This is a genomic window from Paraburkholderia sp. SSBN10T (assembly GCF_056619545.1).
This window is the reverse complement of record NZ_JBWQQI010000017.1, coordinates 57672-114205: the sequence shown is the minus strand read 5'-3', so window position 1 is coordinate 114205 and position 56534 is coordinate 57672. Positions and strand designations below refer to the sequence as shown.

Sequence of the window (56534 nt, the reverse complement as noted above, 5' to 3'; positions counted from 1 at the left end):
CACAGTTGCGGCGACGACCACGGCAGGATCGTGCCGCCCTGGCTCGTGAACAGGATGATGCAGGTCAGCGCGCCGGCGAGGAACGCCGCCCCCATGTAGTCGATGGTGTGCCTGATATGAGCGGTGTGAGGTTTGAACACGGCGCCGATCACCGCGAGCGCGACGATGCCGAGCGGCAGGTTAATGTAGAAAATCCAGCGCCACGACAGATGTTCGACCAGAAAGCCGCCGAGCAGCGGACCGATCACCGTGGCGAGACCGAACACGCCGCCGAACACACCTTGATAGCGGCCACGCTCGGCGGGCGGGATCACGTCGGCAATCGCCGCCATCGTGACCACCAGCAGGCCGCCGCCGCCGAGACCCTGCAGCGCGCGCAACAGGATCAACTGGGTCATGTCCTGCGCGATGCCGCAGAGCGCCGAGCCGGCGAGGAACAGCACGATGGCCGCCTGCAGCACGATCTTGCGGCCGAACAGGTCGCCGAACTTGCCATAGAGCGGCACGACGATGGTCGAGGTCAGCAGGTAGGCGGTGACCACCCACGACAGGTTGTTGAGCCCGCCAAGCTCGCCGACGATGGTGGGCAGCGCCGTCGAGACGATGGTCTGGTCGAGCGCCGCAAGCAGCATCACCAGCAACAGGGCCGGGAAGAGGAGGCGAATGGGCGGGTGCTGCGATGCACTCGCGAGTTCGCCCGCGGTAGTGGTGGGTTGATCCATGTGCAGGGAACCTGTCGATCGGGAGAGTTTGTATGTATTGAAATTAATTAATTTGGAGATTAATATATGCGACATCTCACGATTCGTCAAATGGAAAGCAAATGACCACTGCAGCACCTGCCGTATCGCGGCGTCCCGGCAGGCCCTCGGGTAGCGCGCGCGGCCCGGAGCAGCGTGCCCGCCTGCTCGATGCGGCGCTTGAACTGTTCGCGCGCCAGGGCATCGTCGATACGACGCTCGGCGCGATTGCGCGGGAGGCCGGCTTCACGCCGGCGATGGTGCATTACTACTTCAAGACCCGCGATCAGTTGCTCGACGTGCTGATAGACGAGCGTTTCCTGCCGCTGCGCACGGCGATGGGCGGACCGTTCGAGGCGTATCCGGACGATCCGGTGGCGGCCATTACGCAACTTGCGCGGCGGCTGGTGGAAGTAGCGGTGGAAAATCCGTGGTTTCCGCCGCTGTGGGTGCGCGAGGTGATCAGCGAAGGCGGTCTGTTACGCCAACGCATGCACGAACGTTTCGGCCACACTCATCACAAAGCTTCCTTGACGCGGATCGCCCAGTGGCAGAAAGAGGGGCGTATCAATGCGGACCTCGAGCCGTCGCTGGTGTTTGTGACGCTGCTCGGTTTGACGCTTCTGCCGCTCGCCACCTCGAAGATGTGGCGCAACGATCCGGTACGGCGGAGCCTGACGCCGGACGATATAGCCCGTCATGCAGTGGCGTTGCTGGTCAATGGACTGGCGCCCCAGCGCGAGACAAGCTAGGGCGCTGCTGTAGTGGCTACGAAGCGGCCACTGAGCGGTCACTAGCGATCGCGCCGGCCCTCGCCGCACCGGAAGCCCGGCGTCAGCCTTGCCGGTTCTTTTTCCATTCGTCATACGCAGCGCGGGTCGCCTCGTTCGGCGGATAGGTCCCGGGCAACGCGGCGCCTGCGCGAATGCGCCCGGTCAGAAACTCCTCGAGTTGTTCCTGTTCGGCAGCGGCTTGCGCAACTTCGGCGGCCATCTCGCGCGGCACGACGACCACGCCGTCCGCATCGCCGACGATCACATCTCCCGGAAACACGGCGACGCCGCCGCAGCCGATCGGCACATTGATGTCGATCGCGTGATGACGGATCAGATTCGGCGGCGCGCTCGCGCCGGCACAGAACACCGGCAGGCCGAGCGCCGCGATCGTCGTGCTGTCGCGCACGGGCCCGTCCGACACCATGCCGGCGACGCCGCGCACCTGCAGGCGCTGCGTGAGGATCGAGCCGAACGAGGCGCTGTTGCGTTCGCCGCGGCAGTCCTGCACCAGGACATGGCCGGCCGGAATCGTTTCGACGCATTTGCGCTGTGCGTACTCGGGATTCGCAAACAGTTCCAAGACGTCGATATCTTCGCGCGACGGAATATTGCGCAGCGTGAACGCGGGCCCCACGAGGTTCGGGCCGGTGTGCCCGGCAAGCGGCGCGACTCCCTGCATGAAGGTGTTGCGCAGGCCGCGCTTGAATAACTGGGTGGTCAGCGTCGCCGTGCTGACATGGCGGAGGGCTTCGAGCGTAACGGGGTCGAGTTCGTGCATCGTAAGATCGGCTGTGGTGGGGTTGGAAAGCGGCTTATTTCATTGGCGGCTGGAGCGTGGGTTCGAGGCCGTCGCTATTGTCGCGCAGCGGCTCGAGTGAGACTGGGTGCGCGCGCCGAGCAGCAGCGGGACCAGCATCAGCCCGCCGGGAATACGGTCGATCGCATTCTTGATCTTCATGCCGGATGCTCCTCCGCGGACGGTCTGCTCAAGCGCTTCGTTGTCGTTGTCGCGATCGGCCGGAGTCCGTGAAGCTCACGGATGGAGGGCGCCGGGCATCCCCATCGATGCGCGCCACGGTCATCGCCAGGTTCGAAATTTAGCACTGGCGGGTGCGGGCGCCCGCAAATTCGTGACGCTTTGAAGTCATCGTTTACACCTAAACGGGACAAGCAAAAATGGCATGACGCCAGGCAGATTTTGCGCTGTGGCCTTGCGTGAAGAACGTTGTGCAACTCATGCAGCAGTCACTGGCGCAACGAAAAAGGGCCGGTCTGCGAGAGCGTGCAGCGCGACGTCGCGGCAGTGGCGAGGTTTGGCGAGCGGCCCGTGACGCGCAACGCCCCCGGTGCGGAACAACCAGGGCCTCAAGGCGCCTCAAGGCACGCCACATGCTACAAGGGGAGGGGCAATGTTTTTCTCACCGAAAGATTGCAACTCGTCGCGCAAAACCATGTCGGACCTTGCGAGCATCAGTTGGCAAATCTGCTGGCAAACGTGCGGCGTCGAGTGTCCGGGTCAAACGGCCCGCGGCAGTCAGCGCGATACAATGGCCGCCTTATCGGGCCCAACCTGCTTTTTAGCAACAACGCAATATGAACGGAGTGTTGAGACTCGATCGGGCAACGATCGTACTCGTCGAGGATGACCCGCCTAGCCGGGAATCGCTGACGCTGTTGCTTGAATCGGAGGGCGCGCATGTCGTCGCGGCGGCGGATGCGGAAGCGGGCGTCGAAGCGGCGCTGCGGCTGTTACCCGATGCAGTGGTGTGCGACCTCGACTTACCCTGTATGGACGGCTTTTACCTGATCCAGCGGCTTCGCGATCACGAGATTCGCGGCGATCATGCGCCGGCGGTGGCCGTGGCGCTTACCGGCCATACCGACGACGCCTACCGCTTGCGTAGCATCGGCGAGGGCTTCCAGCATTTCATGACCAAACCGGCCCGGCCGGACGATCTGGTGGCCTTGCTCCACGACGCAATCGACGCCCGCGCGGCCGGCTGAGCTTGCTAAATCGGTCCCGCTAATTGAGCCAGCTAAGTGGGGGCGCTTATTGAGCACCTTTAGCAGCCAGCTTGGTGGGCCCACTGAGCGACCACCTTGGTGAGCCCGCCAGCAAGGCGTGCTGACCAGACCTGACGGGTCAGGCGCCGCCGCTTGCGGCTGCCGCTCCGGCCGCTTCCGCTTCGGCGGCCTGGCATGCGGAGCACAAGCCTTTCAGTTCGATTTCCTCGCTGGCGAGGCGGTAGCCCGCGTCTTCGATCTGCGCCACCAGCACCTGGCGCAGCTTCGGCTGATGCAACTCGGTTACGTTGCCGCACTGCTGACACACCACCAGAATGCCGTGCTGACATTGCGTCAGGTCGTGACAGACGGTGAAGGCGTTGATCGACTCGATGCGGTGCACGAGTCCCGCGGACAGCAGGAAATCGAGCGCCCGATAGACCGTGGGCGGTGCGGAGCCCGGGTGGATCTGGCGCATTTCGTCCAGCAGCGAATACGCCTTGGTGGCGCGCCCCGAAGTCAGCAGCAGTTCCAGCACCTTGCGCCGGATCGGCGTGAGTTTCTCGCCGCGTTCGCGGCAATATTCCTCTGCCAGCACCAGCGCGGCTTCAGGCGTTGCGGCGTGAGCGTGCCCATCGTCAGGTTCGTGGCCGTGAGCACGCTCGTCCGCATGGGCATGCGGATGGTCGTGCGCACCGGCTCGCGCCTTATCGCGCGCGGTGGTTTCTCTGGCTGGGGCGGTTTTAGCGGCGACCGCGGAGGGCTTTGCATTCTTCATAAGCCGATTATAAGGTCCATCGCGATTCGGCGTGACAGGCTTGGCGTCCACTCTATGGGATGCGCCGCGACTTCTGCTCAGGCGCCTCGCCAGGCATCCAGCGCAGCCCTGATTTCCGTGACGACGTGGCTCCAGTCGCCGCGCACGGTCTGCCGGAACAGGCGCACCCCCGGATACCACGGGCTGTCGCTGCGCTGCAGTTGCCAGCGCCAGTCGGGCGTGAACGGCAGGGCAATCCAGACCGGTTTGCCGAGCGCACCCGCCAGATGTGCGACGGCAGTATCCACGCTGATAACGAGGTCGAGTTGCGCGATGAGTCCTGCGGTGTCCGCGAAGGTGTCGAGGCGCTCGGCCACGTCGAGCAGCGCGCCGTGTTGCACGAGCGGGTCGAAGCTCACGCGATCGGCGTCGCGCACGGCTTTTTGCAGCGAGACAAAGATTGCCTGCGAGGTCGCCTTCGCGTCGAACAGCGCGGCGAGCTGCGACAGCGGGATCGAGCGGTTGCGGTCGTTCACATGCCCCGGGTTGCCGGACCACACAATACCGATGCGGGGCCGGCGGGCGCGGCCATTCTCGTCGCTGCTGCTTGCGCCACTCCCGTTGCCGTGCGTGCTTTCGAACAGTGTGTCCCATTGCGCGATGCTGGCGGCGTCGGCGTCCAGATACGGAGCCGCTCCAGCGAGGTCGGCGGCGCGGACCTTGAGCGCGAACGCGAGGCTCATCGTCGGACAGTGGTAGTCGAACGGCGGCACCGGCGCGCTTTCGCCGATCACCTCGGCCACGCCCGGATACCCGCGCAGCAGCGGCAGCAACGCGTCCTGCACCCGCAGCACCACGCGCGCACCGGCGGTGCTCAGCCGGCCGATGAAGCGCACGAATTGCAGCGTGTCGCCCAACCCCTGCTCGTGGTGGACGAACACTGTCTTGCCGGCAATGGCCTGCGTACCGGTCCAAAGCGTTGCCGGATCGAAACCGTGGCTGGCCGTGCCGTCGCGCCAGCGCCATTCGTACTCGCGCCAGCCATGCTCGAATTCGCCGAGCAACAGGTTGGTTTGCGCACGATTGGTGCGTGCACCGGCATCGTTCGGATCGATCGAGAGGGCCTTCTTGAACTGCAACAGGGCGTCGTCGAAACGGTGCAGATCGCGCAGCGCCACGCCGACATTGACATAGGCCTGGCCAAAGTTCGGCTTGATGGCGATCGCCTTGCGGTACGCCGCGAGCTCTTCCTCGTAGCGGCCCATCGCGCCGAGCAGGCTGCCCTTGTTGTAATGCACTTCGGCGAGTTGCGGATGGCGTGCGATGAGGCGCTCGAAGTACTGCAGGGCGCGTTCGTTTTCGCCGAGCTTCGCGAGCGAGAGCGCCGCCTCGTGTAACGACTGCACGTGATCCGGCACGCGCGCGAGGCAGCGCTCGAACAGTTCGACTGCTTCAGCGTGGCGGTCTGCCAACTGGCAGACGTGCGCGGCGAAGTAGATCTGCTCGGGCGAGGCGGTCATGTTTTGCAACGCGCGTGTCACATAGTCGGCGGCGCGCTGAGGGTCGCCCTGTTTGGCGGCGATATAGCCGAGCCCTTCGAGCGCTTCGCCGTGGTCCGGTTGCAGCAGCAGGATGCCGTGCAGCAGGTCGGCCGCTTCGGCCAGATGCCCGGCGCTGAATTTCTGCTGTGCCGTGGCGAGCGTGGTTGCGATGTTCTGATTCATGTCCGATGCTGCGGGGTCTTGCGCCTTCATACGCCGCTCAGGTTCACCGCAAAGCCGCGCTGCACGCCGGGCCGTGCGAACAGCGTCTCGTACCAGCGTTGCACGTTCGGATAGCTGGCGAGGTCGACCTTATGGCGTTCGTGCCGCCAGGCCCAGCCGAGAATCGCGAAATCGGCCACGGAGAGTTCGCCTGCGACGAATTCCACCTCCGCGAGCCGCCGGTCGAGCACGCCATAGAGCCGATGGGTTTCGTCCGAGAAGCGCTTCAGGCCGTAGCGGCGATCGGCTTCCGCTTCGAGCGCGGCGAAGTGGTGCACCTGGCCGGGCATCGGACCGAAGCCGCCCATCTGCCACATCAGCCATTCGAGCACCGGAACGCGTTCGCGCAAGCTGGCCGGCAGAAATTTGCCGGTTTTCTCGCCCAGATAGAGCAGGATTGCGCCCGATTCGAACACGCTGATCGGCGCACCGCCTGCACCGCCTGCACCGCCTGCACCGTCTGCACCGCCGGGTGCGCCGGGTTTGCCGCCCGCAACCGGGCCATCCGGATCGACGATGGCCGGAATCTTGTTGTTCGGGCTGATGCGCAGGAATTCGGGCTGGAACTGCTCGCCCTTGCCGATGTTGACCGGAACCACCGTGTACGGCAGTTCCATTTCTTCGAGGGCGACGCTGACCTTGCGGCCATTGGGCGTACCCCAGGCGTAGAGCGTAATGGTCATTTCAGGTCAGCGGAAAGTCGACGTATTTCTTGAAGCCGCTGCGGGTGGCGAGGCGCGAGTACCAGCGCTCCAGGTTGGGCAGCGACGGCCGCTCGACACCTTCCAGTCCGAGCCAGCGCTTCGCATAGACGCCGATCACGAGATCGGCCAGCGTGCAATTTTCGCCTTCGAGGAAGAAGCGGCCTTGCAGATGCGTGTCGACCAGTTTCCACAGCAGCGTGACGGCGGCGAAGTCGCTGGCGAGCTTCGCCATGTCGCGCTCGGCGGCCGGCGTGCGCACGAGGGCCCAGAACACAGGGCGCTCGGCCGGTTGCAGCGTGGACAGCGTCCAGTCCAGCCAACGGTCGATGCTGGCGCGCTGCCTCGGTTCGTGCGGATAGAGGGGGCTTGCCGGCGCATATTGCATCACCAGATAGCGCAGGATCGAGTTCGATTCCCATAGCACGAAATCGCCGTCGACCAGGGTCGGAACGCGGCCGGTGGGATTCATCGCCAGATATTCCGGCTCGTTATTGCGGCCGAACTGCATGCCCGCATCGATGCGCTCGTACGGCAGCACGAGTTCGTCGCAACACCACAACACTTTCTGGACGTTGACTGAATTGGCGCGTCCCCAGATCGTAATCATCCGGTAAATCCTCTGTTCATGGTTGGCAAGCCGCACGTGGGCGCGGCGTTCAACCGGTAACGATACACGAAGCGGCTTGTGGCCTGTAAGTCATCTTGCATCGGCCGTTTGGCCGATGCCGGACAGGCGCGGCCGTTGCGTACAATGGACGCACCCGAACATGACGAGGCATCGCATGGCCCGCATTGTCCCCGACGAATGGAAGAATCTCGCCGCCACCGGCGCCGCGGCGCGCGAACGAGAAACCCTCGCGCTGCTGGAAAGCGCCTTGCCCGACGCTTACACCGTGTATCACGGGGTGCACTGGACGCGGCTCAACCAGAGCTTTTCGGTGTTCGGCGAAGCCGACTTCGTGATTGTCGGTCCGTCCGGGCGTGTGATGATCGTCGAGCAGAAAACCGGCTTTCTGCGCGAGACGCCCAAGGGGCTCGTCAAGGTCTACCTGCAGACCGAACGCAATGTGGCGATCGCGTTGGCGCGGACCATTGAAGGCATGCACCGGCGTTTTACCGCGGCCTTCGGCGCGGGCACCTATTTCATCGAGGAACTGCTGTACTGTCCGGATCACGTCGTGAAGGACACGGCGATTGCCGGCGTCAACCCGGCGCGGATCGTCGACGCAAGCCGCAAGCAGCAGCTTGCCGCCGTCATCCGCGAAGCGCTGCCGGCCGACGAGCCGCAGCTTGCCTGCGCCTCGAAGATTCACCATTTTCTCGCCGACGAACTGGCGCTGACTCCCGACGCCAGCGCGCTGGTCGGTCAGGCGGGCACCCTCGTCACGCGTCTGGCCGGCGGTCTCGCCACATGGGCGCGGCGGCTCGAGTTCACGCCGTTCCGTCTGCGGGTGGCCGGTACGGCCGGCTCCGGCAAGACGCAACTGGCCGTGCAGGTGATGAAGGATGCGGTGGCGCGCGGCCAGCGGCCGCTGTACGTGTGCTTCAACCGGCCGCTTGCCGACCATATTGCGCGGGTGGCGCCGGCCGAAGCGAAAGTGGCGAACTATCACCAGTTGTGCGACTGGATTGCCCGCGACGGCGGGCGCACACCCGACTTCCAGGCCGCCGATATCTTCGAGCAGCTCGAACAGATCTTCGCCGGCACGCCGATCGACGCGCGCTGGCAGTTCGATGTCTTGATCGTCGACGAGGGGCAGGACTTCCAGCAGCCGTGGGTTGCCGCGCTCGAACGGCTGCTGCGTCCCGGCGCGGCGTGGTGGTGGCTGGAAGACCCGCTGCAGAATCTCTATATGCGCGCGCCGGTCGATCTGCCGGGCTGGACCACCCTCAAGGAGACCACCAACTACCGCAGCCCGCGCGACATTCTCGACTACGTGCGCGACGTGGTGGGCGCCGAGGTGCCGCTGGCGGCGGCGCTCGCATCGGGCAGCCCGTTCGACGGCTCCGACCTGTCGCTGTCCGCTTACGACGCCACGCAAGCGGCCGAAGGCTGCATCGACGCCACCAAGCGCGCGATTACCCAAGCGCTTTCGCTCGGGTTCCGCAAGCAGGACATTGCGGTGCTGTCGTTTCGCGGCCGCGAAGGCTCGGTGCTGAGCGCGCTCGATCAGCTCGGGCCGCACCGCTTGCGCAGCTTCACCGGCAAGTACGACCTGTTCGGCAACCCGGAGTATCGCGAGGGCGATGTGCTGCTGGAGTCGATCTACCGCTTCAAGGGCCAATCGGCGCCTTGCGTGATCCTGACCGAAGTCGATTTCGACACCTTCGACGAGCGCAGCGCCCGCAAGCTGTTCGTCGGCGCCACGCGCGCGACCATGAAGCTGATCGTAGTGGCTTCGCAGCGCGCGGCGCGCCATCTGCGGCTCGCGGACGGCAAGCCGTGAGCCGTGTCAGGGCGCGCCGCGCGGTTTTTTTGCAGCGCCGGCGTTTGGCGATATGATGCGGGCGGTTTGGCCATCACGCGCAGAGAGCGATGCGATGGCCGATAGAAGGACGTGTCGGGACCGGCCTGGCGACACCTTCTATATCTGCGCTTACGCGCAGGTTATCGGAAGGAGACGGGACAGTTGCACGAAGGCGGGTCGCGACAAAACAATAAAACAGATGAAAAAGGCCGTTGACATGCACTACTACAAGAAAGGCGCGCGCTGGATCGTGTGTCTCGCCATGGCGCTGGGGGCGGGGCTCGCCCAGGCCGCTCCGCTCTCGCTCGACGTGACGGGCGCGATTACCACGATCAACGACCCGGCGCACAAGGTCTATCACATGACGGAAGCGCAGCTTCTGGCACTGCCGGTTCATTCGATCACCACGTCGACGGCATGGACGCCGCGCTCGACCTTTTCAGGCCCGTTGCTCGCGGATATCCTGAAGCTGGCCGGGGCGCACGGCAGCCAGATCGAGGTGCGCACGCTCGATGACTATACGGAGACCATTCCCGTGTCGGATTGCGATCGCTACGGGGTCATCGTCGCGTATAGCATGAACGGCAAGCGTTTAAAGGTCAGCGATTTCGGACCGCTGTTTATTATCTATCCGCGCGACGCCTTCCCCACGGAACTCTCAGGCGCCGACGCGGACTCGAAATTTGTATGGCAAATCAAGGGCTTGATCGTCAAGTAATGCCGCACCGGCTGCGGCGCTGGCTGCTCGCGGCAGTCTGGGTCACGGCGCTCGCCGCGCCGGTTGGAGCGATTGGCTACCTGATGTACGCCAATCTGCTCAACCCGCGCTCCACGCAGTTGCTGACAGGCACGTACGACGGTTTTTACTGGGACGCCGCGCAGTTGCAGATCGCCTACGCGCGTCTGGAGAACCAGTTGCTGTTGTACCGCGCCGGCACCGATGCCGATTATCCGCGGCTGCAGCTACGCTATGAAGTGCTGCAGTCGAAGCTGCACGTGATGGCCGGCTCGACGCGCATGCTGGAGAGCCAGCTTGCGTTGCTGCAGCGCCAGCAGGGCGAAATCCGTTCGCTCGAGGAAATGCTCGACAAGCTTGCGCCCGAGGTCGAGACGTTACCGCAGGACCCGCGCCTCGCGGACCATATCGTTGCCGAGTTGCGCGCGCACTGGCAGGAGGTCAACGATCTCGCCTTGACGCGCCGCTTTGCCGACGTCGCCGACCGCGAAGCGCTCAGCCGCGACTTTATCGACAAGCGGCGCATGCTGTTTGCCGCCGGGCTCATGCTGGTGCTGCTGTCGGCCGCGGCCACGCTGCTGCTGGTGGTGAACGGGCGGCGCCGCAGCCGTCTGATCCGGCAGCAGCGCGCCGCGCTCGAAGCGGAGCATCAGGCGACCCGCGCCGCGCGCGAGGCCAGTCTTGCGAAAGACGCCTTTCTCGGCATGATCAGCCACGAACTGCGCACGCCGCTGCATGCGATCGTGTCGTCGATCGAACTGCTCGGCTTCAACTTCCAGTCCGAAGCGGACCGCAAGGTGATCCAGCGGCTCGAAAGCGCCGCGCGGCACCTCGAAGCGCAGATGCGCGACCTCACCGACTACGCGCGGCTTGGCGCCGGCAAGCTCGAATTGCGTTACGAGCAATTCGAGCCGCGCGAGCTGCTGGCGTCGATCGTCGACGAGCACACGCCGGCCGCGCTCGCCCGTGGGCTCGCGCTCGAAAGCGAGGCGAGCGGCTTGACCGGCCGGGTCGACTCCGATCCGCACCGGATCCGCCAGATTGTCAGCAACCTCGTGACCAATGCGATTCGCTACACCGAGAAGGGTTCGGTGCGGGTGCGGCTGGTGCAACGGCTGGCGGTGCTGACCATCGTGGTGAGCGACACCGGGCCGGGCGTGCCGCCCAAGCAACTGCCGCTGATGTTCAAGGAGTTCACCCAGCTCGACGGTTCGCGCACGCGGCGTTTCGAGGGCGCGGGCATGGGCCTCGCGATTGTCCAGGGGCTGCTGAAGCTGTTCGGCGGCAGCGTCGCGGTGGAGAGCAAGGTGGGCGAGGGCACGACGTTTACCGTGACGATTCCGGTGGGGCCGGTCGAGCCGGCTGTGCCGCCCGATGTCATGGCGGCGCGCGCGCAGCACGGCGAGCGCGCGCAGGTGCTGATCGTCGACGACAACAGTCTGATTCGCGAATCGCTGTGGGAAATGATTACGCACATGGGCTACGAGCCGACCGCCATGGCGAATGCCAAAGACGCCCTCGCGTGGCTCGATCTGCGGCGCTGCGACGTGCTGTTGCTCGACCTGCATATGCCGGATCAGGACGGCTATGCGTTCTTCGCCGAATTCAGCGCGCGCAGCGGACCGTCGTCGGGCGCACCGGTGATCGCGGTCAGCGCGTATGCGCCGGAAGCGCCGCTGGCCGACACGGCGCCGTTCTTCGGGTATCTGGTGAAGCCGGTGCATTACGAAGAACTGCGCGGCGCGCTGCAGCGGGCGCTGGCCGCGCGCAGCACGGTTTGATGGCCGGCTTGACGCCTGGCTTCGTGCGCGGCTCGATGGCCGGGTTGAGCGCTGGCTTCGTGCGCGGCGCGTTGGCCGAACCGGCCGCCGAATTACCGGCCTAAGCGCCGCACGGAAGCACCTAAGCCCGGTTCAGACGCTTCGAAAGATCGGCCACCAGAATGGCCATGCGCGCCGGCTTTTCGTAACACGCCACGTTGTAGTCGCGGATGATCTCGCTGATCTCGGACTCGCTGGCCTTGCCGGTCAGCAGTTCGCCGGTCAGCACGAAGACCGGTGCGTCAGGATTTTCCGAAGCCCGCAAGGCGCGAATCGCCGCTGCGGAAGTCTGCGTGCCGAACAGCCAGTCGATCACGACGCCGTCGAATACCTGGGTCTGCAACTGCTCGACGAACGCCGCCAGACCGTACATCGCCACCGCGGCGAAGCCGCTGCGCTCGAGATAGTCGCGCAGGTTGTCGGCCGAGGCCTGGTCGTCGTCGACCACGGCGATCAACGGCTTGTCGGCTTCCGCGCGGCGCGGATAGATTTCAATCTTGTGAACTTCGAAGGCGCTTTGATAGAGCGCGCCATCGTGACGCGTGACGCGCCATTGCCCCTGCTTCGAATAGGCGACGAATTCGGGGCGGCTGCCGGGTTCGAGCGCGGCGCCCACCCAGGCGGTGCAGGCGAGTTCGATGCCGCCGATGGAGAACACCGCTTCCTGGGCGATGGCGCCGACCATGCCGGGGTCGAGCGATTGCGCGCCGAACAGTTGCGCGGCCGGCTCGCTGAACACCTCGGCGACCTTCTTGATCTGCGACAGCGTCCATGGGCTGTTGCCACGGAGCTTGCGGTGCCCTTGAGAGAAACTCAGGTCGAGAATGCGGCACAACTCTGTGGTCTGTTGCCGCTTACCAATGCCGTGACGGCTCATCAACTCGCGCACGCGTTCCGCGACTGCGATGGAGTCAGGTGAGGTTGCTTCGTTGGCCATGCTTGCGTGGAGGTCCGTCTTTATAAATGTATCGGGTGAAGGACGCGATAAGGCTGGATGGCGATGCGTTGCATCGCCTTCTTTGCGAGCCGACCGGCCACGCATGGGAGAGCAAATGTACAGCAAAAAAACGCGGCGTTGCTGCTTTTGTGGAGCCGCGCGAGGATCTGCCGCGGGTCTGCCCGAGCAGGCGCCCCGAGCCGGTTGGGCAGCGGGGCTAAGCCATATCCGCGTGGCGTATTTTACCGAGGAAAGTGGGAGCGACTTGTAATGAAGTGTGATTCATTGTGGTCTTTCATGGGAGCATAGCGCGACTGATTTTGCGAACACCTTTCCAGTGAACCCGATGCCCTTCATTAAAGACAAGATCCTGCGCCATACCGGTGTGCCGTATTACTCGCAATGGGGCAGTCCCGACTGGGTGCGGCCTATCGTCGAGGACGCCGCCGATCCTTGCGACGACCCCGCATGGCAACGCAGCGGCTTTACCGAGCCGGACCATTACCGCTTCTGGGCGCCGCGCCTGTGCGGCCTGACCTGCCTGGAATCGGCGCTCGACTTCTGGGGCATCGCGCATGCGCCGCGCGCCGCATTGCTCGACGAAGCGCTGCGCCACGAGGTGTACCGGATGCGTGAAGACGGCGGCGTCGACGGGCTGATTTACCGGCCGTTCGCCAGTTGGGCCGGGCGCGCCTTCGGCTTGCGGGTGGAGGTGCTGCCCGAGGTCACGCTCGAGGAAATCGCGGCGCGGCTCGATCGCGACACGTTGGCGATCGTTTCGGTGAGTGCGGAAATTCGCTATCCGGATACGCCGAACGCGCAGCGCGGCGGCCATCTGATCCTGCTGCACGGGCGCGATGCCGAGGGCGTGTGGTTTCACAATCCTTCGGGCATCGCGCCGTATCAAAGCGATGTTTATCTGCCGTTTGCGACCGTGGCGCGTTTTTACGCGGGACGCGGCTTGACGCTGACCCGCGCGGCTCGCTGAGCGGCGCGGGGTTGCGCCGGGACAACTGCGCCGGCGGGCGGCGATGCGAGCCCGGTTTCTGCTGAGGGGACAGGTGCGCGGTGCGCCGCCGGCCCCGCGAATCAATGCTGAGCGGTGGTTTGCCGAAGCGGCTGGGCGAGGGCGTCCGGCTGGTTCTCGTCGTGGCCGGCGGGCAGCATCGCCTGATACAGGCTGTGACGCTCGGAGGAGCGCCATATCAGGCCCGCCAGACGGCCGATCGTCGCGCGCAGCGAAGCCGCCTGCGGGCGGACGGTGGCAGGAACGGCGCGGGACGAAGTGGATTGACTGGACATCGCAGCACCTGTGTGAATGTTTGAGATAAGGGTAAATACTTAGGTATTAGCCATTATCACCTTTTCAAAATTCACGGTGTGCGGTGCAGCAAAAATTCCTTTTGTCCGGCCGGCGCGTGGCTCCGGTCGATCCGCCCCCGGCGCGCGGCCGCCTCGTCTCCAGCCTCACTTCGGCGCGATATCGCGGCGCACCCGCATGATGTGCTGCTCGACGTAGAAGGCCGCTGCGTCGGCATCGCCGCCGACGATCGCCTCATAGATCAAGCGGTGTTCCGAGACGTACAGCCGGATCCGCCCGGCATCGTAAATGCCGTCGTCCTTGAGCCGCTTCCAGAGCGGCTGGTCCATGGTCTTCGCCACTTCGTCGGCGATTTTCACCAGTAGCGCGTCGCCCGTCATCATCGCAAGCTGCCGGTGAAACAGCCGGTCGCTGTTGTTCCAGAGCACGCGCTGCTCCGGGTCGCTCAGGTCGACGATCGAATCCATCTGCGCAAGATAGTGCTCGGCCAGTTCGTCGCGCTGCCCATGCGCCGCCGCGCGCCGGGCGATGGCAGGCTCGAGGATCAGGCGCACATCGAGTGTGGAAGTCGGGCTGAAGTCCGGATCGGCGAGCGAGGCGGATGCGAGCGGTGCGGCGGCCAGGCGCTGCAGCGCATCCGCGCAGACGTAGGTGCCCGAGTTGCGCCGCGTGATCACGAGCCCTTCATTCTGCAGCGCGCCGATCGCCTCGCGCACCGCCGGGCGTCCTACGCTGAAGTGTGCGGCCAGTTCGCGCTCCGAGGGCAGGCGCGCTTCCGCGGCGAACTGGCCGCTGCGGATCTCGGCGCGAATCCGCTCGGCGACCTGCTCGTAAATCTGCTTCGGGCGAAACGTGTTTTCCATGGCGGGAACAGGTGCTCCTGATTCGAACCAGATTGCTTCATGAATATTGAAACTGGTTGATGTAAAACCAAATGTGGCCTACATTTTGATCCAGTATAAAACAGATGGAGACGACAGGATGGTTCATATCGAAGCATTTTCGGCCGTTGTGCCGCACGCGCGAGAGGCTCGGCAAGCGCTATGAAATTGAATCGCGTCATCAGCACGGTTGAAGTGCATACCGGCGGCGAACCGTTCCGGATCGTCACCAGCGGACTGCCCAGGTTTCCCGGCAAGACGATCGTCGAGCGGCGCAGTTGGCTGAAGGAACATCAGGACCATCTGCGCCGCGCGCTGATGTTCGAGCCGCGCGGCCATGCGGATATGTATGGCGGCTATCTCACCGAACCGGTGAGCGAGGGCGCCGACTTCGGCATCATCTTCGTCCACAACGAAGGCTATAGCGATCATTGCGGCCACGGCGTGATCGCGCTGGCCACCGCGGCGGTGGCGCTCGGCTGGGTCGAGCGGACCGAGCCGGAGACCCGCGTGGGCATCGACGCGCCATGCGGCTTTATCGAAGCCTTCGTCAAATGGGATGGCGATCATGCGGGCAGCGTGCGCTTCGTCAACGTGCCCTCGTTCATCTGGCAGCGCGACGTCACCGTGCAGACGCCGAGTTTCGGCGCAGTGACCGGCGATATCGCCTTCGGTGGCGCGTTCTATTTCTACACTTCCGGCAAGCCGTTCGATCTGAACGTGCGCGAGGCCGAAGTCGGCCGCCTGATCCAGTTCGGGGCGGAAGTGAAGCGCGCGGCCAACGAAGCATTCAAGGTCGTGCATCCGCACATCCCCGAAATCAACCATATCTACGGCACCATTATCGACAACGCGCCACGTCATGCCGGGTCCACCCAGGCCAATTGCTGCGTCTTCGCCGACCGCGAGGTGGACCGCTCGCCGACCGGCTCGGGTACGGCGGGACGGGTCGCGCAACTGTATCTGCGCGGCGAGCTGGCGCGCGACGAGACGCTCGTCAACGAATCGGTGATCGGCACGATTTTTCGCGGCCGCGTGCTGTCCGAAACGAAACTCGAGCGCTTCGACGCGGTGATTCCTGAAATCGAGGGCGACGCGCATATTTGCGGCTTCGCGAACTGGATCGTCGACGAACGCGATCCGCTAACGTATGGTTTTCTCGTGCGCTAAACGGCGCACGTCGACGGAGTAACCTGCCCATGACCCAGCCGGCCACGCCGATTTTCGATGCCGCCGCCACCGCGCGGCTCACGCCCTACGCCGAACTGGTGGAGGCGCTCAAAGGCGCGTTAGTCGATTACGCACAGCAACGCATCGCGAGTCCCGAGCGGCTCGTCGTGCCGCTCAACGAGGGCGGCGTGATGCTCTCGATGCCGGCCACGGCGCCCGACCTCGCCATCCACAAGCTGGTCAACGTGTGTCCGGCCAACGGTCCGCGCGGCTTGCCCACGATCCACGGCCAGGTGATGGCGTTCGACCCGGATAGCGGCGCGACGCTCTTCATCCTCGATGGCCCGACGGTGACGGGGCGGCGTACCGCGGCCATCTCGATGCTCGGCGTGCAAACCTTCCACGGCGCGGCGTCGGGCCGCCCGGCGCCGCGCGAGTTTTTGCTGATCGGCACCGGCACCCAGGCCGCGAACCATCTGGAGGCGATCGGCGAACTGTTTCCCGAGGCGCTGGTGCACGTGCAGGGCAGTACGCCGGCCAAGGCCCAGGCGTTTTGCGATACGCACCGTGGTAAGGCCCGGCATCTGCAGCCGCTCGCGGAAGCGGACGTGCCCGGCTCGGTGGATGTGGTGATCGCCCTCACCACCAGCAGGCAGGCGGTCTACGCTGAAGCGCCGCGTGCCGAGCGCCTGGTGATCGGGGTCGGCGCGTTCACGCCGGCGATGCTGGAGATCGGGGCGAGCACCGTGCACGGCAGCGCATTGTTCGTCGACGATCTGGCGGGCGCCCGGCACGAAGCGGGCGATTTCATTCAGGCGGGTGTCGATTGGGCAAACGTGACCGGGATTGCGGCAGTCGTTGACGGTACCGTGGCGCCGCCGGCGGCCAGCACGCCCGTGCTATTCAAGAGCGTCGGCTGTGCGGCATGGGACCTCGGCGCCTGCCGGGTGGCGCGCCGTGCTTTGCAGGGCGCCTGACGCTGCAATTTTTTCGAGGCTGTCAGCCGCTCGCCGCGTGCAAACAATCCAAAAACGTTGCACCATAGGCGTTTCTCAGAAAATGCCGGTCCCCCGGCATTTTTGCCCTTGATCGACGCCTTTCACGACGGTGACACCGCGCTATGATTACCCAACACGCTTCTGCCACCCCCGAGCTGCCGCTCGACATGATCATCTTCGGCGGCACGGGTGACCTGTCGTTTCGCAAGCTGCTCCCCGCGCTATACATGGCGCATCTGCACTGCAATCTGCCGCCGGAAACCCGCATCATCACGATCGGTCGCAAGCCGTGGTCGCGTGAGGAATACATCAGCGAATTCATGGAATTGAAGGCCAAACCCTTCATCGAAAAGAAGGCCTTCGATGCGACCGCGTGGGACAAATTCATGGCGCTGTTCGAATACGTGCGCATGGACGTCGACTCGATCGAGGATTATCAGCACCTGAAGGAGGTCTCGCGTCCCGGCGTGCGGCGCGTGTTCTATCTCGCGACTTCGCCGGATCTGTTCACGCATATCTGCGACAACCTCTCTTCGGCGGGGCTGGTCGACGAGCACTCGCGCGTGGTGCTGGAAAAACCGCTGGGCCACGACCTCGCGTCGGCGAAGGAGATCAACAACGACGTCGGCCGGCACTTCAGCGAAGCGCAGATCTACCGGATCGACCACTACCTCGGCAAGGAAACGGTGCAGAACCTGATGGTGCTGCGCTTCGGCAACGCGATTTTCGGCCCGCTGTGGCAGGCGCCGTATATCAAGAGCGTGCAGATCACGGTAGCGGAATGCGTCGGCGTGGGTAGCCGTGCGGGCTTCTACGACAAGACCGGCGCGTTGCGCGACATGGTGCAGAACCACTTGCTGCAACTGCTGTGCATCGTCGCCATGGAGCCGCCGGTGTCGCTCGATCCGGACGCGGTGCGCGACGAAAAGCTCAAGGTGCTGCGCTCGCTGCGTCCGATGACACCCGAAGATATCTCCCGTGACACCGTGCGCGGCCAGTACACCGCAGGCGCAGTGGACGGCGAGGCGGTCAAGGGCTACCTCGAGGAAGATAATGTGCCGCCCAGCAGCCGCGCGGAGACTTTCGTCGCCTTGCGCGCGCAGATCAACAACTGGCGCTGGGCCAACGTGCCGTTTTACCTGCGCACCGGCAAGCGGATGCAGAAGAAGGTGTCGGAGATCGTTATCGAGTTCTCCGAAATGCCGTTCTCGATCATTCCGAGCGGCCCGCATCACTACGGCAACCGTTTGGTGATTCAGCTCCAGCCGGAAGAATCGATCCAGTTGCAGATGCTGGCGAAGGAGCCGGGCAGCGGCATGCACATGCTGCCGGTGAACCTGAATCTCGACCTGCAGCAGGCCTTCACCGAGCGGCGCGCGGAAGCGTACGAGCGTCTGTTGATCGACGTGATTCGCGGTCGTCTCACGCACTTCATGCGCCGCGACGAACTGGAAGCGGCCTGGGCCTGGGCGGAGCCGATCCTCGACGGCTGGCAGAAGTCGGGCGAGCGGCCGCGCAGCTACACGGCCGGTACGTTCGGCCCGGCGGCTGCTACGGCCCTGATGGCGCGGGAAAATACCGTTTGGGCGGAAGAGTCGCAGTAAGTCGGTTTGTCCCGGGCGGTGACGCTTGCTGTTCCACGAGGCAAGCATCGCCGCCCGGCGCGCGACGAGCAGCGCACGGCTCGCATCAGTAACGCGTGCTCGCCTTCGCGGCGATTGCCGCGGCGGCCGTGCGGGTTTCGACGTGCAGTTTGCCAAACACGTGTTCCAGGTGTTTGTTGACGGTGCGCGGCGCCATGCCGAGGATCTCGCCGATATCGCGGTTGGTCTTGCCGCGCGACAGCCACAGCAGTACCTCCGCTTCGCGCGCCGTCAGGTTGAACTGGGCGGCGAGCGCCGTGGTGTGCACGGCGTCGTCGAACTCCTCGAGCAGGATCAGCCAGTCGCCGCGCGTGGCCCGGCCCAGTACCCGCGCCACGCGGCGCACCCCGCCGGCGGCCGTTTCGAATGCGGCTTGCAGGTCGCAACCGGCGTCGACCCAGCGCACCAGCCACTGAGCCAGTATGGCCGGCAGGCGCGGCCCGGTCTCGGTCAATGGGGCCGGCAGGCAGTCCCGCAACGTTGGTGACGTAACCTCAGACTTCGTAGCGGGCCGCAAAACGGGTTGTAAAAGGGATTGCGCAGACTCCCTATCCACACCGCCATCCGTTGTACTGACTACTTCATCCGTCTCTCCTTCAGGAGCCGCGTAGTGCATGAGACGCTGGCGCGCGAGGTCGCTTTGCCAGCGGATTTCGCCGCTCACCGCAGCGATCAGGGCGGCGCGCATGCCGATCTCGAGCACCATGTCGGCCTGGCGCTGCAGGCGCGAGCGCTGCACGTGCGCGGCGATGCGCGCGCTGACTTCGCTCGGCTTCACCGGCTTCGTCACATAGTCGATCCCGCCCACGCGGAAGCCTTGCACCACATGTTCGCTGTCCGTGAGCGCCGTCATGAAAATGACCGGCAGGTGGCGGTTGCGCGGGTCGGCCTTGATGTGCAGGCAGGTTTCGAAGCCGTCCATGCCGGGCATCAACGCGTCGAGCAGGACGGCGTCGGGCGTGATGCGGGCGAGGCGCTGCAACGCGGCCTGGCCGTCGAGCGCCACCAGTACGGCGTAGCCGGCCGCGTGCAGTGTGTCCGACAGTAGCGCGAGGTTGTCCGGCGTGTCGTCGACGATCAGCACGACCGGTTTGCCCGCAGGCAGCTCGGGTTGAGTGTCGGGCGGCAGGAGCAGGGATTCGTCATGCATCGGGATGGACCTGCTGGGTAGGCGCAAGCAATTGCGCGAGTTCAGTCAAGCGGAAGCGCCGCGCGAGGGTGCGCAGCGGTTCCAGCAGCGTAGCGAGCTCGGGCGCGCCGCTCTCGGCGGCGTCCAGTTGTTCGATGAAGCCTTGCATGTAGCCCATTTCCAGTTGTGCGCGGAGTTTTTCCCGCAGGGTGGAGGGCAGGCGCGCCGGTACGTCGGACAGTGCCAAAGGCGCGGCAGCCGGGGCCGACTCGGCCGGCTCGGCGATCCACTGAAGTTGCAGCAGCGCGGCCATTTTGTCGAGCAGCAGCGGCAGATGCAGCGGCTTGGCCAGATAGTCGTCGCAGCCGGCCGCGGCGCCTTTTTCGCGGTCGTCGGCGAAGGCGTTGGCCGACAGGATCAGGATCGGTGCGCTCGACAACTGATTGTCGCGAATCAGCCGGCTCGCTTCGAAGCCGTCCATGGCGGGCATCGAGACGTCCATCACGATCAGATCGGCGCGCGCGGTGCCGAGCCATTGCAGCGCTTCCGGACCGCTGCCCGCCTCGACGACAGTGAAGCCGAGCGGCGCGAGCGTATGCGTGACGATGCGCCGCTGCTCGTCGAGATCGTCGACTACCAGCACGGTGCGGCGCACCCCGCTGTAACCCTTCAGATGCCGTGGGCTCGTTGCCAGCAGTTGGGGCGCGCGCACTTCGGGGGCGAACAGCTTGACGAGAAAGCGGGTGCCCTTGCCGACTTCGCTTTGCACCTGCAGATTGCCGCCCATCAGTTCGGTGAGCAGGCGGCAGATGGTGAGGCCGAGGCCGGCCCCATGGTCGTGCTCGCGCGCCGCGGCGCCGCGTTCGAACGGCAGGAACAGGCGCTCCAGTTCTGCTGCCGGCATGCCGGGGCCGGTGTCGGCGATTTCGAACGTGATGGTCTCCCACGCGTAGCCGGCGCGTACCTTCACGAGGCCGTGGGAGGTAAAGCGGATGGCGTTGCCGATCAGATTGATGAGAATCTGCCGGACCCGTTTTTCGTCGACACGCACCACGTCCGGAATCCTGCCGCTGGTCTGGAAATCGAATTGCAAGCCCTTGTCGGTGGCCTGCGGCTCGAGCATCGCCGAGAGCTGCGCGACGAAATCCGGCAGCGCAATCTCGGTCACGTTCAACTGCAGTTTGCCGGCTTCGATACGGGCCACGTCGAGCAACCCATCCACCAGCGCCAGCAGATGCTCGCCGCTGCGATAGATGGTGGCGGCCGCGTTGCTGCGTGTCAGCGGCAGTTCGTCGCTGTCCTGCATCAGCAATTGCGCGTAGCCGAGGATGCTGTTGAGCGGCGTGCGCAGTTCATGGCTCAGGCCCGTCACATAGCGGCTCTTCGCGCGATTGGCCGATTCGGCGGCGGCGCTCGCTTTTTGGAGTGCAGCGTCGGTTTTGCGGTGCGCTTCGATTTCCTGCATCAGCAACTCGGCTTGCCGTTGCGACTCTTCCTGCGTGACCTTGCGGTTTTCATTGGCGAGCACGAGCCACCAGGCCGCAATGCAGCCGATCAGCGCGAGCGCGAAGAACGCTTTCAGATAACCGTGCAGCAGGACGTCGCGGGCCATCGAGTCGAGCTGGGCAAGACTCTCCACGCTCTGATACCACTGCGCGGCCAACACGCCGCCCAGCAATGCCAGCACCACCAGCAGCAGACCGGCGTACTGCGCGAGCCGCAGGCCGGCTGGTCCGAGCTTGAGACGCGGGAACACTGCATGCACGGTTCCGCCCACCTGGGCTGGCAAGCGGGCGTGCGGCTTGCACGAGTCGTTGCAGCGCGAATCGAGCGAGCAGCACAGCGAACAGATCGAGCCGGCATAGGCCGGGCAGTGCGCCATGTCTTCGCGCTCGAAAGTGTTTTCGCAGATTACGCAGCGCAGCACCGCGCCGTGCTCGAGGTCGCGATGATCGCGTGCGAGGTAATAGCGTCCGCGCGTGGCGATCGCAAGCAGCGGCGCGCAGACGAAGGCCACCAGCAGCGCGATGAACGACGAGAGCGCTTCGGCATTGGCGCCGAACAGGCCCGCATGCGACAGCGCGGCGACTACCGAGGCGATCAGCATGGCCCCGACGCCGACCGGATTGACGTCGTACAGGTGGGCGCGCTTGAATTCGACATGGCGCGGGCTGTAGCCGAGCGGCTTGTTGATCACGAGGTCGCCCACCAGCGCGCCGATCCAGGCGATCGCAACGTTCGCATAGAGGGCGAGCACTTTGCTGATGGCCTCGAACACGCCCATCTCGACGAGCAGCAGCGCAATCAGCACATTGAAGACGAGCCATACCACCCGCCCCGGATGGCTGTGCGTGAGCCGGGCAAAGAAGTTCGACCACGCGAGCGAGCCGGCGTAAGCGTTGGTCACGTTGATCTTCAATTGCGACACGATCACGAGCAGCGTCATCGCGGCGAGGGCCGCTTCGGGCGAGCGGAACACGTAGTGATACGCGACCAGATACATCTGGGTCGGCTCGACGGCCTTGAGCGGATCGACTTCATGCTGGATCGCAAGGAAGGCGAGGAATGCGCCCCCCAGCATTTTCAGCGCACCCGGCACGATCCAGCCGGGGCCGGCCGCGATCAGCGCCACCCACCAGCGCACCCGATTCTGGCGCGTGCGCGGCGGCAGGAAGCGCAGATAGTCGACCTGTTCGCCGATCTGCACGATCAGCGAGAACACCACCGTGCTGCCGGCGCCGAAGGCGAGCAGGTTGAAGTCGTGGCCATCGCCGGAAAGCCCGCCAAAGGTGACCCATTCGGCGAGCGCGTGCGGCTCGCGCCACAGCACCACGGCGTAGGGAACGACCAGCAGCACGATCCATAAAGGCTGGGTCCAGCCCTGCAAGCGGTTGATGAAGGTGATGCCGAAGGTCACCACCGGGATGATGACGAGCGCGCTGATGACGTATGCCATCGACAACGGAATCTTCAGATACAGCTCGAGCGCGAGCGACATGATGGCCGCTTCGAGCGCGAAGAACACGAAGGTGAAGATGGCATAGACCAGCGAAGTCAGCGTGGAACCCATGTAGCCGAAGCCGGCGCCGCGCGTGAGCAGGTCCATGTCGACGCCGAAGCGCGCCGCGTAATAGCTGATCGGCAATCCGGTCAGGAAGATCAGCACCGCCACCGCGAGGATCGCGTACACCGCGTTGGTGAAACCGTAATTCACCACCAGCGCGCCGCCGATCGCCTCCAGGGCGAGGAACGACACGGCGCCCATCGCGGTATTGGCGACGCGGAATTCGGACCAGCGTCGGAAGGCGCGCGGCGTGAAGCGCAGCGCGTAGTCCTCCAGCGTCTCGTCGCCGACCCACGCGTTGTAATCGCGGCGGATCTTGACGATGCGCTGCGTGCCGCCGGCCTGCGGGCGCGATGCCCCAGCTTGGGCGGCCGGACGCGGCGTCTGTGGTTCCGTTTGGTGCATCGGGGCCTTTCGTCGACCGGTTGGGGGCTAGCCGTGCGGTCATGCAAATTGCATTCCACTCGCGGCCTGAGTGGGCTGGGCGCTGCTGGGCGGTCGCAGCCGGCAGGCCGGTGGGCAAGGCGGCGCAGCAACCATCCGGGGCATGCCGGCGACGCGATTATAAGAAGCGCAAATTGGCTGCGCCCTACGTCAAGTGACGTATTGGGATCGGCAAATTGGCTACCTACCTTTCGTTGCGTCGACTCCCGCGAACCGGTTACGAGGTTTTCCAGCGTGGGTCGCCCGACCACGACCAAGGAGAATTCGATGTCGCACGACGATCAGAACGAGCGGGGCATGCCCTCGGCACTGCGCCGCAAACTGTTGATGGGCCTGGCTGCCGCGCCCGCGCTGGCGGTGTCCGGCATCGCCCGGGCCCAGCAGTACCCGACCGCCCAGGTTAACACCACTCACCTCGCCGTGACCGACACCGAGGTGACGGTGGGGCAGTTGCACTCGGCGACCGGCACGATGGCGATCTCCGAAACCGGCTCGATTCAGGCCGAACGCCTCGCGATCGAGCAGATCAACGCAGCGGGCGGCATTCTCGGCCGCCAGATCAAGATCATTCAGGAAGATGGCGCGTCCGATTGGCCGACCTTTGCCGAGAAGTCGAAGAAGCTGCTCGAGAACGACCACGTCGCGGCCGTGTTCGGTTGCTGGACGTCGGCCTCGCGCAAGGCGGTGCTGCCGATTTTCGAGCGCGATAACGGTTTGCTGTACTACCCGACCTTCTACGAAGGGCTGGAGCAATCGAAGAACGTTTTCTATACCGGCCAGGAAGCGACCCAGCAGATCCTGTGGGGGCTGAACTGGGCGAACCAGACCAAGAACGCCAAGAGCTTCTTCCTGATCGGCTCCGACTACATCTGGCCACGCACCTCCAACAAGATTGCGCGCAAGCATATCGAACAGCATCTGAGCGGCTGCAAGGTGGTCGGCGAGGAGTACTACCCGCTCGGCACGACCAATTTCAACTCGCTCATCAACAAGATCAAGATCGCCAGGCCCGATTGCATCTACGCAATCATCGTCGGCGGCTCGAACGTCGCCTTCTACAAACAGTTGAAGGCCGCCGGCATCACGGCGGACAAGCAGTTTCTGCTGACCATCTCGGTCACCGAGGACGAAGTGCTCGGCATCGGCGGCGAAAACGTCGCGGGCTTCTACTCGGCCATGAAGTATTTCGAATCGCTCGACAACGACAACAACAAGAAATTCGTCGCGGCGTTCAAGGCCAAATACGGGCCGAAGTCGGTGATCGGCGACGTCACCCAGGCGGCGTATCTCGGCCCGTGGTTGTGGAAAGCGGCGGTGGAGAAGGCCGGCAGCTTCGACGTGGACAAGGTGGTCGCCGCCTCGCCCGGCATCGAGTTGAAGACGGCGCCCGAGGGCTACGTGAAGATCCACGCGAATCATCACTTGTGGAGCCGCACGCGGATTGGTCAGGCGCAGGCCGACGGCCAGTTCAAGGTGGTGGCCGAGTCGCCGAATCTGATCGAGCCGAATCCGTTTCCGAAGGGCTATCAGTAAGCCGCGAGGCGCGGGCGCCCGGTCCGCGCTGCGCTCGCCAGCAACCCGCGCGAGCGCGCCCTGGCGGCGCGCGCCGCTCAATTCGAGGAGAGAAGCATGTCGGCTTCGGACATTCTGAACATCACGCTGATGCAGGGCTTTGCAGGCCTGAGCCTGTTCAGCGTGCTGCTGCTTATGGGGCTCGGCCTCGCGGTGATCTTCGGCCAGATGGGCGTCATCAACATGGCGCACGGCGAGTTCATGACGATCGGCGCTTACACGATCTACATGTTCTCGCAACTGGCCGACAACTATTGGCACGGCTTCACGCCGGTCTACTTCCCGCTGGCCATCTGCGCCGCCTTTGCGCTCGCGTTTGCCGCAGGCTGGGTGGCGGAATGGGCGCTGATCCGCCATCTGTACCGGCGTCCGCTCGACACCTTGCTCGCCACGTGGGGATTGAGCCTCGGCATGCAGCAGACGTTCCGCTCGGTATTCGGCCCGAAGGAAGTCAGCCCGACATTGCCGGACTGGCTGATGGGCTCGTGGTCGCCGAAGCCGGGGCTCGACATTCCGATCAACGGCCTGTTCGTGATGAGTCTCGCCGTGCTGATGACGGGGGGCGTGCTGCTGGCGCTATACCGCTCGCGCTGGGGCCTGCGGGTGCGCGCCACGGTCGCCAACCGGCAGATGGCCAACGCGGCCGGCATCGACACGCGCAAGACCGACCGCCTGACCTTTGCGATCGGCTGCGGCATGGCCGGCGTCGCAGGCGCGGCGTTTACCGCGATCGGCTCCACGGGGCCAACCAGCGGCTCGCTGTATATCGTCGATTCGTTCCTGGTGGTGACCTTCGGTGGCGCGGCAAGCCTGCTCGGCACAGTCGCCTCGGCGTTCGGGATCGCGCAGATGCAGTCGATCAGCGAGTTCTTCATGACTGGTTCGTCGGCGCGCGTGGTGACGCTGCTCACGATCGTCATCGTGCTGATGCTGCGGCCGCAAGGGCTCTTCGCTTCGAAGGTGCGCCGTGCGTGACGCTCCGCTCAAGGCCCGCTTGAGCGGAGCGCGGCACGCGTTGGCGCATCGTCCGGCTCGCCTGGTAGCGAGCCGCCATGTCAATCGATTCAGCCCGGAGATACGAGTATGGACCCGCTGAACCCTTCCGCAGGCGCCCCCGCCGCGCCGCCCGATAGCAATGGCACGGCCGCGCCGGCCGGCGTGTGGCCCACGTTGCGGCATTGGCTGACGAGCGATGGATACGGCAGCATCGCCGTGCTGGCGTTGGTGATCCTCGTGGTGTTTCCGCTGACGCTCGATGTGTTCCGCCTGAACCTGATGGGTAAGTACCTGACTTACGCGTTCGTGGCAGTCGGACTCGTGATGGCGTGGGGCTACGGCGGCGTGCTGAGCTTGGGCCAAGGAGTGTTTTTCGGCCTCGGCGGTTACTGCATGGCGATGTTCCTCAAGCTGGAAGCATCCGACCCGATCAGCACGAAGATCCAGTCGACGCCTGGCATTCCCGACTTCATGGACTGGAACCAGCTCACTGCCTTGCCGTTCTGGTGGAAGCCGTTCCATTCGCTGCCGTTCGCCTTATTGGCGGTGGTGGCGGTGCCGTGCGCGCTCGCCTTCGTGCTGGGTTTTGCGATGTTCAAGCGGCGCGTGGGCGGGGTGTACTTCGCGATCATCACGCAAGCCGTGGCGCTGATTCTCTCGGTGCTGATTATCGGCCAGCAGGGCTACACCGGCGGCGTGAACGGCATCACCGATCTGCGCACGCTGCTCGGCTGGGACATTCGCGGCGATGGTGCGAAGCTGATCCTGTACTTCGTCAATGCGCTGCTGTTGCTGGCGGCGATCCTGTGCTGCCGGCGCATCCAGCGCAGCAAGCTCGGCACCTTGCTGCTCGCCATGCGCGACAAGGAAGACCGGGTGCGTTTCTCGGGCTACGACGTGGCGATGTTCAAGGTATTCGCGTTTTGCCTCGCCGCGGTGCTGGCTGCGATTGGCGGCGCCATGTTCACGCTGCAGGTCGGCTTCATGTCGCCGTCGTTCGTGGGCATCGTGCCGTCGATCGAAATGGTGATCTACGCCGCCGTGGGTGGGCGCATGTCGCTGGTCGGCGCCGTCTACGGCGCGGTGCTGGTCAACCTCGGCAAGACGTGGTTCTCCGAGAGCTTCCCGAACCTCTGGCTGTTTCTGATGGCCGCGCTCTTCATCGGCGTGGTGATGGCGTTTCCGAACGGGCTGGCCGGTCTCTACGAGAGCCACGTGAAGCCGTGGCTGCTACGCCGCGGCTCGAGGAGCACAACATGAGCAATACCGATTTCGTGCTGGCGGTCGAAGGCCTGAGCGTCTCGTTCGACGGCTTCAAGGCGATCGATGCGCTGAACCTGTACGTCGACCGCGGCGAGCTGCGGGTGGTGATCGGCCCCAACGGTGCGGGCAAGACGACGCTGCTCGACCTGATCTGCGGCAAGACACGTGCAAGCGAAGGCAGCATCAAGTTTCGCAACGAGGAGATGACGCGGCTACCGGAGTTTCGCCGCGTGCGCAAAGGGATCGGCCGCAAGTTTCAGACGCCGTCGATCTACGAAAACCTGTCGGTGCTGCAGAACCTCGAGGTGTCGTTTCCGCGCGGACGCGGCGTGTTCGGCGCGCTTGCGTTTCGTCGCACCCACGACGTACTCGACCGCGTGCGCAGCGTGGCCGGGGAGATCGGCCTCGCGAGCCAGCTCGATCTGGAGGCGGGGCTGCTCTCGCATGGACAGAAGCAGTGGCTCGAAATCGGCATGTTGCTGATGCAGGAACCGGAACTGCTGATGCTCGACGAGCCGATTGCCGGTATGAGCGTGCGCGAGCGCGAGGTGACCGCCGAGCTGCTCAAACGGATCTGCCGGAACCGCTCGATGATCGTCATCGAACACGACATGGCGTTCGTCGAGCAGATCGCCCACAAGGTCACGGTGATGCATCAGGGAAAGATTCTTGCCGAAGGAGCGATGGAGCAGGTGCAAGCCGATCCGCGCGTGATCGATGTCTATCTTGGCCACTGAGTTAACCACTGAATTGGCCACGGAATGCGCCGCCAGGCCGGCGAGCGAGGAGCCCAGCATGTTGAATGTCGACGAGGTATTCGTCAGTTACGGCCAGAGCGAAGTGCTGCATGGCATCAGCTTCCAGGCGGCGAAAAACGAAACGGTGGCGATCATGGGGCGCAACGGCATGGGCAAGACGACCCTGTTCAAGTCGCTGATCGGCATTTTGCCGCTCAAGGGCGGCTCGGTGCGGGTGGACAGTCAGGAGGTTTCGCACGACGAAAGCTTCCGGCGCGTCGCCAAAGGCATCGCCTATGTCCCCCAAGGGCGGCAGATTTTCGCCACGCTGACGGTGGAGGAAAACATCCAGACCGGCCTCGAGAACGTTCGCGACAGACGCGTCCCCGAGGAGATCTATGCGCTGTTCCCGGTGCTCTACGAGATGCGCGCCCGCAAGGGCGGCAACCTGTCGGGCGGCCAGCAGCAACAGCTCGCGATTGCCCGCGCTCTCGTCACGCAGCCCAAGGTGCTGCTGCTCGACGAGCCGACCGAAGGCATCCAGCCGTCGATCATCAAGGACATTGCCAAAGCGCTGAACGAGATCCGCAAGCTGCGCGACATCACGATCGTCGTCTCGGAGCAGGTGCTGAGTTTCGCGCTCGATGTCGCCGACCGGCTGTTCGTCATCGAAGGCGGCCGGCTGGTGCACGAGAGTCCGCGCAGCGCCGCCGACACCGCGAAGATCCGCGAGTACCTGTCGGTGTGAGCCGACGGTCCGTCATTTCCAAGAGGAGAGTTTGCTATGGCTGAAACGCTAATCAAGGTCGACCTGAATCAGTCGGCCTACGAAAACGAAAACATTCATAACCGCTGGCACCCCGACATCCCGATGGCCTGCTGGGTCAACCCGGGCGACGACTTCATTCTCGAAACCTACGACTGGACCGGCGGCTTCATCAAGAACAACGACAGTGCCGACGACGTGCGCGACATCGACCTGTCGATCGTGCACTTCCTGTCCGGTCCGGTCGGCGTGAAAGGCGCGGAGCCGGGCGACCTGCTGGTGGTCGATCTGCTCGACATCGGTGCGAAGCAGGAGAGCCAGTGGGGCTTCAACGGCTTCTTCTCGAAGAAGAACGGCGGCGGATTTCTGACCGATCATTTTCCACTGGCGCAGAAGTCGATCTGGGATTTCCACGGTCTCTATACGAGTTCGCGCCATATTCCCGGCGTGAGCTTTGCGGGCCTGATTCACCCGGGGCTGATCGGCTGCCTGCCCGACCCGAAGATGCTGGCGACGTGGAACGAGCGCGAGGCGGCCTTGATTGCCACGGACCCGCAGCGGGTGCCGGGTCTCGCCAATCCGCCGTTTGCATCGACGGCGCACATGGGGCGTCTGGCCGGCGAGGCGCATGACAAGGCGGCTGCGGAAGGCGCACGCACGGTGCCGCCGCGCGAGCACGGCGGCAACTGCGACATCAAGGATCTGTCGCGCGGCTCGAAAGTTTACTTTCCGGTGTATGTCGACGGCGCGGGCCTGTCGGTGGGCGACTTGCACTTCAGCCAGGGCGACGGCGAAATCACTTTCTGCGGCGCCATCGAGATGGCCGGCTGGGTGCATATGAAAGTCGAGCTGATCAAGGGCGGCATGGCCAAATACGGCATCCGGAATCCGATCTTCAAGCCGAGCCCGATCACCCCGAACTATAACGACTACCTGATTTTCGAGGGCATTTCGGTCGATGAAGCGGGCAAGCAACACTATCTGGACGTGCATGTCGCTTACCGGCAGGCTTGCCTGAATGCCATCGAATACCTGACGAAGTTCGGTTACTCGCGCGCGCAAGCCTATTCGATTCTCGGGACGGCGCCGGTACAGGGGCACATCAGCGGCGTGGTGGATGTGCCTAACGCCTGCGCGACGCTGTGGCTGCCGACGCAGATTTTCGACTTCGATATCCGGCCAACCGCGGCTGGACCGGTCAGGCATATCGCCGCCGGCGGGGTCGATTTGCCGTTGTCGCCGGATCTGGTTTGAAGTGGGAGCGCCTGGGCCGGCTCGATCAGCGGTCCCGCTCAGGCGGCCACTGCATAGACGATTACCGGCCGCTCAACCAAAGCGGCACGACGTTCGATGTGCCCGCGGGTGAGGCACACCGGCTCATCAAGCTTCACAGGACGACACCATGCCTACTTACGAATACCGTTGCGAAAGCTGTGGCAGTTTCGCGGCACTGCGCCGCGTCGCCGAGCGTGACATGGCCTGCACCTGTCCCACATGCGGAGCGCCGGCGCAGCGCACGCTCAGCCTGCCGGCCTTGTCCTTGATGGCGGCGAGCGCTCGCACCGGGCATCAGCTCAACGAGCGCGCGGCGCATGCGCCGCAGCGTTCGGGTGAATACCAGCATCGCCATGGGCCGGGATGCGGTTGCGGGTCGAAGCCGGCCGGCGGCGCCACCAAGGCCGGCTTCAAAACCAATGCCACTGGCCGGCCGTGGATGATCAGTCACTGACGATGCGTAGACCGGGCCGTGAGCGTCAATAGATATCCACGCGCCCCGGAAACGTCTCGTCGAACACCGCGGCGTCCTCGGCCGGCACCGCGCCGCGCTGCTCGCGGAACATCACGGGCGGCACGCCGAACTGCTTGCGGAATTCGCGGCCCAGGTGCGAGGCGTCCGAGAAGCCGCAGCTCGACGCGATATCGGCCACCGTGCGGTCCGAACTGGTCAACAGCCACGCTGCGGTTCGCAGACGCACCTGCTTGGCGAACGCCTGTGGGCTCTTGCCGGTTTCCGCCTTGAAGAGCCGCTCCAGTTGCCGCGGCGACATATCGAGCTTGCAGGCCAGTTCTTCGAGCGGCAGCGAGCGCCCCACGTGCTGTTCCATCAGGAGAATCGCCCGCTTGACCTTCGGATGCGTGGCCGGCTCCAGACCCGGCGGATGCGGCTGCGGCGCGTTGCCTTTCTGCATCTCGCCGACCAGCAGGATGCGCAAGGCCTTCTGCACGGTCGCGTGCTCGAAGTGCCGCAGCAGGATCGCGGCGGCGACGTCGATGGAGGCCCGCCCGCCTGAGCAGGTGATGCGCCGGCGGTCGATCACGAACAGGCGGTCGGCGATCAGCGCATCCGAATTCACCGACGGAAAGCGCTCGACAAAATCCCAGTAGTGAAACCAGCTCACGCAGATGCGGTGCTCGTCCAGCACGCCGGCGCGCATCAGCGCAAACACGCCGGTGCAGATCCCGACCAGCGTGGTGTTGCCGCGCGCCGCCTGGCGGATGAACTGCAGCGTCTCGTCATTCGCCTGCGGCCCGGAGTGCAGCAGGCCGCCTACCACCACGACGTAATCGAACGGCTCGGCGTGCTCGAAAGTCTCCCATGGCGTGATCTGGATGCCGCAACTGGCGCGCACCGGCGCCAGCGTGTCGCCGATCACGCTCCACGAGCAGCGCACCGGCTTGCTGTGGTCGCCTTCGTCGGCGGACAGCCGCAGCATATCGACGAAGCCGGAGAATGCCGTCAGCGTGAAATTCGGCAGCAGCACGATGCCGAAACGGATGCGCTCCTTGGGGACGCCGTCGATTGAGGTCAGCGGTAACGACTCTACGGTTTTCATCGTGCAGCAGCGCCAGGGTGCGTCATTAGGGGCAAGGGAGGGGCAAAACGGGCCAAGCGAGGGCCAAAGGGGCTGGGCCGCGCTCAGCCGCAGTGCCGTCACGCGGAACCGCGGCGCATCGGCCGCCAGCCGCCAGCCGCGCGCGCGGGCGCTGGCGCGCGATGCTTGCTAGCGTCGCTGATTCGCGCCGCCGCCACTTGCGCTTTTCCGCCGTGAACCATCGCAGAAACGAACCGCCGCCAGGCCTGACGGGGCGGTGGCGTCGTCATCCCAACGCGATGGCGTTTTTGTTCTATCGGCCAATTTTACGCGCTGGTGTACTGACGCCATACAGGAGATTGCGCGGAAAGTTCGCGCCGACGCCCGGACCGGAGGGTCAGCCGCCATCAAAGCGGAGATTCGCCGGCCGGCAACCCGACCCCTTACCACCAGGCAGCCCCATGAACGTCAGCGTCTTCGATCTGTTCAAGATCGGCATCGGCCCGTCGAGTTCGCACACGGTCGGCCCGATGATCGCCGCCTGCCGCTTCGCCTCGCATATCGAAGATGCCAACCTGCTCGGCTTCGTGCGGCGCGTCAAGGTCGAGCTATATGGCTCGCTCGGCGCGACCGGCAAGGGTCACGGCACGGACAAGGCAGTGCTGCTCGGCCTCGAAGGGCATCTGCCCGATACGATCGATCCGGACCTGATCGAGCCGCGTCTCGCGCAGATTCGCGCGGACAAGGCGCTGTTGTTGCTCGGCAAGCACCGCGTGCAATACGACGAGAAAGAGCATCTGTCGTTCTTCCGCAAGCTGATGGCCGGCACCGGCGTGGTTCACCCGAACGGCATGCGCTTTCAGGCGTTCGACGAAAACGGCCAGTTGCTGGTCGAGAAGGAGTATTACTCGGTCGGCGGCGGGTTTGTGGTGAACCGTGAGGGCGATCGCGTCAACGGCGTGCGTGCGGGCGGCGAGGTGCCGTTGCCGTTTCGCACCGGCGACGATCTGCTGCGGATGTGCCGCGAGAGCGGCCTGTCGATCGCCGAAGTGGCAATGGCTAACGAGTGCGCGTCGCGCGCCGGCGTGTCTGCCCAGGGGACGTCCGCCAGGGCGGAAGTCCGCGAAGGACTGCTGGCGATCTGGCGCACCATGGCGGCCTGCGTCGAGCGCGGCTGCAAGGTGCGCGGCGAATTGCCCGGCCCGATGCGCGTGAAACGCCGCGCCGCGGACCTGTCGAGCAACCTGCGCCTGCGCTCCGAAGAGTCGTTGCGCGATCCGCTCTCGATGCTCGACTGGGTCAACCTGTATGCGATGGCCGTCAACGAAGAGAACGCCGCCGGCGGGCGCGTCGTGACGGCGCCGACCAACGGCGCGGCCGGCGTGATTCCCGCGGTGCTGCATTACTACGTGAAGTTCGTGCCGGGTTCGAACGACGACGGCATCGTCACCTTTTTGCTGACCGCTGCGGCGATCGGCATCATTTACAAGGAAACCGCCTCGATCTCCGGCGCCGAAGTGGGCTGCCAGGGCGAGGTGGGCGTGGCCTGCTCGATGGCCGCGGCGGCGCTCGCCGCGGTGATGGGCGGCACGCCGTCGCAAGTCGAGAACGCCGCCGAGATCGGCATGGAACACAACCTGGGCATGACCTGCGACCCGGTTGGCGGCCTCGTGCAGATTCCGTGCATCGAGCGCAACGCGATGGGCGCGATCAAGGCGCTGAATGCGTCGCGCATGGCCTTGAAGGGCGACGGCCAGCACTACGTATCGCTCGACAACGTGATCAAGACGATGCGCGAAACCGGCGCCGATATGAAGACGAAATACAAGGAGACGTCGCGCGGTGGTCTCGCCGTGAACGTCATCGAATGTTAAAGACAGCCCCCACCCCCGCCGCTTCGCGCCAGGGCCCCCCAAGGGGGGGCAAGAAAACTTGGGGCGGCCCGGCGCTTTCTTGCCTGCGAGGGCTAATCACATGAGCCGCTATTCGATATTCAGTTTGTTCCGCAACGGGTTGTCGTATCACGAGAACTGGGAGCGGCAGTGGAGAAGCCCGGAGCCGAAGCGCGAGTACGACGTGGTGATCGTCGGCGGCGGCGGTCATGGTCTGGCGACGGCGTATTACCTCGCCAAAGAACATGGCGTGCGCAACATCGCGATTCTCGAGAAGGGCTGGATCGGCGGCGGCAATACCGCGCGCAACACGACCATCGTGCGCTCGAATTACCTGTGGGACGAATCGGCCGCGCTGTACGAGAAGGCCATGAAGCTCTGGGAAGGGCTGGCGCAGGACCTCAACTACAACGTGATGTTCAGCCAGCGCGGCGTGCTCAATCTTGCGCATACGCTGCAGGACGTGCGCGATACCGAGCGTCGTGTGAACGCGAACCGGCTGAACGGCGTGGATGCCGAATTTCTGACGCCCGCGCAGATCAAGGAAATCGAACCGACCATCAACCTCAACAGCCGCTATCCGGTGCTGGGCGCCTCGATCCAGCGCCGTGCGGGCGTGGCGCGTCACGATGCGGTGGCCTGGGGCTTTGCACGCGGCGCGGACCAGCATGGCGTCGACATCATCCAGAACTGCCAGGTCACCGGCATTCGCCGCGAAGGCGGCGCCGTGACGGGCGTCGATACGGTCAAGGGTTTTATCAAGGCGAAGAAGGTGGCCGTGGTCGCCGCGGGCAATACCTCGACGCTCGCGGATATGGCCGGCGTGCGCCTGCCGTTGGAAAGCCATCCGCTGCAGGCGCTGGTGTCCGAGCCGATCAAGCCGGTGGTCAATACCGTGATCATGTCGAACGCGGTGCATGCGTATATCAGCCAGTCCGACAAGGGCGATCTGGTGATCGGCGCGGGCGTCGACCAATACACGGGCTTCGGTCAGCGCGGCAGTTTCAACATCATCGAAGGCACGCTACAAGCGATTGTCGAAATGTTTCCGGTGTTCTCGCGGGTACGGATGAACCGGCAGTGGGGCGGCATTGTGGATGTTTCGCCGGATGCCTGCCCGATCATCAGCAAGACCGACGTGAAGGGGCTGTACTTCAACTGCGGCTGGGGTACGGGCGGCTTCAAGGCGACGCCGGGCTCGGGCTGGGTGTTCGCGCACACAATCGCCAACGACGCGCCGCATCCGTTGAACGCGCCGTTCTCGCTGGACCGCTTCTACACAGGACACCTGATCGACGAACACGGCGCCGCTGCCGTGGCCCACTAACGCTAATCGCCCACGCAGGGGAGAAACCTATGTTGATGATCGAATGCCCGTGGTGCGGGCCGCGCGCCGAATCCGAATTTTCGTGCGGTGGCGAAGCCGATATAGCCCGTCCGCTCGAAACCGAAAAACTGACCGACAAGGAATGGGGCGACTACCTGTTCATGCGCAAGAACCCGCGCGGCGTGCATCGCGAGCAATGGCTGCATACGCAGGGCTGCCGCCGCTGGTTCATGGCGACGCGCGATACGGTCTCCTATCAGTTTCTCGGCTATGAAACCTTCGGCGGCCCGGCTGCCGGTGCCGCCGCCAACGACGCTCACGAGGGCAACAAGCAATGAGCCAGAAAGACCGCCTCGGCGCCGGTGGGCGCATCAATCGCGCGATTCCGCTGACCTTCACCTTCAACGGCCGCACCTATCAGGGTTTTCAGGGCGACACGCTGGCCTCGGCGCTGCTTGCGAACGGTGTGCACTTTGTGGCGCGCAGTTTCAAGTATCACCGTCCGCGCGGCATCGTCACGGCGGGCGTCGAAGAGCCGAATGCCGTGGTGCAACTGGAGCGGGGCGCCTATACGGTGCCGAATGCGCGCGCCACGGAAGTGGAGTTGTATCAGGGCCTGGTGGCGACGAGCGTGAATGCCGAGCCGAGTCTCGAACACGACCGCATGGCGATCAACCAGAAGTTCTCGCGCTTCCTGCCGGCCGGGTTTTACTACAAGACCTTCATGTGGCCGCGTAAGTGGTGGCCGAAGTACGAAGAGAAGATTCGCGAAGCGGCGGGTCTCGGCAAGGCGCCCGAGACACTCGACGCCGACCGTTACGACAAGTGTTTTGCGTACTGCGACGTACTGGTGGTGGGCGGCGGCCCGGCCGGGCTGGCGGCGGCGCACGCGGCGGGCCTGTCGGGTGCGCGCGTGATGCTGGTCGACGATCAGCGCGAACTCGGCGGCAGTCTGCTGTCGGGGCGCGCGGAGATCGACGGCCGTGCCGCGTTGCACTGGGTCGAGAAAATCGAAGCGGAACTGCGCCAGATGCCGGAAGTGACGATCTTGAGCCGCAGCACGGCGTTCGGCTATCAGGATCACAACCTCGTGACCGTGACGCAGCGCCTGACCGATCATCTGCCGGTGTCGATGCGCAAAGGCTCGCGCGAGCTGCTGTGGAAAGTCCGCGCGAAGCGCGTGATTCTCGCCACCGGTGCGCACGAGCGGCCGATTGTGTTCGGCAATAACGATCTGCCGGGCGTGATGCTGGCCTCGGCCGTGTCGACGTATATCCATCGCTATGGCGTGTTGCCGGGCCGCGAGGCCGTCGTGTTCACGAACAACGACGACGGCTATCAATGTGCGCTCGATCTGAAGACCTGCGGGGCCAAGGTAACGGTGGTCGACCCGCGCGCGCAAGGCAGCGGCGCATTGCCGGCCGCCGCGCGCCGCCATGGCGTGAAGATTCTGAACAACGCCGTCGTGACGGCCGCGCACGGCAAGCTGCGCGTGGCGTCCGTGGACGTGGCCGCTTACGCGAACGGCAAGGTGGGCGAGAAGCAACCTGATCTCGCCTGCGATCTGCTCGCGATGTCCGGCGGCTGGAGTCCGGTGCTGCACCTGTTTGCGCAGTCGGGCGGCAAGGCGCACTGGAACGACGCAAAGACCTGCTTCGTGCCGGGCAAGGCGATGCAGCCGGAGGCCAGCGTCGGCGCGGCAGCCGGTGAATTCAGTCTGGCACGCGGGCTGCGCTTCGCGGTGGATGCGGGGATCGAAGCAGTGAAGGCGCTCGGTTTCGAGGCGACGCGCCCAGCCGCGCCCCAGGTAGCGGAGGTTGCGGAAGCGCCGTTGCATCCGCTGTGGCTGGTCGGCAGCCGTGAAGCGGCGGCGCGCGGCCCGAAGCAGTTTGTCGACTTCCAGAACGACGTGTCCGCCGCCGATATCCTGCTGGCGGCGCGCGAGGGTTTCGAATCGGTCGAGCACGTGAAGCGGTATACGGCGATGGGCTTCGGTACCGATCAGGGCAAGCTCGGCAATATCAACGGCATGGCGATTCTTGCCGAAGCGCTCGGCAAGACGATTCCCGAAACCGGCACGACGACGTTCCGGCCGAATTACACGCCGGTCACGTTCGGCACGTTTGCGGGCCGCGAACTAGGCGATCTGCTCGATCCGATCCGCAAGACCTGCATTCACGAATGGCACGTCGAGAACGGCGCGGCATTCGAGGACGTCGGCAACTGGAAGCGTCCGTGGTACTACCCGAAGAAGGGCGAAGACCTGCACGCGGCCGTGGCGCGCGAGTGCCTGGCTGTCCGTAACAGCGTGGGCATTCTCGACGCATCGACGCTCGGCAAGATCGACATTCAGGGTCCGGACGCGGCGCAACTGCTCAACTGGGTCTATACGAATCCGTGGAGCAAGCTCGAAGTGGGCAAGTGCCGCTACGGCCTGATGCTCGACGAAAACGGCATGGTGTTCGACGACGGCGTGACGGTACGCCTCGCCGAGCAGCACTACATGATGACCACCACGACCGGCGGCGCAGCGCGCGTGCTGACGTGGCTCGAACGCTGGCTGCAAACCGAATGGCCGAACCTGAAGGTGCGGCTCGCTTCGGTGACCGACCACTGGGCGACGTTCGCCGTGGTCGGACCGAAAAGCCGCAAGGTGCTGCAAAAGGTGTGCAGCGACATTGATTTCGCTAACGCTGCGTTCCCGTTCATGTCGTATCGCGAAGGCACGGTAGCGGGTGTCGCTGCGCGCGTGATGCGCATCAGCTTTTCGGGCGAGCTGGCTTACGAAGTGAACGTGCCGGCGAACATGGGCCGCGCCGTGTGGGAAGCGTTGATGGCCGCCGGCGCCGAGTTCGATATCACGCCGTACGGCACCGAGACGATGCACGTGCTGCGCGCGGAGAAGGGCTACATCATCGTCGGCCAGGATACGGACGGTTCGATCACGCCGTATGACCTCGGCATGGGCGGGCTGGTGGCGAAGTCGAAAGACTTCCTCGGCAAACGTTCGTTGACGCGTTCGGATACGGCGAAGCAAGGGCGCAAGCAGTTCGTCGGATTGCTCGCGGATGACGCCTCGTTCGTGATTCCGGAAGGCAGCCAGATAGTCGCGGGTCCGTTCTCCGGCGACACCGCGCCGATGCTCGGCCACGTCACGTCGAGCTATTACAGCCCGATCCTGAAGCGCTCGATCGCGCTCGCCGTCATCAAGGGCGGCCTCGACAAGATGGGCGAAAGCGTGACGATTCCGCTTGCGAGCGGCAAGCAGGTTGCGGCAAAGATCGCCGGCCCCGTTTTCTACGACACCGAAGGAGCGCGTCAACATGTGGAATGAAGCAAGAAGCAATGCGCCGGGCGCACCTTCGACTGTCGTGCAGCGCGCGGCCGGCGAGGTATGGCAGGAGTCGCCGCTGGTGGGCGTCGGCGATCTGTTGAAGGCGCATCAGGCCGGTGCGTCGAAGAAGTTCAGCCTGAGCGAGCGGCCGTTTCGCGATCTCGTCAATGTGCGCGGCGAGGCCAGCGATCCGGCCTTCGTCGGCGCGGTGGAAAGCGTCATCGGTTGCCCGCCGCCGGCCAAACCGAACACCGTGGCGCGCGGTAACAGTTACGACGTGTTGTGGCTCGGCCCCGACGAGTGGCTGGTGCGCTCGCATCAGCAGCAGGGCGCGACGCTCGAGGCGAAGCTGAGGCAGGCGCTGGCGGGGCAGTTTGCGTCGGCGGTCGATATCGGCAGTGGCTATACGGTGCTGGAAGCGAGCGGCGAGAAAGTGCGCGAGGTGCTGGCGCGCGGCTGCCCGCTCGATCTGCACCCGCGCGTGTTCGCTCCCGGGCAATGTGCGCAGAGCCACTACTTCAAGGCCTCGATCGTGCTGATTCCGCTCAGCGGCGACACCTTCGAACTGGTCGTGCGGCGCAGCTTCGCCGACTACTTCTGCCGCATCATGCTCGACGCGGCCGCGCCGCTGCTGTCGTGAAACCGTACGAAGACGCGCTGGCGTCGTTGTCTGCGCCGCCGCGTCTCGGGCGCGGCTGGCGCGTGTTTGTCGACGAACTGGTCGTCGCGACGCGCGTCGGCCTGCATGCGCACGAGTACGCGGCGCCGCAGCCGGTCGTGATCGACGCGAGCCTTGCTTACCGCTGCGAGCCGTCGGAACAGGACACGCACGCGATGATCGATTATGAGCGCTATTGCGAACGCGTCAGCGCGTTTCTGGCGGCCAAGCCGCATACGCGGCTGCTCGAAACCCTGGCCGTCGAACTGGCGGAATTGTCGTTTCGCGAGTGGCCCGCGCTCGAAGCACTAACGCTCGCGCTGCACAAACCGAAGATCCGCGAAGGCACGCGGCGGATCGGAGTCGAACTGGACTGGACGCGGGCGGACTATGACGCGCTGCGCGCCCGGGTCAGCGTGCAGGCTGCCGTGGCGGCGCGCTGAGCGCGCTGCACGGGCACAAGTACGAGCACGATGAGCTGCATACGCCATGCCACGCGCACACACCGCTGAACTGCTCAAGCTTGCCTATGAGGCTGGCGACGGCGACGCCGCGCTGGCGTTGCTGGAACAGAGCATGGCGCTGGGGCACCGGCGCATCGCCTTGCTGCGCTATCTGCAGGCGCAGCATCTGCATGCGCCGCTCGATGCCCGGCACCATGAGTACGTGCGTGAAATAGCGGCGCGGATGAGCCCGCTGACCTTGGCTCGTCTGGTGGGCGAGGCGCGCGTGCGGGCCGCGCGCGGCACCCATCAGAGCGGGGTTACGGCAGCGAGATCGTCAGATTGGCCGATTGCGGACCAAGTTTGATGATCTGCGAATACGGCGCGAGGGTATGCAGCGTCGTGTCGCGCAGATAGTTGTTCAGACCCAGATAAGCCAGCAGTCCTACCAGCGCAAACACCGCGCCGATGCTCCACAGCGGCACTTCGCGCTTCAGGCGGTGCGCCACCTGGTCCGGCAGCGGCCAGTGCGGCGCGAACTGCGCGCGCTTGCCCTTCATATGAGCGATTTCGTCGCCGATCCGCGCGGTCAGATACGCAAGCTTCTCCGGCCCTTCTAGCAGATACTTGCCCTGGAAGCCGAGCAACAGGCACATATGAAACACTTCGAGCGACTGCAGGCGCGCCGCGCCCTGCGCGCGGCATTCTTCGAGGTAGTGGAAGAACTTCTCGCCCGCGAGCTGCTCGCCGAACAGGATCAGTTGCAGCGGCCGGCGCTCCCACTCGGTGCGGATCCTGAACGACGACGACAGCACGCATTCGTCGACCGCCGCGCAAAACGCAAATTTCGACGCGTACACGTCGTCGGCCGAGGCGTTCAGCTTTTTCGCCCCGCGTTCGAAATCCCCCAGAAACTGCTGGATGCGCTGGCTGAACTCGGCCGCTTCGCCGGGCTCGCGGCCGTTCTTCAGCAGGAACAGCATGAAGAAGCCGTCGTACAGCAGATCGAGCAGCGAGCGCACCTGGTAGGTCGGCTCGACCGCCGGGGCGGGCGTGACAGACGGCGTGGGGCCGCCGAACAGCGAAGGCGCGTAGCTCATGATGTGACCGCGATCAGTTCGAGTTTGAGATCGTTGATTCCGGACGGCGTGTAGATCATTGCCGACTGGGCCTGCAGCATGCGGTCATACAGCGCGCCGCGCGATTCAAAGGAAAAGTAGCAGGCGCCGGGGCGCACCGGAATGGCGGGCGGCACCTGCGGCGTGTAGACGAGGCGCACGCCGGGCATGGCCGACAGCACCAGCTTGTCGACGTCGTCCGGCGCGCCGACCTTGAAGCGCGCCGGCACCGCTTCGACCAGCTCGACGGTGGGCATATCGGCCGAAACGGCGATGTAGAACATGGTCTTGTCGTCGATCTTGCCGGAGTCGAGGCGGCCCACGTGGAACGACGGCCGCACTTCCTCGAGGGCAATCGCGAAGTAACGCGTGGAGATCACCGTTTCCAGCAGATCGCGCAGGATCGTATCGAGGCGGGCGAAGCCGGGGCCCGGATCGTCGTGACGATAGGCCGGCAGATCGGCGAGCGCGTAGCCCTTCGAGAAGGTCATCAACTGGCCGGCGAGGCGCAGCAGTTCCTGGAACAGCCGCTCCGGGTGGAGTGCGGCATGCTGGTACAGATGGGCGAGCGAAGCAAACGCCGCGCTTGCGGTGTGCAGCAACCAGAACGAGGCAATATCGCCCGAGCGGAATTCGATGATGTTCTTGGTCGGCTCGCGGTGAAAACCATACAGCGCGTTCACTTTGGCTTGCAGCGCGTCGATCAGTTGGCGCAGGCGCTGATGCAGGATCGGCGAGGCTTCGATGGCAAGCGAGGGCGGCACGAAGTTGTCGTCGAGCTCGAACCCCGAGGTCGCGGTGCGGCGCACCCGCGCCAGCGGCACCGAGAGCAACTGGTCGCGCGGCTCGCTATGGGCGATCAGCTTGACGCTGGTTTTCAGGAACGTGATGTCGGCCTGGGCTGCGTCCGTGAAATGATCGGCCACCGGCGCCTGTTCGCTGACGTAGCGCGACACGAAGCCTGCGTTGCTGTCGGGCGAGTAGTTGGCGCCGGTCTCGCGCAGCGGGTGCAGCGCCAGGTAAAAGGTGAATTCGTTGATGCCGTCGGGCAGCGTGTCGAGCGCGATGGGCGGCGGCAGGTCGTCGGCCTGCGGGGCTGAATACAGCGCGCCGTCCGGAAACACCAGCGACAGTTCGCTCACGCGCAGCACATTGCTGCCGAGCGCATCGCGGTCGAAGCGCACCGAGCGCACGCCCCAGTTGTAAGGCTGGATCGCCTGAATCGATTCGAACAGGCGCGCCTCATGGTAGGCGTCCTGACGCTGAAAATGCTGCGGCCTGAGAAACAGGCCTTCCCCCCAGAGCACCTTTGCGGAATAACTCATCTCAAACCTGTTATATGCGTCAAGCGGGTTGCGTGCCCAGTGATAACGATTTCGGGCCCTGCCATTGTCAAATCAACAAAAACGGTTAAATCGCCATTCAAACGCATCTTATGCCCGCCTTATCCACAACTGACCGAGGACAGCATATTCAACGATTGAACCGGCAATCCCTGTTCAGGCGGGATCACAGTGCCGTTGGTAACGGTCATTGCGCAGTTATGCAGACCGACCATTATGCCGGATTTCTCGGATTTCGCCGGGTCGAAGGCGAATTTCCAGCGCTGCATGGCCGGATCGCGGAATAGCGCGACGATACCGAATGCCTGCGCTTCACGCGAGACTTTTTCGGTGACGGTGTAGTGCTGGCCGGGAATCAGCGTGACTTCGCGCACGCCCAGCAAATCGCCGCCCAGGACACTTTTTTCCTTGTCGGGGTCCGTAAAGGCGTTGAACGGCGCCTGCTGGAACGAGGTCGGATCTTTCAGCACATACAGGCGTACGACCAGCGCCAGCGGCTTCTGGTCGTTGGCGGCATTCAGGTTCTGCGCGGCATACAGCGTCAAGCCGATATTGCGCGGCGGCTTCTGGGCGTCCGGCACGTCGGGCTTGGTGAGGCCGGTGGCCTGCATGGCGGTGGAGGCGACCGACCCGAGCACCGGGAGGGCCGCGGCGCAGCCTGCGAGGATCGTGCACACGGCCAGCAGCGATGCATAACGAATAAAACGCAAATTCATTTACCCCGATCGGTTCTTTGCCGACCGCCCCCCGCTCAAACCGCCATTAAACAAAACCCAATCAGGGCAATGCGTCCCATCTATGCAAAATGCATCGATTGGCTGCGTTGTCCCGCCCGAACGGCCGGAAAAAATTTCCACTCTTAAGAATGCCGGGCATTACGCCCGGAAACTATTTCTTATTTGCGTGTTGCCTGATGCATTCTCAGTTTTTTCATGCAATGCTTTGTCACATGAAAGTTGAATTATCAAAAATTGACCTGTACTATACCCGCGCACTTGAAGCAAAGCAAAACTCCGGTTTCTCCTTGAATTAAAAAACTCGCACGTCGGTGAAAAAGCGATGAAAGAGCGTCTCTTTGTAAAACTATCAGGGGTGGTGTTGGCATGTGGCGTGATAGCCGGATGTGCAACCCAGGGCAACAACGTCGCGACCACGCCGGAGGCTTTCAACAAGTCGCTGGCCGACGCCGATACCGTCGCGAAGGCGGGCGATCAGGACCGCGCCGTCGCGCTTTATCAGGCTTTGGCCAAAACCGACCCGACGCGCGAAGAGCCGTGGTCGCGCATTGCGCAGATCCAGTTCACGCAGGGGCACTACGGCCAGGCTATCGTCGCCGCGCAAGAAGCGCTGCAGCGTGACCAGACCGACCGTCAGGCGAAGAGCGTGCTGGCGGTGGCCGGCCTGCGCGTCGCCACGCAATCGCTGGGCGAGCTGCGCCAGGACGCCTCGCTCGCGGGCGATGCCAAGACCGATGCGCAGGCGCTCGCCAAAGAACTGCGCGACACGCTCGGCGAGGCCACCTTGTTCCCGCCGGACGACTCCGACAAGCCGGTGGTCAAGAAGAAGCGCTACGTGAAGCGTGTCACCAAGAAGCCGGACACCACCGATGTGGCAAGCAGCAGCCCTGCCGCGACGACCGCGGCCGCACCGGCAACGCCGGCGGCGCCGCCTGCCGCACCGGCTGCGCCCGCCAGGGCGGCGCAAAGCGGTGGCGCTTCCGACCCGTTCAGCGCACTTCGCTAATTCACACGCAAGACCACCTGCTTCAGGGAGCCGACGATGGCGAAGAAAGAAAGTATTCAAAAACGCTTGCAAAAAGTACGGCCGCCGCGCGTTCAATTGACTTATGAGGTCGAGCGGGGTGACGCGATCGAGATCAAGGAGCTGCCGTTCGTCGTCGGCGTGGTGGCCGACCTCGCGGGGCAATCCGAGGTGGAGCAGCCGAAGCTGCGCGACCGCAAGTTCGTGAATATCGATCGCGACAATTTTGACGACGTGATGAAAGGCATCGAGCCGCGCGCCGCCTTCCAGGTGGAAAACCGCCTGAGCGAAACGGGCGGCAAGTTTGCCGTCGACCTGCGGTTCCGGTCCATGGCCGATTTCAACCCGGACGAAGTGGTCTCGCAAATCGAGCCGCTGCGCCGCCTGCTCGAAGCGCGCTCGAAACTGGCCGACCTGCGCAACAAGCTCGCCGGCAACGACAAGCTCGAAGACCTGCTGAGCGAAGTGCTGACCAATACCCAGCAACTGCAAGCCCTCGCAAAGAGCCAAGGTGACGCGGCAGAACAGCACGGCCGCAGTGGCGAGCCGGATAAAGACCAGCAGGGCGAATAGGGACGGGGGGTGAGATGAACCAGCAAACGGCAGCAGCCCAACTCGCCGGCGCGCAAGGCGGCGCTGAGACCACGCTGCTCGACGAGATCGTCGAGAAGAGCAAGGTGGCGAAGTCCGATTCGGAACACGCGCGCGCGAAAGACCTGATCGGCGAACTCGTGCATCAGGTGCTCGACGGCACGGTGATCGTATCGGACAATCTCTCGGCGACCATCGACGCCCGCGTGGCCGAGCTCGACCGGCTGATTTCCGCGCAACTGAGCGCGGTGATGCATGCGCCGGAATTCCAGCGCATGGAAGGCACGTGGCGCGGTCTCGACTACCTGTGCAAGGAAAGCAACACCGGCGCTACCGTCAAGATCAAGGCGCTGCACGCGCCGAAGCGCGATCTGGTGCGCGACTTCAAGAACGCGATTGAATTCGACCAGAGCGCGCTCTTCAAGAAGGTCTACGAAGAAGAGTTCGGCACCTTCGGCGGCGCGCCGTTCGGCACGATCATCGGCGACTTCGAAGTGACGCGTCAGCCGGAAGACGTCTATTTCATCGAGCAGATGGCGCACGTCGCCGCGGCGGCGCACGCGCCGTTCATCGCGTCGGCCTCGCCGGAACTGCTGGGCCTCGAGTCGTTTGCCGACCTCGGCAAGCCGCGCGATCTCGGCAAGGTGTTCGATACGGTCGAATACGCCAAGTGGAAGTCGTTCCGCGACTCGGAAGATTCGCGCTATGTCGGCTTGACGCTGCCGCGCTTCCTTGGCCGCCTGCCGTTCAATCCGAAGGACGGTGCCACGGCGGAAGGCTTCAACTTCGTCGAAGACGTGGATGGCACGGATCACAGCAAGTATCTGTGGTGCAACGCGGCATGGGCTTTCGCGGCGCGTCTGACTGCGGCGTTCGACGATTTCGGCTGGTGCGCGGCGATTCGCGGCGTGGAAGGCGGCGGTCTGGTCGAAGACCTGCCCACCCACACGTTCAAGACCGACGACGGCGAAGTGGCGCTGAAGTGCCCGACCGAAATCGCCATCACCGACCGCCGCGAAAAGGAACTGAGCGACCTCGGCTTCATTCCGCTGGTGCACTGCAAGAACTCGGATTACGCCGCGTTCTTCGCCGCCCAGTCGGTCCAGAAACCGAAGAAGTACAGCACCGACAGCGCGAACGCGAACGCCGTGCTGTCCGCCCAGTTGCAGTACATCTTTTCGGTATCGCGCGTGGCGCACTACCTGAAGGCGATGATGCGCGACAAGATCGGCAGCTTCGCATCGGCACAGAACGTCGAAGTATTCCTGAACCGTTGGATCTCGCAGTACGTGCTGCTCGACGACAACGCCACTCAGGAGCAGAAAGCGCAGTTTCCGCTGCGTGAGGCATCCATCCAGGTTTCGGAGATTCCCGGCAAACCCGGTTCGTATCGTTCGGTCGCGTTCCTGCGCCCGCACTTCCAACTGGACGAGCTGTCGATTTCCTTGCGGCTTGTTGCTGATCTGCCGAAGCCGGCGAATTCATAAATGTAGCCAGTATGCCCGGGCTGGCCGTCCGGGCTGGCTGTAAAAACCACCTCTTTGGGGAGTCGACGAGTTATGAAGGACATCTATTTAAAATTCGGCAATCCGGCGATCAAGGGCGAGTCTGCCGACAAGGACCACCAGGGCTGGATTGAAATCGATTCGTGGAATCATTCGATCACGCAACCGCGTTCGGCAACGGCTTCGACGGCCGGCGGCCATACCGCGGAGCGTTGCGAGCACGGCGATATGGTCTTCACGAAAGACATCGACGTGGTCAGCCCGTTGATTTACCAACACGCGTCGGGCGGTACGACCTTCGACGAAGTGACGGTCGATTTCATGCGTTCGGACGGCGAAGGCAACCGGATCAAGTATCTGGAAGTCAAGCTGAAGTACGTCATCATCTCGAGCGTTTCGCCGAGCGTGGGTTCGCCGACCGCGACCACGGGTACCAGCGATGCACCGGGCACGTCCTTGCCGAACGAACAGTTCTCGCTGAAATACGCTGCCGTGCAGTGGAAGTACACGCAGCAGAAGATCGGCGGCAATCAGGGCGGTAACGCGCAAGGCGCGTGGAGCCTGACGAAGAACGACAAGACGTACGCAGTCTGAAGTCCGGGCGCGGCCGTCCGTGTTTGACCCGCGGGCGCCGCGCCCCGTTTTGCAGCGCTTCTTTGGCATCTGATGAAACGATTCGAACCGAGCTTCCTCGACAAGCTGTTCGACGACGAACCGCATTTGCCGGCCTCTGCGGCGATGCGGCAATTGTCGCTGGACGAGCTGAAGGCGACCGTCGCACGTGACGTGGAGGCGATCCTGAATACCCGGATCGCCTTGACCGAACACGAGCTGGCGGCGCTTCCCGAGTGTCAGCAATCGGTCTTGACGTACGGTCTGAACGACTTCGCGGGCCTGAGTCTCGCGAGCCACTACGACCGTACGTTCATCTGTAAATCGATTCAGCAGGCGATTGCGCGGCATGAGCCGCGCCTGAAGCAGGTGGCAGTGACACTCGAATTGAACGAGCAGTCGACCAATGCGCTGTATTTCGGCATTCAGGCGCTGCTGGTCGTGCATCCGGCAGAAGAACCGGTGAGTTTCGATGCGATGCTGCAGCCTTCGACGCTGCAGTATTCCGTGACGCGCGCACGCGCGAAGCTTTGATAGCAGCTTGCTGGCCGCCGTGACGCGCAACGACGGTGGGCAGGTATCAGGTTCGGGGATAGGTTGATGGAAGAACTGCTGCCGTATTACGAGCGCGAACTGGCATTTTTGCGGCGCTACTCGAACGATTTCGCGGACCGCTACCCGAAAATCGCCGCGCGCCTCGCGATGTCCGGCGAGCACTGCGAAGACCCGCACGTCGAACGGATGATCGAATCGTTCGCGCTGCTCGGCGCACGCATCAACAAGAAACTCGACGACGATTACCCCGAATTCACCGAAGCACTGCTCGAAGTGCTTTATCCGCATTACCTGCGGCCGTTCCCGTCGTGTTCGATCGCCCAGTTGGGCACCGCCAGCGCCTTCAGTCACATGACCGAGCCGGCCACGATCGAACGAGGCACGGAGCTGAAGTCGCGCCCGATTCGCGGCGTGCAATGCCGCTTCCGCACGGCCTACGATGTGACGCTGGCGCCGATCCGCATTTCGGAGGCCCGCTACACCTCGGTGGCGATGGCGCCGAGCGCGACGGTCTTGCCGGCCAACGCCTCGGCGATCGTCTCGATCACGTTCGAATCGACCGCCCCGCAACTTCACCTGGGCGCGTTGAAGCTCGACAAGCTGCGCGCCTACCTGCACGGCGAACAGTCGTTTATCGCGGGTCTGACCGATTGCCTGTTCGTCAATGCGATGGCTACCTATGTCGAGGCCGACCGGCGCGGCGTGTGGACCGCGCTGCGCACTTCGCCGCTCGCGCAAGCCGGCTTCGACGAAGCCGATTCGTTGATCGATTACCCGGCCAGGTCGCATCCGGCGTACCGGCTGCTGACCGAATACTTCGCCTTTCCGGACAAATTCAATTTCGTCGATTTCGATCTGGCGGCGATGACGCGCGCCAGCGGCCGCTGCAGCCGCCTGACGCTGCACGTCGTGCTCAAGGACGTGCGCAGCGACTCGCATGTGGCCCGCCTGCTCGATTCGTTGTCGGCGCAACACTTGCGGCTGTTCTGCACGCCGGTGGTCAATCTGTTCCAGCAGCACGGCGAGCCGATTCGTTTGAGTCATCAGGCCATTGCGTATCCGGTGATCGCCGAGGGGCGCCGTGCCTTTGCGTATGAAGTCTATTCGATCGATTCCGTGAAGCTCGTGCGCCAGCAGGCGCACGAGGAGACGGTGATCGAATTCAGGCCGTTCTACTCGCTGCACCACGGGGAGCGGCAGCGCGCCGGGCATTACTGGTTCGCGCGCCGCAACGACTGGGTGGCGCAGAAGAGCCCGGGCTACGAAACCGAAATCTCGATCGTCGACATCGACTTCGAACCGGCCGCGCCGCAAACCGATACGCTCAGCATCGAGCTGACCTGCACCAATCGCGACCTGCCGGCGGGACTCGCCATGGGCATTGAAGGCGGCGACCTGTTTCTCGAAGGCGGCTCACTGACGAGCAATATCTCGATGCTGCGCCGGCCCACGCCGAGCGTGCGCTTCGAGCGTGGCCGCGCGGTGCATTGGCGCCTGATCTCGCATCTGGCGCTCAATCACGTCTCGCTGGCGAGCAGCGGCCTGTCCGCGCTTAAGGAGATGCTGGTGCTGTACGACGTGCGGCGCACGGCGGTGTCGGCGCGGCATATCGACGGGCTGGTCGGCATCGAGCAGCGCGCCGCCGTGCAATGGCTGCCGGGCAAACCGTTCGCCACCTTCGTGCGCGGCATGGAGATTCGCCTGACGATCGACGAGGACCATTTTGTGGGCACGAGCCTCGCGTCGTTTGTGCGTGTGATCGACACGTTTTTCGGGCTGTACGTGCATCTGAACAGCTTTGTGCAACTGGTCGTCGTGTCGAAGCGCACTGGCGAGGAGATCCTGCGATGCAAACCCCGCAGCGGCGAATCGATCCTGGCGTAGTCGAGCAACTGCTCGACGAGCCTCACCGCTTCGAATTCTTCCAGGCGGTCCGGCTGCTGGAGAAGTGGTTCGGCAAGGCGCATGCCACGCGGCCCGGCGAGATCGTGGCGCAGCGGATTGCCTTTCGCAATACGCTTTCGCTCGGCTTTCCGCCGAGCGAGATCCACAGCGCCCAGTCTTACGACGATCAAGGCGAGGCGCTCAAGGACAAGGCACAGCGGACCACCGCGGTGGAAGACGGCACGCTCGGCCGCGTCGATATCACGCCGGCATTTTTCGGACTGCTGGGTGGGCAGGGTGCGCTGCCGCTGCACTATACCGAGCAGATCATCGCCCGCGAGCAACTGAGGCGCGATCGCGCGGCGCGCGAATTCTTCGACGTCTTCTCCAATCGGGCCACCGCGCTGTTCTACGCGGCGTGGAAGAAGTACCGGCTGCCGTTTCACTACGAACTGGACCGCGACGAGCGCTATCTGCCGTTGCTGCTGGCGCTCGCCGGTGTCGCCGACGACGATACGCGCGGCAGCCTGCAGGAGGGCGACGGCGCGCTGTTCGACGAGGCGATTGCCGGTTATGCGCTTGCCGCGCGGCACCGGCCGGTGTCGGCCGCTTACTTGCAGCGCACGCTCTCGGAGTATTTCCGGGTGCCGGTGCGCGTCGATCAGTTTGTCGGCAAATGGTACGACGTGCCGTTCGATCAGTTGACGGTGCTCGGCAGCGTCAACGCCACGCTCGGCGCCACCGCGCTCGCCGGCGAACGGGTCTGGCAGCGCGACATGCGCGCACGACTGGTCATCGGCCCGTTGCGCAAGAAAGACTATGAGGCGTTCCTGCCTGGCGCCGAATGCGCGATTGCGCTGGAACGGATGCTGACGCTGCTCGCCGGGGTCACGCTCGAATACGAAATCTCGCTGGTGCTGCGCCGCACCGAGGTGGGCGCGATCCAGCTTGGGCAAGGCGCGCGGCTCGGCTGGGACGCGTTTCTCTGCACCCGCGACGCCGATCGCGACCGCGCCGATGCCCGCTACGAGCTGCACGTCATTCACTGAACCTAACGATACGTCGCGAGATATCGCGGGACGTCACGACACCAACAGGACCTGGATCGCACCACATGAGCACGCCCCTCAAGACCCTGATCGCGAAACTGAATCCGACCTGCCGCCAGGCGACCGAGCGGGCGGCGAGCCAATGCCTGGCGCGCGGTCACTATGAGGTGGATCTCGAGCATCTGTTTCTGGCCTTGCTCGACGAGCCGGCGAGCGATGCGTCGCTGGTGCTGCGCGCGAGCCGTATCGATGTGCATGCGCTGCGCGCCGACCTCGAACGCGAACTGCAACGCCTGAAGACCGGCAATACGCGCACGCCGGTGTTTTCCGTGCATCTGATCGCACTGTTCGAACAGGCCTGGCTGGTCGCGTCGCTCGATTCGCAGATTGGCCGGATCCGCTCGGGACATCTGCTGCTGGCCTTGCTGAGCGCACCTGATCTCGCGCAGTTTGCGCAGCGCATGTCGCCATTGTTGCGCGAGGTCCGCCTGACCGATCTCAAGCACAAGTTCGATGAGCTGACGGTTGGCTCGTGCGAAGTGGAGCGCCATGCCGGCGCGGGCGATGCCGATGAGCGTGCCGGCGATCTGCCGGCGCCGCAAGGCGGCGGTCCGTCGAAGACCCCCGCGCTCGATACGTACACGACCAACCTGACGCAGCGGGCGCGCGACGGTCATATCGATCCGGTGATCGGCCGCGAGGCGGAAATTCGCCAGACCATCGACATCCTGATGCGCCGCCGCCAGAACAATCCGATCATGACGGGCGAGGCGGGCGTCGGCAAAACCGCCGTGGTCGAAGGTCTGGCCCTGCGCATTGCCGCCGCCGACGTGCCCGCGCCGTTGAAAGGCGTGGCCTTGCACGTGCTGGATATGGGTTTGCTGCAGGCCGGCGCGAGCGTCAAGGGCGAATTCGAGAACCGCCTGAAGAACGTCATCGACGAGGTCAAGAAGAGCCCGCATCCGATCATCCTGTTTATCGACGAAGCGCATACGATCATCGGCGCAGGCGGACAGGCGGGGCAGAACGACGCGGCGAACCTGCTGAAGCCGGCGCTCGCGCGCGGCGAGCTGCGCACGATCGCCGCGACCACGTGGAGCGAGTACAAGAAGTACTTCGAGAAAGACGCGGCGCTGGCACGGCGCTTTCAGGTGGTGAAGATCGAAGAGCCGAACGAGACGCTGGCGGCTGCGATGCTGCGCGGCATGGCCGCCTTGATGGAACGGCACTTCAACGTGCGCGTGCTGGACGACGCGATCACCGAAGCCGTGCGGCTGTCGCATCGCTATATCAGCGGGCGCCAGTTGCCCGACAAGGCGATCAGCGTGCTTGATACCGCTTGCGCAAAGGTGGCGCTCGCGCATAGCGCGACGCCTGCGGCAATCGACGACGTCAGGAAGCGGATCGAACGGATCGACGCCGAAGTGGCCGCGCTCGAGCGCGAAGCGGCGAGCGGTGCGCTGCATGACGAGCGCCTCGCCGAACTGCGCAGCCTGCGCGAGGCGGATCTGAGCGCATTGGCCGCCAGCGAAGCGCGCTACGACAAGGAGCGTGCGCTGGTGACGCAGATCGGCGAACTGCGTGCGCAGATCGATGCGGCGCGTGGCGGCAGCGCTGATGCAGAGCAGGCGCAGCAGGCCGCGAATGCGCGCGAGACGCTGGCGGCGCGTGTGAGCGAATTGCATGCGCTGCAAGGCGGCCAGCCGATGGTGCCGTTGCAGGTCGACGGCCACGTGGTCGCCGAGATTGTCGCGTCGTGGACCGGGATTCCCTTGGGACGCATGGTCAAGGACGAAATTCAAACTGTCCTGAATCTGCAAGCGCTGCTGGGCGCCCGGGTGATCGGCCAGGACCACGCGCTCGAGGCGATCGCCCAACGCGTGCGGACGGCCAGCGCGAACCTCGAAGATCCGAACAAGCCACGCGGCGTGTTCATGTTCGTCGGCCCGTCGGGCGTCGGCAAGACGGAAACGGCGCTGGCGCTGGCCGACATCCTGTATGGCGGCGAACGCAAGATGGTCACGATCAATATGAGCGAGTATCAGGAGGCGCATAGCGTCTCCGGTCTCAAGGGCTCGCCGCCGGGTTACGTCGGCTATGGGGAAGGGGGCGTGCTGACCGAAGCGGTGCGCCGCAACCCGTATTCCGTCGTGCTGCTCGACGAGGTGGAGAAAGCCCACCCGGATGTGCTCGAAATGTTCTTCCAGGTGTTCGACAAGGGCACCATGGATGACGCGGAAGGCCGCGAGATCGACTTCCGCAATACCTTGATCATCCTGACCTCGAACGTCGGCTCGCAGGCCGTGATGCAAGCCTGCCTGAACAAGAGCGCCGAGGATCTGCCGGACGCCGAAGCATTGGCCGAGACGTTGCGGCCGCAACTGTACAAGACGTTCAAACCGGCATTTCTGGGCCGCATGAAAGTGGTGCCGTACTATCCGATTTCCGACGACGTGCTCGCCGAGATTATCGAATTGAAGCTCGAACGGATTCGCCGGCGGATCGAAGCGAATCACAAGGCGAGCTTCGAATGGGACGACTCGCTGGTGGAAGCCGTGCTCGCGCGTTGCACCGAGGTGGACTCCGGCGCGCGCAACGTCGATCACATCCTGAACGGCACGCTGCTGCCCGAAGTGGCGCAACAGGTGCTGGAGCGGATTGCGGACGGCACCGCGCTTGAACGCATCACGGTGCGCGCGAGCGATGCCGGTGAATTCGAATATACGGTCGTCTGAAGTGCGCGTGTCCGTTCATGGATCTAACCGTTGCAACGCCCCATCAGCCCCTTACCGCTTTCTGTCATGTTAATGCCCGCTAATATCGCCACGCTGCTGGAACCGATCAGCGAAAGCTCGCCTTGCGGCGACGACCTGCTGTTCTCAGCCGACTTCGACGCGATCCAGAACGCGCGCCGCTTCGACGACCCCTCGCTCGATCAGGGCGAGTGGGTGACGGAGATCAAGGAAGCGAACTGGCCGTTCGTCGTCGAGCGCAGCACGAGTCTGCTCAAGACGCAGACCAAGGATTTGCGGCTCGCCGTGTGGCTCACCGAGGGGCTGGCCATCGAGGAGGGCGTGATCGGCCTGACCGACGGTTATGGGCTGATCACCGGGCTTTCCGGGCGCTACTGGGATCATCTGCACCCGCTGCCGGAAGGCGACGACACGGAATACCGGCTCGGCAATGTCGCCTGGCTCGTCGGGCGCACGGCTGAATTGCTGCGCGCCATGCCGCTTACCGGTGCACCGGGCGATCCTTACAGCACGGTCGATTGGGAAGTGGCGACGCATGTCGCGCAGGCGGTCAAGCGCGACCCCGATCACGCCGACGATATCGCACGCGGCAAGCCGTCGATCGAGCAGATCGAGGCCTCGAAACGCGCCACGCCGGCGCCGTTCTACTCGGGCCTGCTGGCCGATCTGAAGGCGTTCGAAGCAGCCATGCTCGCGCTCGAACAGGAACTGGACCGGCGCGCGGGGGATGCGGCGCCGAGTTTTCGTCAGGCGAAGGACGCCTATGAAGGGGTGTACCGGCTCGCGGAGCGCTTCGCGCGTGAGATGGGGGTGAGTGCCGAAGCGGCAGCGCCGAAAGTGCAGAAGCCGGAGGGCAGCGAACGTGCCGAACCGAGTTTCAAGACCTCACCGCAACGGGAGGAACCCGTGTTGACGACTGTATCGACGAACTCGCCTGTGAGCAGCGCCGGCATCCAGAATCGGGCTCAGGCGGTGGCGCAGTTGCGCGCGGTGGCCCGCTTCTTTCGCAGTACCGAACCGCATAGCCCGGCCGCGTATCTGGCCGACAAGGCGGCGGAGTGGGCGGAAATGCCGCTGCATCAGTGGCTGTCTACCGTCGTCAAGGACGATGGCTCGCTCGCGCATATTCGCGAACTGCTGGGCGTGAAGCCGGAGGAGGGGAAGTAAGTTTTTCCTGGCTGCCCTCAAGAAGTCTCCCTTTCGTGCCGATAACCCGGTAACGAAAACACTTTGTCCGCCCTGAGAAAGGTCTTGCGGCTCAGCGCGGAGGAAAGGAATGAGGAGGCTAGATGGCATCTGCAACAGCGGCATTTCCCCGGCGCCGGCAAAATCCGCATGACGCCGGTGCTCGCGGCGGCATGGCGAGCGCAGTGGTGCCGCGGCGCCGGCCAGACTCTGTTGCGCTGCGGCAAGCTTTTACCTGGATCACCGTAGCGGCGTTTATCTGCACCCTGGCGGGCTGCAGCGACGGCGTTTCCGAGGCCGACGTTCAATTCGTGACTGGCTCGATGCCGTCACAGTTTCAGTCGCTGCGCATGTACCATACCGCGCCCGAAAACGCGGCGCCGTTCGGCAGTTCCGCTCATGGGCCCGTGAAGCTTCAACAGGGCTGCGAGGCAATACTTCTGGTGCCGGGCGGCCAGAAGAAGCGCGAGACCGTGATCCTGGATAGCAACACGGCCGCTTCGTTCGATCTCGATGCGATCCGGACCGAAGACGGATGGAACGTGACGTCGGATGGCCTTTCGCCGCCCAGCGACAATCCCGTGGCGTTTCGTACCCAGTTCACCAACTGCGTGAGTGCGATCGAGGATAAGTATCGGTCTGAGCCGGACCCCGCGCCGTTTTCGGGGGCGACGGTGTTCAAGTGAGCAAGCTCAGGCGCCACCGCCCAACCCGGCCCGAAACTCGATCCGCCGGTTGCGCGCCCGCCCATCGTTCGTATCGTTGGATGCAATCGGCTGATCCGGTCCAACGCCGGTGGTCGTCAACTGCTGCGGCGAGATCCCCCTGGACACGAGATACCCCTTGACCGCATCCGCCCGCGCCTGGCTCAGCGCGATATTCGAGGTGCGGTTCCCCGAGTTGTCGGTGTGCCCGATGATCTCCACGGTGTTATTGGTCATCTTCGCCAGCACCGCGGCCATCTGATCGAGAATCGTCTTGCCCTGCGGCGTCAGCGTCGCACTGCCGGTTTCGAATTCGATGGTCCGGTTCGCCAGCGTCTGATCGAGCAGCCCCTGCTGCGACGCACTCACACGCAGCCCGTTCTTGATCGTATAAGTCGGGTTCAGCGCGTTCGCCATGTCGCTCGCCAGTTGCTGGCGCTGGGCTTCGTTATTCACTTCGCCCTTTACGTCCACCTGCGTACCGTCGATCTTCAGCTGTCCTTTGCTGATCTGCTTCAACTGCGGCCCGATCAGCTTCTGCACATTAGCGGCCCAGTTCGGCGGGGTGGCGACATCACCCACCTCGATCTGATCGACCACGTTGCCCGCGCCATAGGTGTCGCGCAAGCGCTGCAGCACCGCCGCTTTGGTGGCTTCGTCGGGCACCTTGCCGCCCACCACCACCTGGCCCGGCGTCGCATTGGCAGGGGCGGGCATCTGCGTGACCGCGCCGGTGCCGGCCCCCGTGCTGATGCTGCCGGCGGGCGCCGCGCCGTTTGGCGACGCCTGCGCCGGCAAGATCGTCGTGTGAATCTGGATGCCGCTGTTATCGACCGGCGTCACGCTCGCGGGCCCGACGCTGTCGGCAAACGCACCGGCGCCGCCAAACACGCCGCCGAGCCAGGCGGCCACCAGAACCGTGACCGGCATCAAGCGGGTTCGTCCTGGGCGCGGCATCGTCAAACGATCAGTATTGCTTCGCATCGTCTCACTCCCCGGCGAACGCTTCGCGGAACGTGTCGATGCTGACGCGCAGCGACAGTTGCGGTTGGTCGAGGTAACTGACGAGCTTGCTGATGCCATGGTCGTTTTGTGCGTGTTCGTCGATCCACTCGGGATCGTCGATATCGATGTTGTGTGCTGCATAGGCCTGCGGGTCGACCACGCTGTGCAGCGTTTTCGCCGAGGCGCCGTTAAAGCCGATCACGAGCCGTTCGCGCTGCGCAATCGTGCCGATGAAAATCGCCAGTTCGAAATCGGCCTGGGCGACGAACGGTGCGATCAGTTCGAGCCAGAACGCGGCAACGAGGCTGCGGTAGAACGGATCGTTCGGCAGCGGCAAGGTCAGTCCGCGTTCGAGATGCGACGAGCCGCTGTTCATCACCGGCCGCAGCAGCGAACCGAGCGCCAGCATCGCGCCGCGCAGCCGCACCGGATGGCCGTTGGCGAGCAGCATCTGTTCGAGGCCGGCGAGGGTCTGGTGCTCGACGAAATCGTTGAAGGTGCCGTCATGCGGATTGCCGGGGCCGCCGCCGACTTCGATCGGCACCTGCGTGTCGCCGAGCGCCTGCAGCGCGCCCGCGGGTTCGGCCTCGCTCACCAGCGGTCGCATCTGCGCGGCAACCCGTGACCACAGGCGCGCAAACGCGAGCGGGCTGCGGGCGAGGAACGTCAGCGGCCGTTCGACTTCGAGCGCGGTCGCGGCCAGAAACGGAAAGCGCCGCGACGACTGGTCGTGGCTCGCCACCATATGGCCGGCAATCGCCAGCTTGCTGCGCGAACCGAGGAACGCAAAATGCAGCGGCCGGGCGTTTTCGTAGACGATCTTCCAGCGTGGATCGTCGGTCAGCAGTTCCATCGCTTCGGCAATCCAGCGGTCGAGCGTCTGCAGCAATTGCGGGTTGTGCGCGCTTTTGACGAAGTCGCCCCGCGACGGAATCTTGCCGAAGTAGGCGATTTGCGCCTGTACGGTTTGCGTCATTGCGCACCCCCTGTGTTCGAGTCCGCCGTCACGGTGGCGTTCGGGTTCGCTTGCATCGAAGTGGACCTGTTCCCCTGCGCCGGCGCCGGCGAGCTGCCGCCCGCCGCCGCACCGGTCGCACCGGAGGCGCCGCTCGGCGTGGCATTCACCGAATTGGCCGCCGCGCTCACATCCGCCACTGAGGACGGCAGCTTGAGGCCGCGCAGGCTCTGCTGCTGCGGCGCATCGCCGGCGCCGCTCGACGCCTGCGACGTGCTGATGATGCGCATGCTGACCGCCACGCTCACGTTGCCCTGCGTCCACGACAGATCGAACGTGCCGTCCGGCTGGCGTTTGC

The 56534-nt window shown here is 64.4% G+C and carries 51 protein-coding genes and 1 pseudogene (2 of these 52 cut by a window edge); 33 read left to right on the top strand and 19 right to left on the bottom strand.

Going from position 1 to position 56534, the window contains the following annotated elements; genetic code table 11:
- A protein-coding gene (locus AC1ECK_RS24400) for an MDR family MFS transporter (RefSeq protein ID WP_480323621.1) crosses the window boundary here: on the bottom strand, positions 1–722 show its 5' end (the start). It extends 787 nt beyond the left edge of the window; the window shows 722 of its 1509 coding nt (coding positions 1–722); it begins with the start codon at positions 720–722; the stop codon falls past the left edge of the window.
- A gap of 101 nt (positions 723–823) precedes the next feature.
- Here AC1ECK_RS24400 and AC1ECK_RS24395 point away from each other — a divergent pair, with 101 nt between their 5' ends.
- Entirely contained in the window at positions 824–1492 is a 669-nt protein-coding gene (locus tag AC1ECK_RS24395; protein WP_480323619.1) for a TetR/AcrR family transcriptional regulator, read from the top strand.
- 82 nt (positions 1493–1574) lie between these two features.
- On the opposite strand, the gene AC1ECK_RS24390 is transcribed toward AC1ECK_RS24395, so the two are convergent.
- Positions 1575–2294, bottom strand: a complete 720-nt coding sequence (locus tag AC1ECK_RS24390; RefSeq protein WP_480323617.1) for a ribonuclease activity regulator RraA — start codon at positions 2292–2294, stop codon at positions 1575–1577.
- A gap of 39 nt (positions 2295–2333) precedes the next feature.
- Positions 2334–2474, bottom strand: coding sequence for a 2-keto-3-deoxygluconate permease (locus tag AC1ECK_RS24385; RefSeq protein ID WP_480323615.1), 141 nt, complete (start codon positions 2472–2474; stop codon positions 2334–2336).
- A 589-nt stretch (positions 2475–3063) separates the two neighbouring features.
- Here AC1ECK_RS24385 and AC1ECK_RS24380 point away from each other — a divergent pair.
- A pseudogene (locus AC1ECK_RS24380) lies at positions 3064–3520 on the top strand (response regulator).
- A gap of 139 nt (positions 3521–3659) precedes the next feature.
- Here AC1ECK_RS24380 and AC1ECK_RS24375 read toward each other — a convergent pair.
- The 4 genes from AC1ECK_RS24375 to AC1ECK_RS24360 form a co-directional block, all read right to left on the bottom strand.
- Complete coding sequence (locus tag AC1ECK_RS24375; RefSeq protein WP_480323613.1) at positions 3660–4298, bottom strand: Fur family transcriptional regulator; 639 nt, start codon at positions 4296–4298, stop codon at positions 3660–3662.
- Between the two features lie 77 nt (positions 4299–4375).
- Positions 4376–6001, bottom strand: a complete 1626-nt coding sequence (locus AC1ECK_RS24370) for a tetratricopeptide repeat protein (RefSeq protein WP_480323611.1) — start codon at positions 5999–6001, stop codon at positions 4376–4378.
- Between the two features lie 26 nt (positions 6002–6027).
- Positions 6028–6723, bottom strand: coding sequence for a glutathione S-transferase family protein (locus tag AC1ECK_RS24365; protein ID WP_480323609.1), 696 nt, complete (start codon positions 6721–6723; stop codon positions 6028–6030).
- A 1-nt stretch (position 6724) separates the two neighbouring features.
- A complete protein-coding gene (locus tag AC1ECK_RS24360) occupies positions 6725–7351 on the bottom strand; it encodes a glutathione S-transferase family protein (protein WP_480323607.1) in 627 nt (208 codons plus the stop codon).
- Positions 7352–7526: 175 nt separating this feature from the next.
- Here AC1ECK_RS24360 and AC1ECK_RS24355 point away from each other — a divergent pair, with 175 nt between their 5' ends.
- From AC1ECK_RS24355 to AC1ECK_RS24345, 3 genes are all read left to right on the top strand, one after another.
- Positions 7527–9191, top strand: a complete 1665-nt coding sequence (locus AC1ECK_RS24355; RefSeq protein ID WP_480323605.1) for an ATP-binding domain-containing protein — start codon at positions 7527–7529, stop codon at positions 9189–9191.
- 238 nt (positions 9192–9429) lie between these two features.
- Entirely contained in the window at positions 9430–9930 is a 501-nt protein-coding gene (locus AC1ECK_RS24350) for a putative pterin-binding protein (protein ID WP_480323781.1), read from the top strand.
- Positions 9900–11729: an ATP-binding response regulator gene (locus AC1ECK_RS24345; protein WP_480323603.1), complete on the top strand. Its 1830-nt coding sequence runs from the start codon at positions 9900–9902 to the stop codon at positions 11727–11729. Before AC1ECK_RS24350 ends, AC1ECK_RS24345 begins: the two co-directional genes overlap by 31 nt.
- 121 nt (positions 11730–11850) lie before the next feature.
- On the opposite strand, the gene AC1ECK_RS24340 is transcribed toward AC1ECK_RS24345, so the two are convergent.
- Positions 11851–12705, bottom strand: a complete 855-nt coding sequence (locus AC1ECK_RS24340) for a helix-turn-helix domain-containing protein (protein WP_480323601.1) — start codon at positions 12703–12705, stop codon at positions 11851–11853.
- A gap of 346 nt (positions 12706–13051) precedes the next feature.
- Between AC1ECK_RS24340 and AC1ECK_RS24335 the strand changes: the two genes are divergently transcribed.
- On the top strand, positions 13052–13693 hold the full coding sequence (locus AC1ECK_RS24335; RefSeq protein WP_480323599.1) for a C39 family peptidase: 642 nt from the start codon (positions 13052–13054) through the stop codon (positions 13691–13693).
- Between the two features lie 101 nt (positions 13694–13794).
- Here the strand turns inward: AC1ECK_RS24335 and AC1ECK_RS24330 are convergent, their stop codons facing one another.
- Positions 13795–14007, bottom strand: a complete 213-nt coding sequence (locus AC1ECK_RS24330) for a hypothetical protein (protein WP_480323597.1) — start codon at positions 14005–14007, stop codon at positions 13795–13797.
- Between the two features lie 165 nt (positions 14008–14172).
- A complete protein-coding gene (locus AC1ECK_RS24325; protein ID WP_480323595.1) occupies positions 14173–14889 on the bottom strand; it encodes a FadR/GntR family transcriptional regulator in 717 nt (238 codons plus the stop codon).
- 180 nt (positions 14890–15069) lie between these two features.
- Here AC1ECK_RS24325 and lhpH point away from each other — a divergent pair, with 180 nt between their 5' ends.
- The 3 genes from lhpH (at position 15070) to zwf (ending at position 18679) form a co-directional block, all read left to right on the top strand.
- A complete protein-coding gene (gene lhpH / locus AC1ECK_RS24320; protein WP_480323593.1) occupies positions 15070–16077 on the top strand; it encodes a trans-3-hydroxy-L-proline dehydratase in 1008 nt (335 codons plus the stop codon).
- 29 nt (positions 16078–16106) lie between these two features.
- Positions 16107–17054 carry a bifunctional Delta(1)-pyrroline-2-carboxylate/Delta(1)-piperideine-2-carboxylate reductase gene (gene lhpI, locus AC1ECK_RS24315; RefSeq protein ID WP_480323591.1) on the top strand — a complete coding sequence of 316 codons (948 nt, stop codon included), beginning with the start codon at positions 16107–16109 and terminating at the stop codon, positions 17052–17054.
- A gap of 143 nt (positions 17055–17197) precedes the next feature.
- Complete coding sequence (zwf, locus tag AC1ECK_RS24310) at positions 17198–18679, top strand: glucose-6-phosphate dehydrogenase (RefSeq protein ID WP_480323589.1); 1482 nt, start codon at positions 17198–17200, stop codon at positions 18677–18679.
- Positions 18680–18764: 85 nt separating this feature from the next.
- On the opposite strand, the gene AC1ECK_RS24305 is transcribed toward zwf, so the two are convergent.
- Entirely contained in the window at positions 18765–19868 is a 1104-nt protein-coding gene (locus tag AC1ECK_RS24305) for a response regulator (RefSeq protein ID WP_480323587.1), read from the bottom strand.
- Complete coding sequence (locus AC1ECK_RS24300) at positions 19861–23316, bottom strand: hybrid sensor histidine kinase/response regulator (RefSeq protein ID WP_480323585.1); 3456 nt, start codon at positions 23314–23316, stop codon at positions 19861–19863. The genes AC1ECK_RS24305 and AC1ECK_RS24300 overlap by 8 nt, the downstream gene beginning before the upstream one ends.
- Before the next feature lie 306 nt (positions 23317–23622).
- On the opposite strand from AC1ECK_RS24300, the gene urtA reads away from it, so the two are divergent.
- From urtA to AC1ECK_RS24265, 7 genes are all read left to right on the top strand, one after another.
- Positions 23623–24888 (top strand): urea ABC transporter substrate-binding protein, encoded by a 1266-nt coding sequence (urtA, locus tag AC1ECK_RS24295; RefSeq protein ID WP_480323583.1) that lies wholly within the window; start codon positions 23623–23625, stop codon positions 24886–24888.
- Between the two features lie 96 nt (positions 24889–24984).
- A complete protein-coding gene (urtB, locus tag AC1ECK_RS24290; protein WP_480323581.1) occupies positions 24985–25902 on the top strand; it encodes an urea ABC transporter permease subunit UrtB in 918 nt (305 codons plus the stop codon).
- 108 nt (positions 25903–26010) lie between these two features.
- A complete protein-coding gene (gene urtC, locus AC1ECK_RS24285) occupies positions 26011–27183 on the top strand; it encodes an urea ABC transporter permease subunit UrtC (RefSeq protein WP_480323579.1) in 1173 nt (390 codons plus the stop codon).
- The gene (urtD, locus tag AC1ECK_RS24280; RefSeq protein ID WP_480323578.1) at positions 27180–27923 is read left to right on the top strand and encodes an urea ABC transporter ATP-binding protein UrtD; all 744 of its coding nucleotides are present in this window, start codon (positions 27180–27182) and stop codon (positions 27921–27923) included. The genes urtC and urtD overlap by 4 nt, the downstream gene beginning before the upstream one ends.
- A 58-nt stretch (positions 27924–27981) precedes the next feature.
- Entirely contained in the window at positions 27982–28671 is a 690-nt protein-coding gene (gene urtE, locus AC1ECK_RS24275; protein ID WP_480323576.1) for an urea ABC transporter ATP-binding subunit UrtE, read from the top strand.
- Positions 28672–28707: 36 nt separating this feature from the next.
- On the top strand, positions 28708–29943 hold the full coding sequence (fmdA, locus tag AC1ECK_RS24270; RefSeq protein ID WP_480323574.1) for a formamidase: 1236 nt from the start codon (positions 28708–28710) through the stop codon (positions 29941–29943).
- 148 nt (positions 29944–30091) lie between these two features.
- Positions 30092–30418, top strand: coding sequence for an FmdB family zinc ribbon protein (locus AC1ECK_RS24265; RefSeq protein ID WP_480323572.1), 327 nt, complete (start codon positions 30092–30094; stop codon positions 30416–30418).
- 25 nt (positions 30419–30443) lie between these two features.
- Here AC1ECK_RS24265 and AC1ECK_RS24260 read toward each other — a convergent pair whose 3' ends face one another.
- Positions 30444–31523: a GlxA family transcriptional regulator gene (locus AC1ECK_RS24260; RefSeq protein WP_480323570.1), complete on the bottom strand. Its 1080-nt coding sequence runs from the start codon at positions 31521–31523 to the stop codon at positions 30444–30446.
- A gap of 440 nt (positions 31524–31963) precedes the next feature.
- Between AC1ECK_RS24260 and AC1ECK_RS24255 the strand changes: the two genes are divergently transcribed.
- The 7 genes from AC1ECK_RS24255 to AC1ECK_RS24225 all read left to right on the top strand — a co-directional run bounded on the left by AC1ECK_RS24255 (position 31964) and on the right by AC1ECK_RS24225 (position 39523).
- Positions 31964–33376, top strand: coding sequence for an L-serine ammonia-lyase (locus AC1ECK_RS24255; protein ID WP_480323568.1), 1413 nt, complete (start codon positions 31964–31966; stop codon positions 33374–33376).
- 100 nt (positions 33377–33476) lie between these two features.
- Positions 33477–34721 carry a sarcosine oxidase subunit beta family protein gene (locus AC1ECK_RS24250; protein ID WP_480323566.1) on the top strand — a complete coding sequence of 415 codons (1245 nt, stop codon included), beginning with the start codon at positions 33477–33479 and terminating at the stop codon, positions 34719–34721.
- A 29-nt stretch (positions 34722–34750) separates the two neighbouring features.
- Positions 34751–35059 (top strand): sarcosine oxidase subunit delta, encoded by a 309-nt coding sequence (locus AC1ECK_RS24245; RefSeq protein ID WP_480323564.1) that lies wholly within the window; start codon positions 34751–34753, stop codon positions 35057–35059.
- Complete coding sequence (locus AC1ECK_RS24240) at positions 35056–38055, top strand: sarcosine oxidase subunit alpha family protein (protein WP_480323562.1); 3000 nt, start codon at positions 35056–35058, stop codon at positions 38053–38055. The genes AC1ECK_RS24245 and AC1ECK_RS24240 overlap by 4 nt, the downstream gene beginning before the upstream one ends.
- Positions 38045–38695, top strand: coding sequence for a sarcosine oxidase subunit gamma (locus AC1ECK_RS24235; RefSeq protein ID WP_480323560.1), 651 nt, complete (start codon positions 38045–38047; stop codon positions 38693–38695). Before AC1ECK_RS24240 ends, AC1ECK_RS24235 begins: the two co-directional genes overlap by 11 nt.
- A complete protein-coding gene (locus AC1ECK_RS24230) occupies positions 38692–39156 on the top strand; it encodes a dihydroneopterin aldolase (protein ID WP_480323558.1) in 465 nt (154 codons plus the stop codon). The genes AC1ECK_RS24235 and AC1ECK_RS24230 overlap by 4 nt, the downstream gene beginning before the upstream one ends.
- Positions 39157–39202: 46 nt before the next feature.
- The gene (locus AC1ECK_RS24225; RefSeq protein ID WP_480323556.1) at positions 39203–39523 is read left to right on the top strand and encodes a hypothetical protein; all 321 of its coding nucleotides are present in this window, start codon (positions 39203–39205) and stop codon (positions 39521–39523) included.
- On the opposite strand, the gene AC1ECK_RS24220 is transcribed toward AC1ECK_RS24225, so the two are convergent.
- From AC1ECK_RS24220 to tssJ, 3 genes are all read right to left on the bottom strand, one after another.
- The gene (locus tag AC1ECK_RS24220; protein ID WP_480323554.1) at positions 39477–40256 is read right to left on the bottom strand and encodes a DotU family type IV/VI secretion system protein; all 780 of its coding nucleotides are present in this window, start codon (positions 40254–40256) and stop codon (positions 39477–39479) included. The two genes, AC1ECK_RS24225 and AC1ECK_RS24220, sit on opposite strands and share 47 nt — an antisense overlap.
- A complete protein-coding gene (gene tssK, locus AC1ECK_RS24215; RefSeq protein ID WP_480323552.1) occupies positions 40253–41599 on the bottom strand; it encodes a type VI secretion system baseplate subunit TssK in 1347 nt (448 codons plus the stop codon). The genes AC1ECK_RS24220 and tssK overlap by 4 nt, the downstream gene beginning before the upstream one ends.
- A 119-nt stretch (positions 41600–41718) precedes the next feature.
- A complete protein-coding gene (gene tssJ, locus AC1ECK_RS24210) occupies positions 41719–42333 on the bottom strand; it encodes a type VI secretion system lipoprotein TssJ (protein ID WP_480323550.1) in 615 nt (204 codons plus the stop codon).
- 343 nt (positions 42334–42676) lie between these two features.
- Here tssJ and AC1ECK_RS24205 point away from each other — a divergent pair, with 343 nt between their 5' ends.
- The 10 genes from AC1ECK_RS24205 (at position 42677) to AC1ECK_RS24160 (ending at position 54198) form a co-directional block, all read left to right on the top strand.
- The gene (locus AC1ECK_RS24205) at positions 42677–43360 is read left to right on the top strand and encodes a tetratricopeptide repeat protein (RefSeq protein ID WP_480323548.1); all 684 of its coding nucleotides are present in this window, start codon (positions 42677–42679) and stop codon (positions 43358–43360) included.
- Positions 43361–43396: 36 nt separating this feature from the next.
- A complete protein-coding gene (tssB, locus tag AC1ECK_RS24200) occupies positions 43397–43951 on the top strand; it encodes a type VI secretion system contractile sheath small subunit (protein WP_480323546.1) in 555 nt (184 codons plus the stop codon).
- Between the two features lie 14 nt (positions 43952–43965).
- Positions 43966–45456, top strand: coding sequence for a type VI secretion system contractile sheath large subunit (gene tssC, locus AC1ECK_RS24195; RefSeq protein WP_480323544.1), 1491 nt, complete (start codon positions 43966–43968; stop codon positions 45454–45456).
- Positions 45457–45528: 72 nt separating this feature from the next.
- Positions 45529–46068: an Hcp family type VI secretion system effector gene (locus AC1ECK_RS24190; RefSeq protein WP_480323542.1), complete on the top strand. Its 540-nt coding sequence runs from the start codon at positions 45529–45531 to the stop codon at positions 46066–46068.
- A 72-nt stretch (positions 46069–46140) separates the two neighbouring features.
- Positions 46141–46620 carry a type VI secretion system baseplate subunit TssE gene (tssE, locus tag AC1ECK_RS24185; RefSeq protein ID WP_480323539.1) on the top strand — a complete coding sequence of 160 codons (480 nt, stop codon included), beginning with the start codon at positions 46141–46143 and terminating at the stop codon, positions 46618–46620.
- Positions 46621–46686: 66 nt separating this feature from the next.
- The gene (gene tssF, locus AC1ECK_RS24180) at positions 46687–48525 is read left to right on the top strand and encodes a type VI secretion system baseplate subunit TssF (RefSeq protein WP_480323537.1); all 1839 of its coding nucleotides are present in this window, start codon (positions 46687–46689) and stop codon (positions 48523–48525) included.
- Positions 48489–49574 (top strand): type VI secretion system baseplate subunit TssG, encoded by a 1086-nt coding sequence (gene tssG / locus AC1ECK_RS24175; RefSeq protein ID WP_480323535.1) that lies wholly within the window; start codon positions 48489–48491, stop codon positions 49572–49574. Before tssF ends, tssG begins: the two co-directional genes overlap by 37 nt.
- Before the next feature lie 65 nt (positions 49575–49639).
- Positions 49640–52309 (top strand): type VI secretion system ATPase TssH, encoded by a 2670-nt coding sequence (gene tssH / locus AC1ECK_RS24170; RefSeq protein WP_480323534.1) that lies wholly within the window; start codon positions 49640–49642, stop codon positions 52307–52309.
- 72 nt (positions 52310–52381) lie between these two features.
- A complete protein-coding gene (gene tssA / locus AC1ECK_RS24165; RefSeq protein WP_480323779.1) occupies positions 52382–53494 on the top strand; it encodes a type VI secretion system protein TssA in 1113 nt (370 codons plus the stop codon).
- Positions 53495–53616: 122 nt separating this feature from the next.
- The gene (locus AC1ECK_RS24160) at positions 53617–54198 is read left to right on the top strand and encodes a hypothetical protein (RefSeq protein WP_480323532.1); all 582 of its coding nucleotides are present in this window, start codon (positions 53617–53619) and stop codon (positions 54196–54198) included.
- Positions 54199–54204: 6 nt separating this feature from the next.
- Here AC1ECK_RS24160 and AC1ECK_RS24155 read toward each other — a convergent pair whose 3' ends face one another.
- The 3 genes in view from AC1ECK_RS24155 to tssM are tightly spaced (at most 58 nt apart) and all read right to left on the bottom strand, a layout consistent with a single transcriptional unit that may run on beyond the window.
- The gene (locus tag AC1ECK_RS24155) at positions 54205–55146 is read right to left on the bottom strand and encodes an OmpA family protein (RefSeq protein ID WP_480323777.1); all 942 of its coding nucleotides are present in this window, start codon (positions 55144–55146) and stop codon (positions 54205–54207) included.
- A gap of 58 nt (positions 55147–55204) precedes the next feature.
- Complete coding sequence (gene tagF, locus AC1ECK_RS24150) at positions 55205–56197, bottom strand: type VI secretion system-associated protein TagF (protein WP_480323531.1); 993 nt, start codon at positions 56195–56197, stop codon at positions 55205–55207.
- Positions 56194–56534, bottom strand: the 3' end of a protein-coding gene (gene tssM, locus AC1ECK_RS24145) for a type VI secretion system membrane subunit TssM (RefSeq protein ID WP_480323529.1). 3580 nt of this gene lie beyond the right edge of the window; the window shows 341 of its 3921 coding nt (coding positions 3581–3921); its start codon lies off the right edge, out of view; it ends in the stop codon at positions 56194–56196. The genes tagF and tssM overlap by 4 nt, the downstream gene beginning before the upstream one ends.

Bases quoted from the DNA above. Each gene is read 5' to 3' on its own strand.
- AC1ECK_RS24395 (WP_480323619.1), top strand. From the start codon at position 824: ATGACCACTGCAGCACCTGCCGTATCGCGGCGTCCCGGCAGGCCCTCG.
- AC1ECK_RS24390 (WP_480323617.1), bottom strand. From the start codon at position 2,294: ATGCACGAACTCGACCCCGTTACGCTCGAAGCCCTCCGCCATGTCAGC.
- AC1ECK_RS24385 (WP_480323615.1), bottom strand. From the start codon at position 2,474: ATGAAGATCAAGAATGCGATCGACCGTATTCCCGGCGGGCTGATGCTG.
- AC1ECK_RS24375 (WP_480323613.1), bottom strand. From the start codon at position 4,298: ATGAAGAATGCAAAGCCCTCCGCGGTCGCCGCTAAAACCGCCCCAGCC.
- AC1ECK_RS24370 (WP_480323611.1), bottom strand. From the start codon at position 6,001: ATGAATCAGAACATCGCAACCACGCTCGCCACGGCACAGCAGAAATTC.
- AC1ECK_RS24365 (WP_480323609.1), bottom strand. From the start codon at position 6,723: ATGACCATTACGCTCTACGCCTGGGGTACGCCCAATGGCCGCAAGGTC.
- AC1ECK_RS24360 (WP_480323607.1), bottom strand. From the start codon at position 7,351: ATGATTACGATCTGGGGACGCGCCAATTCAGTCAACGTCCAGAAAGTG.
- AC1ECK_RS24355 (WP_480323605.1), top strand. From the start codon at position 7,527: ATGGCCCGCATTGTCCCCGACGAATGGAAGAATCTCGCCGCCACCGGC.
- AC1ECK_RS24350 (WP_480323781.1), top strand. From the start codon at position 9,430: ATGCACTACTACAAGAAAGGCGCGCGCTGGATCGTGTGTCTCGCCATG.
- AC1ECK_RS24345 (WP_480323603.1), top strand. From the start codon at position 9,900: ATGGCAAATCAAGGGCTTGATCGTCAAGTAATGCCGCACCGGCTGCGG.
- AC1ECK_RS24340 (WP_480323601.1), bottom strand. From the start codon at position 12,705: ATGGCCAACGAAGCAACCTCACCTGACTCCATCGCAGTCGCGGAACGC.
- AC1ECK_RS24335 (WP_480323599.1), top strand. From the start codon at position 13,052: ATGCCCTTCATTAAAGACAAGATCCTGCGCCATACCGGTGTGCCGTAT.
- AC1ECK_RS24330 (WP_480323597.1), bottom strand. From the start codon at position 14,007: ATGTCCAGTCAATCCACTTCGTCCCGCGCCGTTCCTGCCACCGTCCGC.
- AC1ECK_RS24325 (WP_480323595.1), bottom strand. From the start codon at position 14,889: ATGGAAAACACGTTTCGCCCGAAGCAGATTTACGAGCAGGTCGCCGAG.
- lhpH (WP_480323593.1), top strand. From the start codon at position 15,070: ATGAAATTGAATCGCGTCATCAGCACGGTTGAAGTGCATACCGGCGGC.
- lhpI (WP_480323591.1), top strand. From the start codon at position 16,107: ATGACCCAGCCGGCCACGCCGATTTTCGATGCCGCCGCCACCGCGCGG.
- zwf (WP_480323589.1), top strand. From the start codon at position 17,198: ATGATTACCCAACACGCTTCTGCCACCCCCGAGCTGCCGCTCGACATG.
- AC1ECK_RS24305 (WP_480323587.1), bottom strand. From the start codon at position 19,868: ATGCATGACGAATCCCTGCTCCTGCCGCCCGACACTCAACCCGAGCTG.
- AC1ECK_RS24300 (WP_480323585.1), bottom strand. From the start codon at position 23,316: ATGCACCAAACGGAACCACAGACGCCGCGTCCGGCCGCCCAAGCTGGG.
- urtA (WP_480323583.1), top strand. From the start codon at position 23,623: ATGTCGCACGACGATCAGAACGAGCGGGGCATGCCCTCGGCACTGCGC.
- urtB (WP_480323581.1), top strand. From the start codon at position 24,985: ATGTCGGCTTCGGACATTCTGAACATCACGCTGATGCAGGGCTTTGCA.
- urtC (WP_480323579.1), top strand. From the start codon at position 26,011: ATGGACCCGCTGAACCCTTCCGCAGGCGCCCCCGCCGCGCCGCCCGAT.
- urtD (WP_480323578.1), top strand. From the start codon at position 27,180: ATGAGCAATACCGATTTCGTGCTGGCGGTCGAAGGCCTGAGCGTCTCG.
- urtE (WP_480323576.1), top strand. From the start codon at position 27,982: ATGTTGAATGTCGACGAGGTATTCGTCAGTTACGGCCAGAGCGAAGTG.
- fmdA (WP_480323574.1), top strand. From the start codon at position 28,708: ATGGCTGAAACGCTAATCAAGGTCGACCTGAATCAGTCGGCCTACGAA.
- AC1ECK_RS24265 (WP_480323572.1), top strand. From the start codon at position 30,092: ATGCCTACTTACGAATACCGTTGCGAAAGCTGTGGCAGTTTCGCGGCA.
- AC1ECK_RS24260 (WP_480323570.1), bottom strand. From the start codon at position 31,523: ATGAAAACCGTAGAGTCGTTACCGCTGACCTCAATCGACGGCGTCCCC.
- AC1ECK_RS24255 (WP_480323568.1), top strand. From the start codon at position 31,964: ATGAACGTCAGCGTCTTCGATCTGTTCAAGATCGGCATCGGCCCGTCG.
- AC1ECK_RS24250 (WP_480323566.1), top strand. From the start codon at position 33,477: ATGAGCCGCTATTCGATATTCAGTTTGTTCCGCAACGGGTTGTCGTAT.
- AC1ECK_RS24245 (WP_480323564.1), top strand. From the start codon at position 34,751: ATGTTGATGATCGAATGCCCGTGGTGCGGGCCGCGCGCCGAATCCGAA.
- AC1ECK_RS24240 (WP_480323562.1), top strand. From the start codon at position 35,056: ATGAGCCAGAAAGACCGCCTCGGCGCCGGTGGGCGCATCAATCGCGCG.
- AC1ECK_RS24235 (WP_480323560.1), top strand. From the start codon at position 38,045: ATGTGGAATGAAGCAAGAAGCAATGCGCCGGGCGCACCTTCGACTGTC.
- AC1ECK_RS24225 (WP_480323556.1), top strand. From the start codon at position 39,203: ATGCCACGCGCACACACCGCTGAACTGCTCAAGCTTGCCTATGAGGCT.
- AC1ECK_RS24220 (WP_480323554.1), bottom strand. From the start codon at position 40,256: ATGAGCTACGCGCCTTCGCTGTTCGGCGGCCCCACGCCGTCTGTCACG.
- tssK (WP_480323552.1), bottom strand. From the start codon at position 41,599: ATGAGTTATTCCGCAAAGGTGCTCTGGGGGGAAGGCCTGTTTCTCAGG.
- tssJ (WP_480323550.1), bottom strand. From the start codon at position 42,333: ATGAATTTGCGTTTTATTCGTTATGCATCGCTGCTGGCCGTGTGCACG.
- AC1ECK_RS24205 (WP_480323548.1), top strand. From the start codon at position 42,677: ATGAAAGAGCGTCTCTTTGTAAAACTATCAGGGGTGGTGTTGGCATGT.
- tssB (WP_480323546.1), top strand. From the start codon at position 43,397: ATGGCGAAGAAAGAAAGTATTCAAAAACGCTTGCAAAAAGTACGGCCG.
- tssC (WP_480323544.1), top strand. From the start codon at position 43,966: ATGAACCAGCAAACGGCAGCAGCCCAACTCGCCGGCGCGCAAGGCGGC.
- AC1ECK_RS24190 (WP_480323542.1), top strand. From the start codon at position 45,529: ATGAAGGACATCTATTTAAAATTCGGCAATCCGGCGATCAAGGGCGAG.
- tssE (WP_480323539.1), top strand. From the start codon at position 46,141: ATGAAACGATTCGAACCGAGCTTCCTCGACAAGCTGTTCGACGACGAA.
- tssF (WP_480323537.1), top strand. From the start codon at position 46,687: ATGGAAGAACTGCTGCCGTATTACGAGCGCGAACTGGCATTTTTGCGG.
- tssG (WP_480323535.1), top strand. From the start codon at position 48,489: ATGCAAACCCCGCAGCGGCGAATCGATCCTGGCGTAGTCGAGCAACTG.
- tssH (WP_480323534.1), top strand. From the start codon at position 49,640: ATGAGCACGCCCCTCAAGACCCTGATCGCGAAACTGAATCCGACCTGC.
- tssA (WP_480323779.1), top strand. From the start codon at position 52,382: ATGCCCGCTAATATCGCCACGCTGCTGGAACCGATCAGCGAAAGCTCG.
- AC1ECK_RS24160 (WP_480323532.1), top strand. From the start codon at position 53,617: ATGGCATCTGCAACAGCGGCATTTCCCCGGCGCCGGCAAAATCCGCAT.
- AC1ECK_RS24155 (WP_480323777.1), bottom strand. From the start codon at position 55,146: ATGCCGGTCACGGTTCTGGTGGCCGCCTGGCTCGGCGGCGTGTTTGGC.
- tagF (WP_480323531.1), bottom strand. From the start codon at position 56,197: ATGACGCAAACCGTACAGGCGCAAATCGCCTACTTCGGCAAGATTCCG.